Origin of the sequence: Hydrogenophaga sp. H7, assembly GCF_002025745.1 — a bacterium.
Taxonomy (GTDB): Bacteria; Pseudomonadota; Gammaproteobacteria; order Burkholderiales; family Burkholderiaceae_C; genus Hydrogenophaga; species Hydrogenophaga pseudoflava.
Genome location: NZ_MCIC01000003.1, coordinates 1 through 55,973, shown reverse-complemented (window position 1 = coordinate 55,973; position 55,973 = coordinate 1). Strand labels below are relative to the sequence as shown.

The window sequence follows — 55,973 nt, the reverse complement described above, 5'->3', positions numbered from 1 at the left end:
GCGGGACGTTATCCAGACTTCGGCTGCTTGTTCGGTGGATGGATCACGCTCATGTGGCGTTGTCGGCAGGGTCGCACCCGGCCAAGGCGTGGGGATGTGGGAGGCAGCACCCATGGGGTTTCCTGTGAGGTGGAATTGAAGGAAGAAGGGGTGGCCGCGGCCACCCCTTCTTAAACCGGTCACGCGAACCGGCGGTCCTTGAACGAGATCGACTTCTTGTAGTCGTCCACGCTGCCCACCCGCTTGATGCCGCCCCAAGTGCCCTTGTAGTAGGGCACCACGTTGCGGTCCACCCAGGAGGTCACCACGTCACCGGCCACGCCCTTGATGTAGCCAAAGAGCATGAAGGTCTGGCCCGCCTTGATCGCCTTGAGCGGATAGGCCATGGCATAGGTGCTGCCGAAGTCGTTGTAGATCTCGACCACGTCGCCGGCTGCCACGCCCAGTGCCTTGGCGTCGTCCGGGTTCATCTCGATGTAGGCCATCGGATAGCGGTCGCGCACGAAGCTGTTGTACTGGTCGTGGTAGGCGGTCTGCCAGACCTCGTTGGCGCGGCCTTGGTTGATCCAGAACTTGTACTTTGCCTTCTGGTCCGCCACCATCTTGGGCAGACCGTTCCACGGCGCGGGCTTGAAATGGGCCTTGCCGTCCTTGGTGCTGAACTTGCCATCGGCGTATTCCATCTCGGTGCCGATCAGCTTGCCGTCCTTGACCGCCTTGATCGGCAGCTGCACGCCGTTGTTGCCGGCCTTGCGCAGCAGTTCGTAGGTGGCCAGGTAGCCAGTGTCACCGCCCTGGCTGTCGATGGGCTCGACACCGGGGCGGCCGGCGCGGCGGAAGCCATCGTTGAAAGCGTCTTCTTCGGTCTTCCAGTTGAAGCCATCGAAGCGCTTGGCCATGTCGGCCTTGCCTTCCTTCTGGTACATCGCCTTCAGGGTGTTGGCGATGTCGGCGGCGATCAGGCAGTCGGGTTTGGCCGAGCCGGGCGGGTCCATGAACTTCTCGGACAGGCGCAGGCGGCGCTCGCCGTTCATGGAGGTCAGGTTCATCTCACCCGGGTGGGTGGCCGGGAACAGCAGGTGCGCGTCGTCGGCGAGCTGCGTGGGATAGAGGTTCATGGCCGCCACGAACATGCCGCCCTGGTACTTGCAGGCGTTGTAGATCACGTCCACCAGCTGTTCGGTGCTCGCGCCACGGGCGCGGGCAATCGCCTCGTCCACGATCTTGGCGCGTTTGCTCAGCACCAGGCGGTGCTGTTCGGCGTTCAGCGTGGTCTGGTAGGGGTTGGTGCCCCACAAGGTGTACATCAGGCCCTTGCCGGCGATGACTTCTTGGTCGATGTAGATCTTGCTGTTGCCGGGGTAGGGTGGGCGGGTGTAGCCCTCTTGGTGGCCACCCAGGCGGCACACGCCGGTGCCGCGGCGCCCGACGTTTTCGGTCGCGAGCACCAGGCTCACCAAGGCGCTCTGGATGACGTAGTTGTCGTTGCCCCAGATGATGCCCTTTTCATACGGGTGGAAGGTGCGCGGGCGGTGGCCGCTGGCCTTGGGCTTGTAGGCCCATTCGGCGGCTTGTTTGATCTGGGCCACCGTCAGGCCGGTGGCCTTGGCGCCGTCTTCCAGGCTCATGCGGTTGGTCTTGACCGCGTCGTCGTAGCCGCTGGTGTGTTTGGCGATGAAGTCCTTGGCGGTCCAGCCTTGTTGCACCACGTAGGTGAACAGGGTGTTGAACAGCGCGGTGTCGGTGCCGGGCTGGATGTCCAGGTGCAGCACGTTCTCCTTGCCGGCCACCTGTTCGCAGATCGCCACCGTGGCCGAGCGGCGCGGGTCCACGATGATGATCTTGGCCGCAGCCGCCGTCTCGCCCGGGAACCACTTTTTCTTCTTGTCCACCGTGGAGCCCGAGAGGTTGGCCACCCAGTGGTTCAGGAAGTAGTTGGTCTGCGTCTCGTAGGGGTTGGCACCGGTGACCAGGATGCAGTCCGCCAGTTGTGCGTCTTCGTAGCTGTTGTTCAGCTCGCCCACACCCATGTCGCGCGTGGCGTGACACTCGGAGTTGTAGGCCGGGCGGTTGTGGATGCGCACCATCTGGGTTTTCAGGGCGCTGAACATCAGCTTGCCGGTGCCCCAGGTGTTCTCGAAGCCGCCACCCGCGCCGCCGTGGTCGAAGCAGTCATAGAACAGGCCATCCGGACCGTCGTTGTCCAGGATCTTCTTGGTCAGGCCGGCGTAGATCGCCAGGGCCTGTTCCCAGCTGGTGTCCAGCCACTGGTCGCCGCGCTTGATGCGCGGGTGCTTCAGACGCTCGCGGCCGATGCCGTCGTGCGTGTACATGTAGCTGGCCATCTTGCCGCCGCGCGTGCTGGAGAGGCCGCTGTTCACGACACATTCCTTGTCGGGAACGATCATGATGTTCCACTTCTTGCCGCCCTTGTCGGTGATGGTGTTGGTCATCGCCCGGGTCAGGGTGGTGGCAAACGGCGGCAGCTGGGTGCGGAAGTCCAGGCCCAGCGCGTTCTGGTCCGGGGCGCGGCCGCCTTCGGTGTTGTGGTCCCACTTGTAGGCGTGGTAGCCACATCCGACGATGCAGAAGTGGCAGGTCATGTTGGTCTTTTGCGCGTCCTTCGGGGGCAGCGCGATGCGGTCGTTGATCTGGGTGGTCATGGCTGCGCTCCTTACAGGATGTTGGACTGGCGGCCGTAGATCAGGCCGTCGACACCGACGGCGTGCACGCTGTCGGTCTTCGCGTCGTACTCCAGCAGGATGCGCGGCAGGTCTTCGGTGGCCTGACCGGTGACCATCTGACCGCCGTTCTCGGGATCGAAGATGGAGAAGTGGCAACCGCACTTGAAGGTCTTGGTGCCGGGTTCGTAGCCGACCGGGCAGCCCATGTGGGTGCAGAACGAGCTGTAGGCCACGATGTCGCTGTTGGGGCCGACGCCACCGGGCACGGGCGAGCCCATGCGGATGGCCAGGCAGGCCGAACTGTCATCGGGGTAGGCAAAACTCACCGCCTGGTTCAGCGGCATGCCTTTGGCCGAGCCGACCGCCTTCTTGGGGTAGGGCAGCGTGGTGCTGCTGGCGGCGGCTGGGGTGGCAGCGTTGGCGTTGCGGATGGGAATGACCACCGAACCTGCTACGGCTGCGGCGGCGCCACCGGACTTCAGAAAGAAGCGGCGGCCGATCTTGACGTCGTCCATGTTGTCTCCTGGTTTTGAACAAAGGCGACGTCTAGTTGCAATGGCTGTGCCAGGACTTGATCCCTTTGAAAACAATGACTTACGCTCTCAGGGTTTCTTCTGTGGGTGGTTTTCGTAACCATGATCAAAATCAAAGTTACGAAAACGTAACGCGAAATCCCACCCGGACATGCCCTTGAACAGAAGACGTTGCCTGGCCGCTGGCCTTTGTGGTGCCGCAGCCGCTGTGTCCTTGCCGAGCTGGGGGGTAGACCGGCTGCGCATCGGTCTGACCCCGGTCATCTTGGCCGACCAGGTGGCTTTCCTGTCGCGCTGGGGGCGCTACCTGAGCAGCCGGGTCGGCACCGAGGTCGAGTTCGTGGCCCGTGAGTCCTACCAGAGCATCCTGGACCTGCTGTTCTCGGGGCAGATCGACGCGGCCTGGATTTGTGGTTACCCCTTCGTGCGTTTCGAGGCCGAGCTGTCGCTGCTCGCGGTGCCGCTGTACCAGGGGCAGCCGTACTACCAGGCCTATCTGATCCGATCGAAAACGCCCGCGCCGGAGGTGCAAGGCTGGGCCGATCTCAAGGGGCGGGTGCTGGCCTATTCCGACCCCTTGTCCAATTCGGGCTGGCTGGTGGCCCAGGCACAGCTGGCCAAGGCCGGCGTCTCCACGCGCGATCTCAAGCGGGGCTTCTTCACCCATGGCCACCGCAACGTGGCCGAGGCCGTGGCGGCGCGGCTGGCCCAGGCCGGCGCCATCGATGGCTATGTGTGGGAGACGATGCGCGCGCAGAACATGCCCGCCATCGCCAAGACCGAGGTGATCTGGAAATCGGAGCCCTTCGGGTTTCCGCCGCTGGTGATGCGCAAGGCACAGGCTCATCCCCAGGCGGAGTCGTTGCGCCAGGCCCTGCTGCGCATGGGTGACGACAAGGTCGGGCGGGATCTGCTGGCGTCCCTGAACCTGACCGGCTTCGCGCCGGGTCAGCCCAGCCTGTTCGACAGCATTCGCCAGCAGGCACAGCGGGTGCCCGGCAGCGGAGTGGGGAGCTGATGCTCAGGCGGCTGCCCTATAGGGTGCAGATTCCGCTGGGGCTGTCCCTGGCCGTGTTGCTGGCGGCGGTACTGGTCACGGCCATCACCGCGCGGGTGCAGGCGCAGAACGCGCGCCGCGACACGCTGTCGCTGCTGGACCGCGCCGTGGTGCTGGTGATCGCACAAGTGCGACCGCTGCTGGCGGCCGACGACACCTGGCGTGTCTTCTCGCTGTTGCGTGACACGGCCCAGCTCGTTCCGGGGGCAGACGCCGACCAGGCACGGCTGGCCATCCTGAGCCCGGACGGGGCCGTGTTCGCCGCCTCGGACCCGGTGAAGCTGGAGACCGGTCGGCAGGTGCTGGGCGAAGCCTGGCGCGAGCAGCCGCTGCTGTCGGCGATGGAGGTGGACCAGCGCAACCAGCTGGCTTTGTCCGATGGTTCCGTGGTGCTGATCGACCCCATCCGCAGCGAAGATGGCCAGACCCTGGGCTTTGTGTTCACCGAGGTGGAGGCCGCCGCGTTTGCACCGGACTGGGCCTCGCTGGCGCGCACGGCGCTGGTCGGCATCGTGCTGGCGGTCACGGTGCTCGTGCCCATTGGCTGGTGGGTCGGCAAGCGCATGGCCCGTCCAGTGGGCCGGCTGGTGGCGGTGATCGAGCGCATCGGGCGCGACGACCCCGGTGTGTTGCGTGGCGACGTGCCCAAGACCACCGACCCTGAATTGAGCCGCATCGGCGATGCGGTCGAGCAACTGATGGGGGAACTCGAACGCCGCAAGGCGGCAGAGGAGCGTGCCCTGTCGGCCGAGCGACTGGCTGCGGTCGGCAAGATGACGGCCGCCGTCGCGCACGAGATCAACAACCCCTTGGCCGGCATGCTGACCGCCACCCAGACCCTGCGCCTGCACGGCGGCACCGAGACGATCCGCCTGCGCACCATCGACCTGCTCGACCGCGGTCTGCAGCAGATCCGCACCACCGTGGCAGCCCTGTTGCCGCAAGCCCGCATCGAAGACCGGCCGCTGGAGCCGGGCGATCTGGAAGACATCGTGACCCTGGTGAAGGGCACGGCCGACAAGCAGAAAGCCGACATCCGGTTTCAGGTCGAAGTCGAGTCGGCGCTGCGCGTGCCGTCGGCGCCGCTGCGCCAGGTCATGCTCAACCTGTTGCTCAACGCGCTCAAGGCGGCGGGGGACAACGGCACGGTGTCGGCGCGGCTGCAGGCCGATGAGACGCGGGTGCGGTTCTGCATCAGCAACAGCGGACCGGTGCTCAGCGCTGAGCGGTTCAAGCGAACGCTGGCCGCCGAAAGTGGCAAAGACCCGCGCGGCTTCGGCCTGTGGGTGTGCCAGGAACTCGCCAGCCACCTGCGGGGCCGGTTCGAGCTGGACACCCTTGAAACCCAACACACCTGCCTCCTGTTCGAAGTGCCGAACCGGGAAGCGCCAGAAGGCCAGACATGACATCCATCCTCTTGATCGAAGACGACCCCATCATGGGCGAATCGCTGTTGCAGCGCTTCGAGCTGGAGGGCCTGCAGGTGAGCTGGTGCCGCCGGCTCAGCGAGGCCCGCGACGCACTGTCCGCACTGCCGTCAGCCGTGGTCAGCGATGTCCGGCTGCCCGACGGCCTGGCCACCGAATGGTTTGTGACCTTGCCGGCGGCCGTCAGGGCCTTGCCCTGGTTTTTCCTCACCGGGTATGGCAGCGTCAACGACGCCGTGGCGGCCGTGCGCGCCGGTGCCCGGGAGTACCTCACCAAGCCGTTCGACATCGAGAGCCTGGTCTCCAAGATCAGGGACGCCGCGAACATCTCCGTCAGCCACGACGACGACGCGCTGCTCGGCGTGTCCGTGGCCATGCGCCGGGTAGAAGCCATGGTGCACAAGGTGGCCGCGCAAAAGGTATCGGTGCTGCTGACCGGGGAATCTGGCGTCGGCAAGGAGGTGGCGGCACAGCTCATCCACAGCCTGGACCCCAGGGCAGGCAAGGGTGCGTTCGTGGCGGTGAACTGCGCAGCGATTCCCGAAACGATGCTGGAGGCCGAGTTCTTTGGTTACGAGAAGGGTGCGTTCTCTGGGGCCGTGCGCGCGCACAAGGGCTACCTGGAGCGTGCCGACAAAGGCACCCTGTTTCTGGACGAGGTGGGCGAATTGCCCGCCAGCATGCAGGCCAAACTGCTGCGCGCCCTGCAGGAAAAGTGTTTCTTCCGCCTCGGGGCGGAGCGCACCACGCAGAGCGACTTCCGCATCCTGGCCGCCACCAACCGCGACCTGTACGCCGACATGAACGCGGGCGCGTTCCGCGAAGACTTGTTCTACCGGCTGGCGGTCATCAAGATTCAGCTACCGCCGCTGCGCGAGCGACCGGAGGACATCCGCTGGCTGACCGAAAAGCTGCTGGCCCAGATCGTGGTGGAGCAGGGGCGGCCCTTGGCCATGTCCGAACCCTTCGTGCGCGATCTGATGCGTCGGGAGTGGCGCGGCAACGTGCGGGAACTGCGTTCGTTCCTGGAGCAGGCGGTGGTGCTCAGCGACGGCGGGCTGCTGGACCTACCCGAGGGCCTGGCTTCACACGGCGATGTGGCGACCGATCCGCCTGGCGACGGCATCGCACCGCTGCAGCGCTTCATCGAAACCGTGGAGCGCTCACACATCCAGAAGGCGCTGCAGCACTGCGAAGGTAGCGTCGGCAAAACCGCCGACGTGCTGGGCATCAGCCGCAAGACCTTGTGGGAAAAGATGAAGAAGCTGGCCATCCAGGCCTGAGGCCATGCCGATAAAAATGCCCCGCACCGTTTCCGGGGCGGGGCGAAGGGGATCCGAAGACCCCAGATGAAACCATGAACGTTGTTTACTGATTGACCGGCGAATCCGGGTCCATCAGTAGGCCCACCAGGTCGGCGATCTGATCGGGCGACAGCACGCCGTTGTGGCCGAAGCGCGGCATGTTGGTGCAGGCCGTGAACGCCTGCGCGTTGTAGATCTTGTCGTAGGCGTATTTCTGGATCGCCGGCGTGTTGCCGCGCAGCTTGCCGAAATGGTGCAGCGAAGGGCCCAGCGTGCCGTACGACAGCTCCTTCATCTGGATCTGGTGGCAGGCGTAGCAGTTGCCACCGGTCTGGCGTTTGGGATCGTTGTCCCCCACACGCAGGCCGTAGCCGTTCTGGGCGATGGCCTCGCCCTTCTTCCAGTCGCCCACCAGCTTGCCGCTGGCCGGGTAGACCACTTTCATGGCCTGGTTCATTTTTTCGATCCGCTCGGCTTCGGCCTTGCTGGGCTTCTCGCGCGCCACGCTGCAGGCTTTTTGCGTGTCGTCCTGCACAAGGCGTTTGTCCCAGCCAGGCTGCATGTTCTGGAACGAGCTGGCCACGGCCTGGTCGGCCGAAGGGAAGCCAGCGCCCATCTGGCTGCCGGCGGCGCAGGCGCCCAGTACGATCACGGCACCAGCGCTCAGGAGAATGGTTGTGGTTTTCATGGGAGCAAGGTTCCTTCTGTTTCAGCGCTTGATGTAGGGCGACTTGATTTCGTTGCCGTTGCCAAGTCCTGCGAGGTAGGTCAGCAGGCCGGTGACCGCGTCGGAGGTGTACTGCACGTCCGGGTGGCGCATCTGCCAGTAGCAGTCCCACATGCGGTGCTGCAGCGTGCGGACTTCGCCTTGCGACACGCGGTAGGCCGGCCAGGTGGACACGCCCGTGGCGGCACCTTCCTTGTTGAGGAGGTTGGGCAGGCCTTGCAGGCGGATGCGCGTTTTGTCGGTCGAATGGCAGGTGGCGCAGGAGAAGTCGAACGGGCCGCTGCGGCGCCAGAACAGCTCTTCACCCGTTTTGTAGGCCGCCTTTACCGCCGGATGCTCCAGATCCACTTTGAAAGGTTTGCCGTTGGACTTGGCTGCAATGAAGGTGGCGATGGCTGCCATGTCCGAGCCTGGGCCCTTGCCTTTGAACGCGCCCTTGTTGAAGTAGGGCTTGGTGTCCCAGCCCTGGATGGTTTCCATGCAGTAGACCAGTCGCGCCTCCAGGTCCATGACCTTGCCGGCATCGGCGAAGTAACGCGGCAGTTCGGCGTAGGCGCCTTCGAGCTTGCCTGGCCCCTTGCCCAGATCGCAGGTTTCGAGCGACACGTTCTTGCTGCCGCGTTTGGTTTTCCAGAGCGCTTCGCCCTTGAGTTCCCACAATTCGGCGGGGTTGCCGTCCTGCAGGGCGGCGCGGTACTTGGCGATCTCGGCGTCCGAGTCCTGCGCCAGGCTCACCTGCGTCAGGCCGATGGCCGCTATGGCCACGAGGGTTTTCTTCATCTGAGGGTCTCCTGCCAATGACAATGTTTTTGGGGTGGGACTTCTGCAAAGGTGATTCGTCCCGTCGAGCGCCGCCAATTGATAAAAATCAATTGACGTCCGCAGTATCCCGATTCAAATGTTCTTGAACCATTGGTATAAACACCCAGTGCTTATATTTGGAAATCTTCATTCACATGCCTTTTGAAAGCACAGCCATTTACCGTCCGGTGCTGGCCCTGTGGTCGCAGCACGAGACCGAGCTGCGCCGCTGGTTGGCCTCGCGAGCGCCGATCAAGGCCGAGGTGGACGACCTGTTGCAGGAGGTGTTCATCAAGGTGTTGCGGCAAGGCGCTCGCCTGCAGGCGGTGGCGCAACCGAGGGCCTGGCTGTTCGAGGTGACCCGCAACACCCTGATCGACCGGCTGCGCAGCGGTCATGACCTCCAGCCGCTGCCCGACGACCTGGACCAATGGCCCGCCGAGCCTGCAGAGGCCACGCCCACGGTGGACACCCTGGCCCAGGCGTGTCTGCCGCGCGTTCTGTCCGAGCTGGACCCGCAGGACCGCGAAGCGATCGAGCTGTGTGATCTGCAGGGCATGGCACAGGCCGACTTTGCGCGGCTGAAGAACCTGAGCCTGCCGGCCGCCAAGTCGCGTGTGCAGCGGGCGCGCCGTCGCATGCGCGAGCACATGACCAGCGCCTGCCAGGTTCGATTCGACGACGCGGGCTGTGTGGAAGACTTTGTTCCCCGTCCCGCCTTGCCCAGCTCCTGCTGCGCCATGCAGGTCGAACCGTCCAACGACCCGACACCTTCATGAAGCACATCACCCCTGCTGCTGCCGATCTGTATGTAGCCTCGGCCCGGCGCCGCTGGCTGCTGGGTACAGCCGCAGCGCTGGCCACCGCCCACTGGGCTGGAGCGCTGGCCCAGCCTGTTTCGGCGGCGGCAGAGGAAGCCAAGGCGCCGCCTTTGCCGTCCCTGGGCAGTGTGCTGGACGTGCCGCGCCTGACCCTGCTCGACGGCAGCGTGTTCGATCCCGCCCGCACCCAAGGCCAGCCGCTGCTGGTGTACTGGTGGTCCAGCACCTGCCCGTTCTGCGCGCTGCAGAGCCCGAGCATGGACAAGCTCTGGCAAAGCCAGAAGGGGCGGGGCCTGCAGATGGTGGCGCTGTCCATCGACAAGAAGCCCGAAGACGCCGTGGCCTATCTGAAAAAGAAGGGCTACAGCTTCCCCGCAGGCTGGGCCAGCCCGGAATGGCGCAAGGCTTTCCCCAAGCCCAAGGGCCTGCCCATCACCCTGCTGCGCGGGCGCGACGGCAAGCTGCTGCTGGCCGAAAAAGGACAGATGTTTGCCGAAGACGTGGAAGCCATCGCCGGGCTGATCTGACCGGCTGCGAATTCTTCTGACCGACCTGCATCTTTTGAAGAGGTGCCTCGTCTTCTGAGGCATGAGCACCCTCACATCGAACCTGAGCCGCTGGCCGCAAAAGCAGCCGGTGATGTTTTTGCTGGCCGCCGCCGCCCTCTGGTGGGGCCTGTACCAGTCGCTGATCCCGGTCTCCGAGGCCCTGGTTGCAGCGCTGCCAGTGGACCGCGACAGCCACCTGGGCAGCGCGCTGCAGTTCTTCTTCTACGACACCCCCAAGGTCTTGCTGCTGCTGACAGGCGTGGTGTTCGTCATGGGCATGGTCAACAGCTATTTCACGCCAGAGCGCACCCGGGCCTTGCTGGCCGGGCGCACCGAGGGCGTGGCCAACGTGATGGCCGCCTCGCTGGGCATCGTCACCCCGTTCTGTTCCTGTTCGGCGGTGCCGCTGTTCATCGGTTTCGTGCAGGCGGGCGTGCCGCTGGGCGTGACTTTCTCTTTCCTGATCTCGGCGCCCATGGTCAACGAGGTGGCGCTGGCGCTGCTGTTCGGCATGTTCGGCTGGAAGATCGCCGCGCTCTACCTGGGCCTGGGCCTGTCGGTGGCCATCGTGGCGGGCTGGATCATCGGCCGGCTGAAGATGGAAGCGCATCTGGAAGACTGGGTGCGCGACATGCCCAAGATGTCGGCCGGCTTCGAGGCGGCCGAGACGACGCTGGCCGACCGGGTGCAGGCGGGTTTCGCCTCGGTGCGCGAGATCGTGGGCAAGGTCTGGCCCTACATCCTGGCCGGCATCGCCATTGGCGCCGGCATCCACGGCTGGGTGCCGCAGGACTTCATGGCCAGCTTCATGGGCAAGGAAGCCTGGTGGTCGGTGCCGCTGGCGGTGCTGATCGGCGTGCCCATGTACACCAACGCGGCCGGTGTGATCCCCATCGTGCAGGCGCTGCTGGCCAAGGGGGCGGCGCTGGGCACGGTGCTGGCATTCATGATGAGCGTGATCGCGCTCTCGCTGCCCGAGATGGTCATCCTGCGCAAGGTGCTCAAGGTTCGGCTCATCGCCACGTTCGTTGGCGTGGTGGCCACCGGCATCCTGATCGCGGGGTTTGTGTTCAACGCGGTGCTGTGACCGCACCCGGCACCCAACAACCAACAGAACCGCGACAAAGACACATGGCAACCACCCCATCCAAAGCCGTTTGGCGGCCATGTTTGTTGGGCGCCCTGGTGGCACTCGCGCCGCTCTGGGCCAGTGCACAGACCGCCGAGTCAGTGTTCAAGACAGTGAAGGTGGGCGAACGCGCCTACGCGCTGGTGGGGGAACTGACACAGCGCTCGCCCAGCAACCTGGGCAACAACATGACCGGTGGCTTCATCGTGGCCGACGGCGGTGTGGTGGTCATTGACTCGGGCGGGTCCAAGGCCGGAGCCGAGATCATTGTGCAGGCCGTGCGTGCGGTGACCGACAAGCCCATCCGCTGGGTGGTCAACTCCGGCGGGCAGGACCACCGCTGGCTGGGCAATGACCACTTTCAGAAGGTGGTGGGCGCGCGGGTGATCGCCTCCGACGCGGGCAAACAGGACCAGCAGGCGCGCACGTTCCAGCAGATGGACATGGCGCGGCGCAACGTGGGCGAGCGTTTTGCGGGCACTGTGGCCGGGTACCCCGACGAGACCTTTGCCCGCCGCTACCGACTGCCGGTTAAAGGTGTGCAGATCGAACTGCTTGACGTGGGCGGCGCCCATACCCCGGCCGACCTCATCGTCTGGCTGCCGCAGGAGCGCATCGCCTTTGCGGGCGACCTCGTGTTCCACGAGCGGCTGCTGGGCATCCAGCCCGGCTTGGGCCTGAAGTGGATCGCAGCGCTGAAGCTGCTGCGCGACGACCTCAAACCGCTGGTCGTGGTGCCTGGCCATGGGCGGCCCGGTCCTCCAGAAAAAGTGATTCCCGACAGCCTGGGGTACCTGGAAATGCTGCGCGATGGCGCAAAAAAGGCGCTCCAGAACGGGGCCTTCGACCCAGTGGAGGCAGCTTCTTCCATCGACCAGTCGGCTTTTTCCTACCTGGTGAACTACGAGGACGCCCGTTTTCGCAGTTCCAACGCCATCCGCATGTCGGAAGAGGTGTTCAAGCAGCAGCCTTGAGCCCCTCATTGCATTTGTGTTCTGTTCTTTCAACAACCTTTGGAGACTTCCATGACCGTCAACCGCGCCGTCAGCATTTTTGCGGGCTTCATGATCATGGCCAGCCTGGCGCTGGCCCATTTCACCGGCCAGATCAACCTCGGTCAGATGAGCTGGCTCTGGCTGACCGCCTTCGTCGGCGCCAACCTGTTCCAGATGGGTTTCACGGGTTTCTGCCCGGCCGCCAACATCATGAAGATGATGGGCCTTAAAGACGCCGTTGGAACCTGTGGCACCGACATCAAGGCCGGCAAGTGCTGCTGAACCGGGGCATGCGCATGATGACGCTGACTCCAACGCGCTGGCTGCTGGCTGGCCTCGCGACTGCGCTCTCGTTCTCCGCCCAGGGGGTGGAGGTGGTCTTCAAGCCCGTGGCGCCCAACGTGTACGCCTACGTGGGTGACACCGAAGGCCGCACCTATGAGAACGAAGCGATCAACGCCAACCTGGGTCTGGTGGTCACTCCGGCGGGCGCGCTGCTGATCGACAGCGGCGCGAGCTACCAGGGTGCGAAGCAGATCGCCGAAGCGGTGAAAAAGGTCACGCCGCAGCCCATCAAGTGGGTCATGAACACCGGCGGGCAGGACCACCGCTGGCTGGGCAACGGCTACTTCAAGGCGCAGGGCGCGGAGATCATGGCACACGCCAACGCCGAGGCCGACATGAAGGCGCGCGGTCCGGAGCACCTGAAGGCCAACGCGCCGGTGCTCAAGGAAAAGATGGAGGGCACCGAGCCGGCGCTGCCCACCCGCTGGCTCAAAGACGCCGACACGACGCTGGACATGGGCGGCGTGACCGTTCAGCTGGTGCATAGGGGCGGCGGCCACACACCGGGCGACACCCTGGTCTGGTTGCCGCAGAGCGGCGTGGTGTTCACTGGCGACGTGGTCTATGTGGACCGCATCCTCGGTCTGCACCCGGTGAGCAAGACCAAGACCTGGGTGCAGAGCTTCGAAGCGCTGGAAGCGCTGAACCCGAAGGTGGTGGTGCCAGGCCACGGCAGCGTGAGCACGCTGGCCCAGGCGCAGAAGGACACCGGCAACCTGCTCAAGGCCCTGCGTGCCCACATGGGCCAGGCGGTGGAGGCGGGCACCGACATGAGCACCGCCATCAAGAGCTTTGACGCAGCACCTTTCAAACACCTCAAACACGTGGATGTCTGGCTGCCCCAGCTGGCCAACCGCACCTATCTCGAAATGGAAATGGAGTAAATCATGGACATCAAAGTACTCGGCACCGGCTGCACCAACTGCAAGAACACCATCGCACTGATCGACCAGGTGGCGAAAGCCAAGGGCGTCGAAGTGAAGCTGGAAAAGGTCGAAGAGCTGCGCGACATCATGGGCTACGGCGTCATGAGCACACCCGGCGTGGTGATCAACGGCAAGGTGGTGCACGCCGGTGGCGTGCCCAGCCGCGAGAAGATCGAACAGTGGCTCTCGGCTTGAGGGAGGGAATGACCATGCTGGACGAAGCGAAACAGGTCTGCCCCACCACCACGCGCCGCCTGGTGGGCGAGGGGGCCTTGCTGGTGGACGTGCACGAGCGCGCCGAAGTGGCGCGCACGGCTTTTGACGTGCCGGCCATCGTGAACATCCCGCTGTTCGAGCTGGAACAGCGGTGGGGCGAGCTGCCCAGGGACCGCGAACTGGTGCTGGTCTGCGATAGTGGTGAGCGCAGCCTCAAGGCCACCTACTACCTGCAGTTTCAGGGTTTTACCCGCGTGAGCAACATGGACGGTGGCCTGCTCAAGTGGATGCGCAAGAACTTCCCCGTCATCGGCCAGCGCTACGAAGCACCGGCTGCTGCGGCGTCGTCTTGCTGTGGTGGCAACGTGGCCCCCGAGCCCGCAGCCAGTGCCTGTTGCGGCGGTGCGGCAACTGCAGTGACGCCGAGCGCTTCGGCGGGTTGCTGCGGCACAGCCGTGGACTCGACGGCACAAGCCGGGTGCTGCTGAAGATGACCCTGAAGCCGATCCGCTGGTGGGGTGTAGCCGGGCTGCTGCTGGCCCTGATGGCCGGGGTCGCGTTGTACCAGCAGCGCGCACAGGAAACGGCAGCGCCGGAGGTGGGCGCAACCACCGACCCGGTCGCACTGGCACTGGCGGCCGGCAAGCCAGCCGTCATCGAGTTCGGCGCCAACGCCTGTGTCTCCTGCCGTGAAATGAAGCCGGTGCTCGCAGCCTTGGCGCAGTCGCACGGCGACCGCATCACGGTGGCCGACGTGGACATCCTGAAACAGCGCGACTTCATCGGCCGCTACCAGATCCGCCTCATGCCGACTCAGGTTTTCTTCGATGCGCAGGGTCGCGAGACCGGGAGGAACATGGGCAAGATCAGCGCCGAGGACATCCTGGCGCGCCTGGGCGTGCCGCTCACGCCATGACGGGCGAAGAGGGCCTGATCGCCGCGTTTGTGGGTGGCCTGCTCACTTCTTCCTCACCTTGCGTGCTGGCGGCGGTGCCGGTGGCGGTGGGTTTTGTCGGCGGGCAGGCACAGAGCCCACGCCGCGCCTGGTCGCTGTCGATGGCGTTTGTCGTGGGCATGAACCTGGCCTTGCTGGTCATGGGTTTGCTGGCGGCGCGCGCGGGTGTTCTCATGGGCGCTTTGCCCGGGCCCTGGCTGGTGGTTGTGGGCGCACTGGTGTTCGGCGCCGGTGTGTGGCTCTGGCGCCGGTCGGATTCGAGCTGCGGGTTCAACCTGCCCATGGGCATGCAAGAGCGGCTGGCCCGTTCCGGTTACTGGGGTGCGTTGGTGCTGGGGGGGCTGATCGGCACCGTCATGAGCCCTTGCGCCACGCCCGCACTGGCAGCAGCGCTCACCATGGCCGGCTCGGGCGCCTTGCTGGGCGCTTCCATGTTGTGGGGTGGCGCGTTGTTGCTCGCCTACGGGCTGGGCCACAGTGTGCTGATCCTGCTGGCGGGCGCCATGCCGTCCGCCGCCACCGTCATGGTGGCGCGTTTCTCTCACTGGACCCGCTGGCTGCCCGGGCGGCGCAGTTTCGCCGTGGTCATGGCGCTGGCCGGTGCCTGGTGGATGGCTTTAGGACTGGGTGTGCCCTTGCTCTACAGCTGAGTCGACAACACGCGATCAGACGACCTTCCTGTGCATCTTTTTCGAGGGTCGTCCGTCTTCTGTGTATGAGTGATTCATCTGTGGTGTGCACAACCCAAGCCCGGCAACAGGCCTTGTCGGGAGAAGCCTGGCTGGTCGATGTGCGCGAAGCAGCGGATTCAGGCCCTCTGGCTTTGGACCTGCCGGGTGTCATCTGCATGCCGTGGAGCGAGTTGCCCGCCCGATGGCAGGAGTTACCTGCTGACCGTGAACTGGTCACCGTTTGCCTGGACGGACGCCTCAGCAGTGAAACGGCCCGGTTCCTGCGTGATCGCGGGCTGTCCCGTGTCACACCCATGCGGGGCGGCCTGTTGTTGTGGATGCAAAAGGGCTACGCTGTGGCCGGGCGGCGGTATGAAACGCCTGCCGCCAATGCAGCCACCCGCCTCATCGGCAGCGAAGGAAATGAAACATGAGCGACACCCCCACCAAGATGCGTTTTCATGTCGAGTCACAGCGCATTGATTCCCACCAAAGCCAGTCGGTGTGCAAGTCGGCGCGCATCAGCCTGGACACCGACATGGCCGGCAACCCCGACGCGTTCAACCCGGCCGAGCTGCTGCTCGCCGCGCTCTCGGCCTGCATGATCAAGGGCATTGAACGTGTGGTGCCCATCCTCAAGTTCGAGCTGCGCGGCGTGAAGGTGATCGTGGACGGTGTGCGCCAGGACGTGCCGCCCAAGATGGAGAGCATCCGCTATCAAATCATCGTGGACACCGACGAAACGGACCGCCGCATCGAGCTGCTGCACGACAACGTCAAAAAGTACGGCACGGTGTTCAACACGGTGGCGCCGGGCACCGACTTGGCTGGCGTGATGCGGCGGGCGGACTGATTTTTTTACTGGAGGTCGCCATGTGCGTGGGGTATGGACGGGACATCAAGGCTTGGATTTGTGAGCGAGACCGACAGGATGCCAACGGCATTCTGGAGGCCTGGGGGCAGGTGCTGAGTGAGGGGGCGGATGCGCTGCCGGAAGGCGCCTCGTTTCTGCCCTACGTTGCCCGTGCCGGGCAAAACGACCTGCGAGACCTGTTGACCAACCTGGAAGGAGAACCGGCATGAGCAAGATTGAAACGGTGCTATGTCACCCGGTGCGCACCGCCATCGGCACCTACGGCGGCAGCCTCAAGGATGTGCCCGCACCCGACCTGGGCGCGGCAGTGATTCGCGAAACGCTCAAGCGCTCCGGCCTGCAGGCCGACCAGGTGCAGACCCTGGTGATGGGCAATGTGATCCAGGCGGGTGTGAAGATGAACCCGGCCCGCCAGGCCGGCATGGCGGGGGGCTTGCCCGTGGAGGTGCCCGCTCTGACCGTCAACCGGGTGTGCGGTTCGGGTGCGCAGGGCGTTGTGAGCGCGGCGCTGGAGATCGCGGCGGGCATGATCGATTGCGCCATTGCCGGCGGCATGGAGAACATGGACCGCGCACCGTATCTGCTGCCACAAGGGCGCTGGGGAGCGCGCATGGGCGATGTCATCATGTTCGACAGCATGCTCTACGACGGGCTGAACGACGCCTTCAGCGGCCAGCATTCCGGCTGGCACACCGAAGACCTGGTGCTGCGCAACCACATCTCGCGCGATGACCAGGACCGCTGGGCGCTGCGATCCCAGCAGCGGTTTGCCGCCGCACAAGCCGCCGGAAAATTTGATGCCGAGATAGCCACCGTGGAGGTGCCAGGCCGCAAGGGGCCGACGCTGTTCGCCAAAGATGAACACAACCGGCCGGAAACCACGGCCGAATCCTTGGCCAAACTCAAGCCCGCATTCCGCAAGGACGGCACCATCACCGCCGGCAGCGCACCGGGCCTGAATTCGGGTGCCTCGGCCATGATGGTGGCCGAGCGCCGCTGGGCCGAGCAACACGGCCTCAAGCCGACGGCACGGCTGGCGTCCTATGGCGTGGGGGCGGTGGAACCTGGTCTGTTCGGTCTGGGGCCAGTACCTGCCGTTCGGCAGGCGCTGGCGCGGGCGGGCTGGTCGGTGGGCGACGTGGATCGGGTGGAGATCAACGAGGCCTTTGCCGCCATCACGCTGGCCTGTCTGCGCGAGCTGGGTTTTGCCGAGGATGTCGTGAACGTGGAAGGCGGCGCCATTGCCCATGGGCACCCGATCGGCGCCAGTGGCGCGGTGCTGGCGACGCGGCTGATGCATTCCATGCAGCGCGACGGACTCCAGCGCGGCATCGTCACGCTGTGCATCGGTGGCGGGCAGGGCATTGCCCTGGCCCTGGAAATGATGTGAGAGGCTCAGGAGATCGCCATGGAACCCGCCATTCACCGCTTTCACGACCTGTTTGCCCAATTGGGCTTGCCGAACGACCCTGGCGCCATCCGTCAGTTTCTGACCGAACACACGCCGCTGCACAGTGGCATCAGCCTGCCCGATGCGCCGTTCTGGTCGCCGGCGCAGGCCAGCTTCTTGCGTGAAGCCTTGCTACAGGATTCGGACTGGGCCGAACTGGCCGATCAACTGAGTGAAGCCCTCCGCGGGCAGGAAAGACCCACCTGAATGAGCGCCGGACACGACCACAGCCACGCCCCCGCCAACTTCAACAAGGCCTTTGCCATCGGCATCGGCCTGAACATCGCCTTCGTGGCGATTGAAGCGTTCTACGGCTGGAAAATCAACTCACTGGCCTTGCTGGCGGATGCCGGGCACAACCTGAGCGACGTGGCCGGGCTGGTGCTGGCCTGGGGCGGTGCGCTGGCAGGCAAGCTGCAACCCAACCCCCGGCACACCTACGGCTGGAAGAAGGGCAGCATCCTGGCGGCCTTTGCCAATGCCCTGCTGCTGCTGGTGGCTATGGGCGCGCTGGTCTGGGAGGCGGTGGGGCGCCTGATGTTGCCCGAGCCGCTGGTCGGCAATCAAGGCGTGACGATCATGGTGGTGGCGGGCGTGGGCATCCTGATCAACACCGCGACCGCCCTGCTGTTCATGCGAGGACGCGAGAACGACCTGAACATCCGCGGAGCTTTCCTGCACATGGCTGCCGATGCCTTGGTCTCGGCTGGAGTGGTGGTGGCCGGCGCACTGACTTTGTGGATGGGCTGGGTCTGGCTGGATCCAGTGGTCAGCCTGCTGATCGCGGCTGTGATCCTGTGGGGCACCTGGAGCCTGTTCCGGCAGTCCTTGCACTTGTTGTTCGATGGCGTGCCGGACAGCGTGGACCCGCAGGCGGTACACGACTACCTGGCGAGCCTGCCCGGTGTCAGCTGCGTACACGACCTGCACATCTGGGCCATGGACACCTCGCAGGTGGCCATGACGGCCCATCTGGTGATGCCCGACAGCCATCCAGACGACGCATTTCTGAAGGCGGCCACCGATGGCTTGCATGACCGTTTCGAAATCACCCATGTGACGCTGCAGGGTATGCAGGTGCGATTCACCCAACCCTGTGGATCGTGGGCCGCAGAGGTGTCCAGTGGTGGCTCGGTGCCAGCCACTGCACACGATCACAGCCACAGCCACAGCCACACGGCCGGTCACGCGCACTGACGACCTTCCAGCTTCACCTTCATGTCCCACCCATCCACCACCGCCCCCACCTGTCCCATCGCCCCGCCTGCCGACGAGGCGCGTGCCCGCGCCGAGGCGCTGGACGGCCTGCTGCACGCACAGGCCGCGGAGCTCTGGGGCGGTCTGTCGCCCATCACGCTGGCGCTGGCCGCCACCGACTGGGCGCTACACCTGGCCACCCAGCCTGCGCAGACGTCGCGCCTGGCCAGCGAGGCGCTGGGCATGGCCACCCATGCCGCCCTGGCCGCGGCCACACAGAGCCACCTGCCGCGCGACGCCAGCGAGCGGCCCGACGACCAGCGCTTCCAGGCAGATGCCTGGCAGACCTGGCCCTACGTTTGGATCGTGCACAACTACCTCGACGCCGAGCGCTGGTGGCGCGACGCCACCCAGCTGCGTGGCATGACATCACACCACCGCGACGTCGTCGCCATGTTTGCGCGCCAGTGGCTGGACATGCTGTCACCGGCCAATGCAGGCTTGGCCAACCCTGAGGTGCTGGCACGCACGCTGGAGCGTCGCGGGGATAACCTGGTGGCGGGCTGGGCGCACGCCTTGGACGACTGTCGCCGCCGCCACGGTCTGCCGCAGATGTTCGACCACGGCCAGCGCTTCAAGCCTGGCGAAGAGGTGGCGGTGAGCCCCGGCCGCGTCGTGCACCGCAACCACCTGGTGGAGCTGATCCAATACAGCCCGACGACGCCTGCCGTCCACGCAGAGCCGGTGTTCATCGTGCCGAGCTGGATCATGAAGTACTACATCCTGGACCTGTCACCGCACGACTCGATGGTGCGCTGGCTGGTGGGCCAGGGGCACACTGTGTTCATGCTCTCCTGGCGCAACCCGGACGAGAGCGACGCGCTGCTGGACATGGACGACTACCTGCAGCTTGGCGTGTTCGACGCGCTGGCGGCCATCGGGCGGCGCGTCCCCGGCGAGGCGGTGCATGCGGTGGGGTACTGTCTGGGTGGCACGCTGCTGGCGATTGCCGCGGCGGCGCTCGCACGACCGGGGAAAGTGGCCGGCGCTGAAGCGCTGCCGCCGCTGGCGTCCTTGAGCTTCCTGGCCGCAGAGACCGACTTCAGCGAGCCTGGCGAAATGGGCGTGCTGATCGACGAGAGCCAGGTCGCGTTGCTGGAGGACATGATGGCCGAGCGCGGCTACCTCACCGGCCGGCAGATGGCCGCGAGCTTCCAGTTTCTGCACTCGCGCGAACTGATCTGGTCGGCCACGCTGCGCGAACTCTGGATGGGCGAGCCGCTGCGGCCAAACGACCTGATGGCCTGGAACGCCGACACCACCCGCATGCCGGCGGCCATGCACAGCCAGTATCTGCGGCGCCTGTACCTGCACAACGAACTGGCCGAGTCGCGCTACTGCGTGGAAGGCCGACCGGTGTCGCTGGACGATGTCCACCAGCCGATGTTCGTGGTGGGCACCGAAAAGGACCACGTGGCGCCCTGGCGCTCGGTCTACAAGCTGCACCAGCTGACGGACGCCGAAATCACCTTCGTGCTGACCAGCGGCGGTCACAACGCCGGCATCGTCAGCGAGCCCGGCCATGCAGGCCGACGCTGGCGGGAGGCGGTGCGCCGCCCGGGTGATCCGTGGCTGTCGCCGGAAGAATGGGAAGCCTCGGCCGGGTCACACGAGGGCTCGTGGTGGACCGCCTGGGACAGCTGGCTCAAGGCCAAAGGCAGCGGCCGCGAGGTACCGGCGCGTCAGCTGACACCGCGCGATGGCCTTTGTGCCGCGCCGGGAACCTACGTGCATCAGCGATACTAAGATTGAGGGTGTAAGGGTGAGGGAGTCGGCCGCGTGGACATCGCCTGCAAATCACGCCGCACCTTAGATGATGGTGGAGGGCACCGGAATCATCAAAGCACCATCACTTACTGACCTGCCTCAACGCCATTGAAGCATGCGGGTTTAGCATGGACTCATCGGGCAACAGGTTTCCGTCTTTCGTGTGGCGTCTGGCAGATCTCTGATTCCAGGCTGCACAACGGTTTCTTACCGGCTTGGCAGGCGAAACGCGAGCCCACCTCAGGAGCAATGCGATGAGATTCAGGCTTTGGATGGTTGCAGGGATCGTGTACCAGTCTGGTCTCCGGTCTGCGGGCATGGATGTCCGAAGGTGGCGAACTGCAGCAAATGTCACCGAAATTCCCTTGATCCGGAACGTGCCATGACCGAGCAGGGACTGGTCGTTTCGGCCTCTGGAATGGCACGCACCCTGGACGCCAACGAAGCCGTGGCCAGCGTGGCCTACCGCGCCAGCGAGGTGATCGCGATCTACCCGATCACGCCCGCTTCGGCGATGGGGGAACTGGCCGACGCCTGGTCGGCCGATCGCCGGCTGAACCTGTCGGGGTCCGTGCCGAAGGTGGTCGAGATGCAATCCGAGGGCGGCGCAGCCGGAGCGGTGCACGGCGCGCTGCAAGCGGGCGCACTGGTCACGACCTTCACCGCGTCGCAAGGGCTGCTGCTGATGCTGCCCGACCTGTACAAGATCGCCGGGGAGCTGACGTCGTTCTGCATGCATGTGGCGGCGCGCAGTGTGGCCACCCATGCGCTGTCCATCTTCGGCGACCATTCCGACGTGATGGCCGCGCGCGGCACCGGCTTCGCGCTGCTGGCCTCGGGTTCCGCGCAGGAGGCTCAGGACATGGCGGCCGTCGGGCATGCGGTCACCCTGCAGGCCCGCATCCCGGTGCTGCATTTTTTTGACGGCTTCCGGACCTCGCACGAGATCGGCACGGTGTCGGTGATCGACGATGAGACCTTGCGCGCCCTGATGCCAGCCGACGGCATCCAGGCGCACCGGCAGCGGGCGCTGGACCCGGAGCGACCCGTCATCCGGGGCACGTCGCAGAACCCGGACACGTTCTTCCAGGGGCGCGAAGCCGTCGAACCGTTCTATGCGGCTTTCCCGGACGCACTGGAGGCGACTTTCTCGCAGTTCGCAGCGCTGACGGGCCGCCATTACCGGCTGTTTGACTACGTGGGTGATCCGGCGGCGGAGCGGGTCATCGTGTTGATGGGGTCGGGTGCCGAGTGCGCACACGAGGTGGTCGAGCATCTGGCGGCCCGGGGCGAACGCGTCGGCGTGGTCAAGGTGCGCTTGTTCCGCCCGTTCTCGGTGGAGCATTTGCTGCAGGCCTTGCCGACCACGGTGCAGGCCGTTGCGGTGCTGGACCGGACCAAGGAGCCCGGCTCGTCGGGCGAACCCTTGCTGCAAGAAGTGACCATGGGGTTGGTGCAGGCGGTGACCGATGGGCGCCGCGCCGCGTTGCCCCGGATCTGCGGGGGCCGCTATGGCCTGGCGGGCAAGGAGTTCACGCCCGCCATGGTCAAGGCGGTCTTCGATGCTCTGGCGCGTTCACGTCCGCTGACGCGTTTCACCATCGGCATCCGGGACGACGTGTCCGGCTCATCGCTGCCGTGGGACCCGGCGTTTGACCGCGAGCTGGATGCCCCCGACGTGACGCGCGCGGTGTTTTTCGGTCTCGGCTCGGACGGCACGGTGTCGGCCAACAAGGCCAGCATCAAGCTCATCGGTGAACAGGCGGGCTTGTTTGCCCAGGGCTATTTCGAGCTGGATTCGCGCAAGGCCGGATCGACCACGGTGTCCCACCTGCGCTTTGGGCCCCGGCCGATCCGCTCGACCTACCGCATCACCCAGGCCCAGTTCGTGGCCATTCATGCACCTGAGTTTCTGGAACGGCGCGATGTGCTGGACGTCGCCGCGCCGGGGGCGACCGTGCTGCTCAACACCGAGGTGCCGGCCGCGCGCGTGTGGGACACGCTCCCGAGCGAGGTCCAGCAGCAGCTGATCCAGCGCCGCTGCCGCCTGTACGCCATCGATGGCTACGCCCAGGCCGAACGCGCCGGGTTGGGCCGCCGGATCAACACGGTGATGCAACTGTGCTTCTTCGCTTTGTCGAAGGTGCTGCCCATGGAAGATGCGATGGTGCACCTGCGCCGTTCACTGGAAGAGCACTGGGGGCGGCGCGGTCCCGAGGTGGTGCGACGCAACCTGTTGGCGCTGGAAGGCACGCTGGAGGCCCTGACCGAAATCGCCGTGCCCGAAAAGGCCACGGCCACGCGCGCCCGTCCACTGGCCATTCCAGTCCAGGCGGCGGACTTCGTTCAGCGCGTGACCCGCCTGCTGCTGGAGGGCCGGGGCGACGAACTGCCCGTGAGCGCGTTTCCGCCCGATGGCACCTGGCCCAGTGGCACGAGCCGCTGGGAAAAGCGCGCGATCGCGCTGGACATCCCCATCTGGCAACCCGACCTGTGTGTGCAGTGCAACCGCTGCGTGACGATCTGTCCGCACGCGGCGATCCGCGCCAAGGTGTACGACCCCGCAGTCCTGGCCGATGCGCCAGCGGGTTTTCCATCGCTCATGGAGGCGTTCGAGCCTTCGCTGGAGGGCATGGCCTACACGGTGCAGGTTGCGCCCGAAGACTGCACGGGTTGCGGGCTGTGCATCGAGGTCTGCCCGGCCAAGGACCGGCACGACACCCGACGCAAGGCCCTGGTGTCCAAGCCGCTGGTTGAACACCGTGCCGTGCAACGCGCGGCGTTTGACCACTTCGAACAGATCCCGCTGGCCGATCTGCGGCATCTGCCGCTGGAGCCGCGCAACGTGGCCTTTCGACAGCCCTTGTTCGAGTTCTCCGGGGCCTGCGCGGGTTGTGGCGAGACGCCGTACCTGCGTTTGTTGACCCAGCTTTTTGGCGACCGGTTGCTGGTGGCCAACGCCACCGGCTGCTCTTCGATCTACGGCGGCAATCTGCCGACCACGCCCTGGACGGTCAACGCGCAAGGGCGGGGACCGGCCTGGTCGAACTCGCTGTTCGAAGACAACGCCGAGTTCGGCCTGGGCATGCGCCTGGCGTTGGATGCGGCCACCGATCGTGCCCGCACGCTGCTGGAATCGCTCGCCCCCCGGCTCCCCGTGGAACTTGTGGTCGGCCTGCTCCAGGTGCCGGATCGTGAAGGCACCGGCGAGACCTGGGCCCAGGCCCAGCGCCAGCGGGTCAGCGAACTGGAACACCTGCTGGCACAGGATGGTTCGCTTGAAGCCCACGCACTGCGTGAAGCGGCGCCAGCCTTGTTGCCGCGCAGCGTCTGGATCGTCGGTGGTGATGGCTGGGCCTACGACATCGGCTACGGCGGCCTGGACCACGTGCTTGCCTCGCACCACAAGGTCAATGTCCTGGTGCTGGACACCGAGGTGTATTCCAACACCGGGGGGCAACAATCCAAGGCCACACCGCTGGGCGCGTCGGCAAAGTTCGCCATCGCGGGCAAGGCGGTGCGCAAGAAAGACCTGGGCCTGCTCGCCATGGGCTATGGCCATGTGTATGTGGCGCAGATCGGCATGCAGTCGCACCCCGAACAGGCCGTGCGGGCCATGCTGGAGGCCGAACGCCATCCGGGCCCTTCGCTGCTGATCGCACACAGTCCCTGCATCGCCCATGGCTACGACCTGGTGCAGTCACCGCATCAGCAACGGCGAACGGTGGACAGCGGTCTGTGGCCGTTGTACCGCTTCGATCCGCAGCGCGTCGACCAGGGCGAGACGCCGCTGGTGCTGGACTCAGGTGCACCGACGCTCGACGTGGCGGACGCAATGGCCGCAGAAGGGCGCTTCCGCATGGTCGAACTTCGCGATCCGGAGCGCTACCGCCAGCTGTTGCAGGCCGCCCGCGACGCGGTGCGGCAGCGGCAGGCCTTGTACGAACAGTTGTCCCACATCCATTTGCCGCCCGAACACCATGGCTGACCTCACCACTTCCTGGATGGGCCTACGGCTCAAAAGCCCGCTGGTCCTGGCCGCTTCGACCCTGGCCCTTGATCCCCAAGCCGCGGCACAGGCGGTGGCCGCCGGAGCCGGTGCCATCGTCATGCCTTCGCTGTTCGAGGAGCAATTGAGCGAGGAGCAGATGAAGGCCCATCGGTTCCTCGACCACCACGCCGACATGAACGCCGAGGCCAGCCATTTCTTGCCGGACACGGCGGTCTTTGGTCAGGGGGCCGAACACCACCTGGCGCAGATGCGGGCACTGAAACGGGTGGTGGATGTGCCCTTGATCGCGTCACTGAACGGGACCACGCCCGGAGGCTGGACCCGCTATGCCCGGCAACTGGCCGATGCGGGCGCCGATGCCCTGGAACTCAATCTCTACGACGTCGTCACCCAGACCGCAGAGACCGGCGCCGAGGTGGAGTCGCGACAACTGGCGGTGGTGGCTGCGGTCGTGGCCGCCGTGTCCGTTCCGGTGGCCGTCAAGCTGACGCCGTTCTATGCATCGCTGCCGGCCTTTGTGAATAGGCTGGAGCAGGTGGGGGCACGCGGCGTGACCCTGTTCAACCGCTTCTACGAACCGGGCATCGATCTCGACGACCTGTCTGTGCACCGAAGCCTTGCTTCGTCCACCGCGGCCGAACTGCCGCTGCGCCTGCATGCGCTGGCCGTGCTGTCGGGCTCCACGACGCTGGATCTGGCTTGCTCCGGTGGCGTGCACACCAGCGAGGACATGGCCCGTGCGGTGCTGTGCGGAGCCCATGTGGTTCAGGTGGCCTCGGTCCTGCTGGAGCATGGCCCCGGTCATGTGGCGCCGCTGCTGACCGCTTTCAACGCATGGCTGGACGCCAAGTGCTACACCGCGAGCGCAGATGCCCGCGCGGTCCTGAGCCTGGCCCGCGTCCCCGATCCGTCGGTCTGGACCCGTTTGAACTACATCCGAACGCTGCAGACACTTCCCCACCCCACATCATGGAGACATCCCCGATGAACACCCCCGCGACAGCCGAGAAGAACAGCACCTGGCACGGCATCCCGAGAGACGAAATCCCATGGAAACCGACGGTGGATGCCGAGGCCTGTATCGGTTGCCAGCTCTGTTACGTGACCTGCGGTCGGGGTGTCTACGAGATGCACGACAACGCCGCCGTGGCGGTGGCACCCATGGAATGTGCGGTCGGTTGCTCGACTTGCGGGAATGTGTGCCCGACAGCGGCGATCACTTTTCCCACCCTGGACGGGGTGTGGAAGCTTGAACGCGAGAAGCAGATCTTCCGGACCGTGAAGAAGGAAGCGCTGAAGAAGCACGAGCGCGAAGACGCGCTCAAGGCCCGACAGCAGGCGCAAGACGCGCTCGCCCATGTGGTGACGCGCGCCAAGGTGGAGGTCGCAGGCGAGTTCGGCGACAAACAGTTCCTGGTTCGACTGGAAGAACTGATCGAGGGCCAGCCTTTTGATGTCGTGAACCTCAAGCTGGAGGTGCCCACAGTGAAAGGCGCGCGCCAGAAAGCGCCATCGTTCATGAGCTTCGAAGTGACATCGGAAGAGCAAGCCGACATCACGCCTTTCCTCGACAGGGTCAAGGCCTTGGTGCACGGGGTCGGTCTTGTGCTGGTGTCTGCCAACCCGGTGTCCTGACATGTGTGCCGACGTTGGCGGATGCCCGAGTCACCATGTGTGAACTGCTCGCCTTGTCGAGCTCGCGCCCGGCCCAGTTGACGTTTTCGCTCCAGCGTCTGGCATCGCACGGCGACATGCGCGGTGGATCACCCGATGGGTGGGGTGTCGCCTTCTGTTCGGGGCACGATGTGGCGCTTTTCCGTGAGCCCGCGCCAGCCGCCAGCAGTTCGCTGGTTCGATACCTGGAGGACCACGGTCCCCGCACCCAGCTGGCAATTTCGCACATACGTCACGCCACGCGTGGACCGGTGAACCTGGCCAACACCCAGCCTTTTGTTCGTGAGCTTGGCGGGCGCACCCATGTTTTCGCCCACAACGGCGACCTGCCCGGCATATGGGGCAGCGCGAATTTGTCGCTGGATGCTCACCATCCGGTCGGTGAGACGGATTCCGAGCAGGCGTTTTGCGCCTTGCTTGCGCGGTTGCGTGAACTGTGGAGCGGCACAGGGCTGCCGCCACTGGATGAACGTTTTTCGCTGGTCAATGCATTTGCGGCTGAGCTTCGGACGCTCGGTCCAGCCAACTTCCTGTACACCGATGGCGAGGTGTTGTTTGCCCACGGGCATCGAAGAAAAACACTGCCCGGCGGCTCTGTCGAGGCACCCGGACTTTGGCTGCTTCAGCGGTATTGCGCCGACACAGACACTGCATCAAACCCTGTAAATGCCGTTTCAATCGGAGGGGGTGGCCAGTCCGTGGTGATGCTTGCCAGCGTCCCGCTGACACCGGACGCATGGCGGTCCTTGAACCATGGCGAAATCGTGGTGGTACGCGATGGCGTTGTGGTCACGCCCGGCGCTTCAGCGACCGGCGTGTCTACTTCCCAAGACTGTCTGCGGTCAGGCTGACAGCCATTTCTGGACTTCTGCCACGGTGGGAATGCGGCCGCTGCTGACCAGCTTTTCGTTCACCACCAGACCCGGCGTGGAGAGCAGGTCATAGGCCATGATCTGCTGCATGTCGGTGACCTTGAGGAATTCGGCCTCGACTTGGCTGGCGGTGGCCGCTTCGCGGGCCACGGCTTCGAGCTTCTTGCAGTTGGCGCAGCCCGAGCCCAGGATCTTGATGGTCAACATGGTGTCTCTCCTTGGAAAGTGGGAACAGATTCAGGCGGTGACCACCTGGCGTTGACGGCGGCGCAACCAGGCCAGCGCCACGGCCAGCCCGGCCAGGCACAGACCCAGCGGCAGCGCGAGCGAGGTCCAACCCGCGCCGTCCACCCAGGCGCCAAAGATCAGGCCCGCACAGACGCTGAACACCGCCACCCAGCCCACGTAGGCCGCGGTCTTGGTGCGGCCGATCACCGCGGCCACCATCAGCATGCTCTGCAGGCTGAGTTCCGGGTCGGCCATCAAGTAGGCCAGCAAGGGGCCGGGGTGCATGCCCAGGTCCAGGAACATGCGGGCCACCGGCACTTCGACCAGTGTGGGGAAGTACATGAAGACGCCAAAACCCACCGCCACCAGGTTGGCCAGCACGGTGTTGCTACCCGCCAGCGACTCAATCCATTCGGGCCGGATCAGCTGGCGCACCATGCCGACCACGAACACGCCGATCACCAGCACCAGGAAGATCTGCTTGACGAAGCGCCAGGCCTCCCACAGCCAGCTGCGCCAGTCATCGGCCGGCAGTTGCCGGGCATAGAACCACACCGCCCCGAGCGACAGCGCCACCCCGAAGGCGCGGCCGGTGAGGGCGATTTCAAGCCCATCAGGAACCGGCGTCAGGCGCAGCGCCGCCACCAGCAAGGTGGTGGCCGCCAACCCCAGCGCAACCCAAGTCCAGTGGTTGGCGCCTTCGATGATGTCCTCCATGCCCTTCCAGGCCGTGGCCGAGATCAGCAGCAGCAAGCCGATCAGCACCGAGCCCTGAAAGCTCACTCCTTCTTCGCCTTTGGCGGCGTCAAACGGCACCCAACCGAACAGCGTGTCCTGCCAGGCCATGGCCCAGGGCAGGGGCAGGGTGAAGGTGCCCACGGTGGTGGTCAGTGGCCACAGCTTGAGCGTGCCCGCGATCAGCAGAGCCACCAGCGACAACAGCACGCCCAGTGCCGCCGGGGCGATGCTGGCCTGGGCTGCGAACAGGGTGTCGGTCTGTGCGTCGTGGCTGGCGTCGTCGCGCCAGAACACCAGTGCCATCAGGATGCCGATGCCGATGCCAAACATCAGGCAGAACACCACGCGCGCCACCGCAAACTCAGGCCCGAGGATGCTGCCGGTGTAGGCCAGCGCCATGATGTTGCCGGCCGGTGCGAAGAACAGAAAGGTCATGGCTGGACCGATGCCGGCGCCCTTGCGGTAGATGCCGGCGAACAAAGGCACGATGGTGCAGGAGCACACCGCCAGCAGCGACCCCGCTGCCGCCGCTGCGGGGTAGGAGACGTAGGCAGGCGTGCTGCGCCCCAGCCAGCGGGTGATGCTGGCCTTGGGAATCAGGGCCGCCATGGCGCCAGCGATGAAGAACGCCGGCAGCAGACAGAGCAGCACATGCGCCGCCAGGTAGGCGGCCAGACTGCCGGCCCCACCCGTCAGCAGTTTCAGCATCAGTTCCATCAACTTCCTTTCGCGAAGATCCCTGGTTCATTGTCAACCTCTGCCATCGAATGGCAACCGGACATTGGCGACGGCTTGAGGCGGATCAACAGAGCTGGTCAGGTCCGCGCCGGTCACCACAGCGCCAGCAGCCCCCAGATCGTCAACACCCCCACGCACACCAGATCCAGCGACAGGCCGGCCCGCAGCATGTCGCGCTGGCGCACCCGGCCCGAACCGAACACCAGGGCATTGGGCGGCGTGGCCACGGGCAGGGCAAAGCCGCAGGAAGCGGCCAGGGCGACCACGATCACCAATGTCTCCACCGGCAGGGCCATCTGGCTGGCGACAGCAGCAAACACCGGCACGAGCAGCGCTGCGGCGGCGGTGTTGCTGGCGAACTCGCTGAGCAGCACCATGAAGGCGGCGACCGCCAGCAACATGGTCCACGGTGCCGCACCTTGCAGCAGGCTGGCCACCTGCTGGCCCAGCACCAGCGAGGCGCCCGACGTGGCGAGCACTTCGCCCAGCGCCAGACCGCCGCCGAACAGGATCAGCACACCCCAGTCGGTGTGCTCGGCGACTTCCCGCCAGCTCGCGAGACGCAACGCCACCACGGCAACAGCGGCAGCCAGCGCAAATACCGTGTCCGGGCTCTGAATGCCCAGCTGCCTGAGGGGCTCGGCCCCAAAGGTCCAGCCCAGCGCGGTCAGCAGGAACACGCCCAGCGTCAGAATCCGTGGCCCGGTCCAGGGCACGTCGATGGCGGTGATGGCGATGCGCCGGTCAAGGTGCGGACGCAACACCAACCGGAGGGTGAACACCATCAAGGGCATGAGGACCAGCACCAAAGGCAAACCGATCCAGAGCCACTGGGCGAAGTCGATACCGGCCGCACGCGCCGCGATGGCATTCGGCGGTGAGCCGACCAGGGTGCCCATGCCGCCGATGCTGGCGGAATAGGCCACGCCCAGCAGCACAAAGGCAAATGTCCGCCGCTCCCGCTGCGGGTCGAGCGGCCCCAGGATGCCCAGGGTCAGTGGCAGCACCATGGCCGCCGTGGCCGTGTTGCTGATGCCCATAGACAACACCGCCGTCACGCCGAACAGCAGCCACACGGCACGGCCCAGATGGCCGCCTGAGAGTGACAGCAGGAAGCCGGCCATCTTGCGGTCCAGCTGCTGGGCACGCAGGGCGCTGGCCAGGGCAAAGCCACCCAGAAACAGGAACACGATGGGGTCAGCAAAGGGCGCCAGTACCTTGACTGTGGTGAGCCCCGGCAACCCCAGCGCCAGCGCACCCACCGGCACCAGCAACGCCGTGACCGGCAGAGGAACCGCTTCCGTCAGCCAGAGCGTCCCGATGAAGACCAGAAGGCACAGGCCTTTGGTGACCGACGCCTCGTAGGGCAGCCAGGCATACAAAGCCAGCGACAGGACCAGCGCGACCAGAAACGAGAGCACGGCCCGACGGGCCGAGACCACGCCCCCGTCGGACGCGATTTCTGGGCTCATCCGTGACTCGGCGTCATGCTGCGTCTGCCATGGCGCCGGAGGTCATACCGCCTTGGGCAGGTTGACCCGCCGCATCAGTTCTTCGGCGCTTTCCTTGCGCTCGCTGTAGCGGTCCACCAGGTAGGGCGAAACATCGCGGGTCAGCCAGGTGAACTTGACCAGCTCCTCCATCACATCGACCACCCGGTCGTGGTAGCTGGACGGCTTCATGCGGTCGTGGTCGTCGAACTCCTGGAAGGCCTTGGCCACGGACGACTGGTTCGGGATGGTGACCATGCGCATCCAGCGGCCGAGCACACGCATCTGGTTGACCGCGTTGAACGACTGTGAGCCACCGCAGACCTGCATCACCGCCAGGGTCTTTCCCTGGGTGGGACGCACGGCGCCGGCCGCCAGGGGAATCCAGTCGATCTGGGCTTTCATGATGCCGGTCATGGCGCCGTGGCGCTCCGGCGAACACCAGACCATGCCTTCGGACCACAGCGTCAGTTCGCGCAGCTCCTGCACCTTGGGGTGGGTGTCCGGCGCATCGTCGGGCAGCGGCAAACCGCTGGGGTTGAAGATGCGCGTTTCCGCGCCCATGGCCTGTAGCAGCCGGGCGGCTTCTTCCACCAGCAGTCGGCTGAAGGAGCGCGGACGCAGGGAGCCGTACAGCAGCAAGATGCGAGGCGGATGAGCCGAGTGCGGGCGCAGCAGCCGCGCCGGATCGGGCACCCGGAAATGTTCGGCCTGCACCTGCGGCAGGTCGGCCAGGGGTTTGGAGACGGACTTAGACACGGCGACCTTTTACATCGATGACCACTTCGCCATCTTCCTTGATGAAGGGGCCCTGCTGCGGATACGGCAGGATGTCGAGCACGACCTCGGAAGGGCGACACAGGCGCACTCCCAGCGGCGTGATCACGAAGGGACGGTTGAGCAGGATGGGGTGTTGCTGGATGAAGGCCAGCAGCTGTTCATCGGTCCATTTCGGGTTGCCCAGGTCCAGCTCGGCGAAGGGGGTGCCTTTTTCTCGCAGCACCTGGCGCACCGTGGCGCCCATGGCGGCGAGCCAGGCCTGGATCTGCTGTGTGCTGGGCGGGTTCTTGAGGTACTCGATGACGGTGGGTTCCACTCCGCTGTTGCGGATCATGGCCAGCACGTTGCGCGAGGTGCCGCAGGCGGGGTTGTGATAGATCGTGATGTCGGGCATGAAGAAAAGGTCTGATGCGGGTTCAGGCGGTCCGGGGTTTCCAGGCGTTGACGATGGCCACGAGCGAGAGCATCACGGGCACCTCCACCAGCACGCCCACCACGGTGGCCAGAGCGGCGCCCGAGTTCAGGCCGAACAGCGAGATCGCCACCGCCACCGCCAGCTCGAAGAAGTTGGAGGTGCCGATCAGGCAGGCCGGGCCGGCGATGTTGTGCGGCAGCTTGAGCCATTTGGCGCCCCACCAGGCGATGAAGAAGATGCCGTAGGACTGGAGGATCAGCGGCACGGCGATGAGTGCGATCACACCGGGTTTCTCGACGATGGTGCCGGCCTGGAAACCGAACAGCAGCACCACGGTGGCGATCAGGCCCACCACCGACCAGGGCTTGAGTCGCGCCACGAAATGGCTCAGCGCGTTGGGCGACTGTTTCACGAGTAGCTGGCGCGTGGCCATGCCCGCCAGCAGTGGCAGCACCACGTACAGCACGGTCGAGAGCAGCAGCGTCTCCCAGGGAACGGTCACGTTCGTTACGCCGAGCAGAAAGGCGGCGATGGGTGCAAACGCCACCACCATGATCAGGTCGTTCACCGACACCTGGACCAGGGTGTAGTTGGCATCGCCCTTCACCAGCTGGCTCCAGACGAAGACCATGGCGGTGCAGGGCGCCACGCCCAGCAGGATCATGCCGGCGATGTATTCGCTGGCCGACTGCGGGTCGACCCAGCCCGCAAAGACGTACTGGAAGAACAGCACGCCCAGCGCCGCCATGGTGAAAGGCTTGATCAGCCAGTTGACCACCAGCGTGAGCATCAGACCCTGAGGCTTCTTGCCCACGTCTTTCACCGCATGCCAGTCAATCTGGATCATCATCGGGTAGATCATGATCCAGATGAACACGGCGACCACCAGGTTGACCTGCGCGATCTCCATCGCGGCCACGGCCTGGAACACACCGGGCATGACGAGCCCGAGGCCCACACCGGCCAGAATGCCCAGCCCGACCCACACGGTCAGGTAACGCTCAAAAACACCCATTGATCACACCTCAGAAATGAAAAACGCCCGATCGCGGGTGCGACCGGGCCGGCGCCTTCGGATGAACCGCTCAGGCCTTTTGACGGCCGATGTCCACCAGTTCTTTTTGCAGGGCCAGGCGGTCGAGCTTTTCAAACGGCAGGTTGACCATCAGGGCGATGCGGCGGCTGAGGACCATGAAGGTGTCGGCAAAAGCCTTCTTGGCGGCTTCGTCGTCGCCTTTGACCTCGGCAGGATCGGGCACGCCCCAGTGGGCCGACATCGGCTGCCCGGGCCACACCGGGCACACCTCGCCAGCCGCCTTGTCGCAGACCGTGAGCACGAAGTTCATGTGCGGTGCGTCGGCTTGCGCAAACTCGCTCCAGTTCTTGCTGCGCAGGCTGTCCGTTTTGTAGTGGTTGCGCTGCAGCAGTTCAATGGCATGCGGATTGACTTGGCCAGCCGGGTGGCTGCCGGCGCTGAAGGCTCGGAAGCGACCGCCACCCAGGTGGTTCAGGATGGATTCGGCCATGATGCTCCGGGCCGAGTTGCCGGTGCACAGGAAGAGCACGTTGTAGACGGACATGGGGAAACCTTTCAGCAGCAGCTGGTTGCAGAGGACGGGGTGGTGGAAGAGGGCACGCAGCACGCGCCTGCGGTGACGGAAGAGGTGGATGGGCAACACCCGGTTGCTGGCGCCAATGCCTCGGTGGCAGGCGCGCAGCAGTTCGTGGCTGTAGCGCCGCTCGGTGCGCAGCAGGCCGCAGCCGAGGCTTCATCAGCCTTTTCCCGGAACACCGGGATGTTGCCCAGGGTGTGGAAGTGTTCCCACGCAATGCCCTGCGGGTCGGTGATCCAGTGCTTTTCGCTGCGGGCATAGCAGCAGGTGGTCGCACCTTCATCCAGCAGGCTCATATCGGCGACGGTGGCTCGGTCCTTCAGGGCCTGCAGTTCTTCGGCGTTGTCGGTCTGGATGCCCAGGTGATCGATGCCGGGCTGTTCGCCCCGCGTGGAGATGGCGAAGTTCACCGGCGGGTCTTCGAGCATCCACTTGGCGTAATCGGCCTCGGTGCGCACCGGATCGGCTGCGAACAGGCGGCTGTAGAAAGTGACGCTCTGGGCCAGATCGGTCACATGGAGGTGAACATGGAAACGCTTCATGGGTTGTCTCCTCAGCAGTTGTCGCAGTCGAGCTTGGTGGGTGTTTCCAGGCAGGCCTGGCCCTGGCAGCAGTGCGCCGTCAGGTAAGCCAGCAGGTCGTTCATCAACGGAATGGATGCGCGGTAGAACAGATTGCGGCCTTCGCGCTCGGAGGCTATCAACCCGGAGTGGCTCAGTTCTTTCAAATGGAAGGACAGGGCCGTGGATGCAATACCCAGTTGTTCCGCCATGTGGCCAGGGTTCAACCCCTCAGGCCCCGCCACCACCAGCAGGCGGAAAATCCTCAGGCGCGTTTCCTGGGCCAGCGCCCCCAAGGCCCTAACAACTTCTGTTTCTTCCATGGGGTCTCCTCAGGTCGTTTGGGGGCAGGGCAATGCCAACTTGGTTGGCAGCGCCAGCGTGAGCAGCCAGCAGGCCAGCAGCATCAGTGCCGAGCCGACCAGGGCATAGAGCAGGCCGCCCCACTGGTAGAGCAGGCCCGACATCAGCGTGCCGAAGAACCGCCCCAGGGCATTGGCGGCGTAGTAGAAGCCCACGTCCTCGGCCGCTTTCTCGCTGCCGGCGTAGGCCAGGATCAGGTAGGAGTGCACGGAAGAGTTGACCGCGAACGCAAAGCCGAACAGGCCCAGGCCGCCCACCACCCACCACTGCAGGTTCGGCAGCTCCAGCCACACGGCCGCCGCAATGCCCACGGGAATCAGCGCCAGCGCCAGCGACCAGCCTCGCGCCGCCGGCACCTCGCTGCTCAGGCCGTCGGGGCTGCGTTTCACGAGGTTGGGCGCCAGCGCCTGCACTAGGCCGTAGCCGATGGTCCAGGCCGCCAGGAAGCCGCCGACCATGGTGAAGTTCCAGCCCTGCGAATACAGGAACACCGGCACACCGACCACGAACCACACGTCGCGGGCACCGAACAGCGCCACGCGTGCGGCGGCCAGGCCGTTGATGCCGGCGTTCTTGGCGAACAGCTCCTTGGCCGACTTGGAGGCTTTGGCCTTGCCCATCATGGGCGGCACCGACAGCACCACGCCCGCCAGCACCAGCACCAGCAGGCCGGCCATGGCCCACAGCGAATGCTGGAAATCCAGCGACTGCAACAGCACGCCGCCGAGGAAGAAGCCGAAGCCTTTCATGGCGTTCTTGCTGCCGGTGAACCAGGCCACCCATTTGAAGAGCTGGTTGTTGCCGCCGTCTTCGGCCTTGGCCTGCGCCTGCGTGACCTTGATGGCCGATTTGCTGGCGGTCTTGGTCAGGTCCTTGGCCACGCCACAGATGCCCTGCGCCACCACCACCCAGGCCACCGACATGGCGGCCGTCCAGGCCGGGTTGAGCAGCGAGAGCAGGGTGAAGCCGGTGATCTGCGTGACCAGGCCCACGGTCAGCATGCGCTGGATGCCGTAGCGCGTGGCCAGCCAGCCGCCAATCAGGTTGGCCAGCACGCCGGCCGCTTCGTACAGCAGGAACAGAAAGGCCAGCGTGAACGGCGAATAGCCCAGCTTGTAGAAGTGCAGCAGCACCAGCATGCGCAGCGCGCCGTCGGTGAGCGTGAAACCCCAGTAGGCGGCGGTGACGATGGCGTAGTTGCGCACCGCGTGGCTGGCGGCGGCTGTTGCGGAGGCGTTCATCAGGTGCCGACGGATTCGAGATGACACGCCAGGTCCACCATGCGCGTGGCGTAGCCCATCTCGTTGTCGTACCAGGCGTAGACCTTGAGCAGCGTGCCGTCGGTCACCATGGTGGAGAGCCCATCGACGATGGAGCTGCGCGTGTCGCGGGCGTAATCGGCGCTCACCAGCGGGCGGTTTTCAAAGCCCAGGATGCCGGCCAGTGGGCCGTTGGCAGCGGCTTCGAACAACGCGTTCACCTCTTCGGCCGTGGTCGCGCGGTTGAGTTCAAACACGCAGTCGGTCAGCGAGGCGTTGAGCGCCGGCACGCGCACCGCGTGGCCGTTGAGCTTGCCCTTGAGTTCGGGGTAAATCAGTGCGATGGCGGTGGCGCTGCCGGTGGTGGTGGGCGCCAGGTTCACCATGGCGCTGCGGGCGCGGCGCAGGTCTTTGTGCGGCGCGTCCACCACCAGGTTGGTGTTGGTCGGGTTGTGCAGCGTGGTGATCTGGCCGTGGCGGATGCCGATGGCTTCGTGCACCACCTTCACCACCGGGGCCAGGCAGTTGGTGGTGCAGCTGGCGGCGGTGACGATGCGGTCACGCGCCGGGTTGTAAAGGTGTTCGTTCACGCCGACCACGATGTTCAGCACATCGCCTACCTTGACGGGCGCGGCCACGATCACGCGCTTCGCACCCCGGTCCAGATGGCCCTGCAGGGTCTCGGGCGTGAGGAATTTGCCGGTGCATTCCAGCACCACGTCCACGCCCAGGTCGCCCCAGGGGATGTCGCTGGAGGTGGCGTGGCTGCTGAAGGACAGTGTGCATTCGTTGATGTGGATGGTGTCTTCACCTTCGGCGGCAATGTCGGCGCGCCATTTACCCTGCACCGTGTCGAACGCCAGCAGGTGGGCCGTGGCGGCGGCCCCGCCCTTGATTTCGTTGAGGTGAACGACCTCCAGGCGGTTGCCGCCGCGCGGGTCGATGGCCTCGCGTTCGATCGCGCCGAAGGCGGCGCGCAGGGCCAGGCGCCCCATGCGGCCCATGCCGTTGATACCAACTTTCATGTGTGTGACTCCTAAACCTCAATATTTCACTAACCGTTGAATTATTGACTCAAAAAATGACGCAACTGTGACAGTTAAGGTCAGCGAATGCGCTTGCGGGCGCCAGGACCTGCTGGCTCATTTCCCAGTGGCCGCATCTGGATCTATGCGTCCACCACCTCCCATGCCAGCGCCGCGTTTGTCACGAAGGCCGCGCCGTGGGTCAGTCCGGACAACCAGCTTTTTCGCGCAGTTGGGGAAGTCACGCCTGCTGCTGCGGCTGTCAAACGACGAATTGACCCCCTTTTAACAGTTTGTGTAGGCAGCTGAACGACAGGTATAAAAGACCGTTGTAGCCAACTCCGATTTCCACCAAGGGTACGGCGAAGGCCAAGTCCCACTGTGGACCAGTCATTCGTTCTGAAAACCTCCACTGGCTCTTCTGGGTCGGTACCAACAGTCCAGGTGATGGGGGAGCGTTCGGTGGCAGGGCGCCAGCCGGACGGCGGAGGTCCTATGACCGCAGTACCTCGTACAGCAGCCAATCGGGCCAGCGCCAGTCGCCCTGCCCAACAACCGCTTCGTAGCAGTCAGCGTGAGTACGCTTGGCAGTGCCCAAAGACTCCAATCGCTGCAGTCCTGTCCTTCAGGTCGTCGGCGCCACCACCGCGGCAGGGATGAACCCTTCATCCGTCAGCGCACGCACCACGCCACGCAGCAGCATGTTGTGGCTGAACCCGATGCTGTATTGCCGGGCGCCCGGGTTGATGGGTTGCAGCATGCCGCCATCCACCAGTTTGCGTATCTGGTAAGTGCGCTGGTTGGCGTTGAGGTCGGGCATGGCTGCTTCCAGGTCACCCGCCTTCACCGTACCGGCTTTGATGGTGGTGGTCAGAACGGCCTGTTCCAGCGGGGTGATCAACTCCCGTTCGCGGGCGTAGTTCACCGCAGGCAGCAGCACCTTGGCTTTGAGGTGTTCGTAGTCGGCCAGGCGGTCCACCTTTGTCAGTTCGTCGCGCACACCGCTGAGCACATACACACACCAGCGCTCCAGCGCTTCGTCGGTGCCCACATCGGCGTCACCAAGCCGGGCGTAGTAGGCGTTGCGGTCAGCGCAGAACACGGCGGCCGGGTTGAGCAGCCGCCCCACCGCGTTCACGCGGAAGCCGTACTTGATGAGCATGGCGTAGGTAAGCAGGCGCACCACCCGGCCATTGCCGTTGCCGAACGGGTGCACCCAGGCGAAACGGTGGTGCGCCAGCGCCACCTTCATCAGGTCGTACTTGGGCGGGTCCGCCCGGTTGATGAAGGTGACCAGCTCGGTCATGTAGTCCGGCACCTGGGGCGCCTCGGGCGGCAGGTGGTCAGCCTGGGCAATCTTCACCGCGCCCTGGCGGTAGGCGCCGGGGTTGGTGTCGCCTTCACGTTTGAGCCCGTCCACCGTGGTGGCATGCAGACCGCGCAGCAGGTGCTCCGTCAGCGGGGCGCCGGGCTCCATGCTGTCTTCTACCTGCTGCATCGCGTGTTCGATGTTGGCAATTTCCTGCAACTGTTCGGACCGGTTCGGGCCGTCGATCACCCTCGCTTCCACATAGTCGGCCAGCGTGGTGTGGTTGCCTTCGATGCGGGCCGATGCCAGGCTCTCCAGCACGTGGAAGACCTGTTTGAGTTGCATGAACACCGGCAGCGGCGTGGTGCCCTGGATCTGCAGGCGCCGCAGGTGCTCTAGGTCGGTCAACACGTCCAGCAGTGGCGAGTTGAAGCTGGGGTTCAGCAGCCGCAGCGGGTGGTGAACAAACTGAACCATGGGGGCTGGTATCTGGAATTGAGGATTGATTTATCTGGACTTTACGGCAAAAAATCGTTTAACGATATGGGTTTATATGGTTGGTTGAATTCTGTTATCTGGAAATGTCTCGGCATCGGATCTGGAAAAGGCTTCCTGAGGAAGCTGGATCGGGCTGGTCTTCAGTTGGCGCGGCGGTAGCGCGGGCATGTCGCCGAGGGCAGGGCGCCAGCGCCAGGTGGTGCTGTCACCGCCGGACTCCGGGCTTTCTCCCAAGGCGGCGCCTTCAGGGCCAAGATCACGGTCGATGAACAGAGGGAAGGGCGCCACACCGCAGTCCAGAAGACTGGCGCAGACCAGTGCCTGGTTGCCGGGCACGTTGTACCGAAGGCTTTTGACCAAGCTACGGCCCTGCCGCACCAGTGCCCCTACCAGTTGCCGGTCCCAGCCGTCGTCCACCGGCAGCCACTGCGCGGTGGTGAGCATGAGGGACAGTTCCACGATGCCTGGGGTGCCGGCTTCGTCCACCCGGAAGGTGGCCACCATGACCAGGTGAAGGTCAGGCTCGGTGCCCCAGAGGGTGAGTTCGTGTTCAAAGCTTCTGCCCAGGCGCCGGTAAAGCGCATCGTCCAGCGCGAAGGCTTGGTCTGGCAGGTGTTTGAAGACCGCCTTGTGCCCGAAGCGGGCGGGTGCGATGTCCTTGACCTCGGCCACCATGAGCAGCAGGGCTTGGGGTTGTCCGGGTCTCGGGGCGCCATGGGCCCACTGCCGTTGGCGGCGGGACTGGATCGCGTTACGCTGTTCCACCGAAAACACCTCGGGGATGTAGAGGCTGCCCAGCAGGGCATGGCCGTGGACGAACTTGTTGTCGGCGGCCTGTAGCAGGTGCCGGCGTACGGAGCCCCAGCTGCGCCGGCCTGCGAATGCAGGCTTCCAGTGGGTCAGTTCGGCCTGGTCCCACAGGTAGTGCAGCAGGGCGCGCAGGCCGAGCCGATGGCCTTGGACAACCACGCTGCTGCTGGCGCTGGCCGAGGGCGGCTGTACGGCCCGGCCGGGCAGCTTGGTCATCGGGAAGTCCAGCTTGAGCGTCGTCATGCCGGTGGCCGGGTTCTCGACGATGGCGGTGCCGACCAGCGGGCCGAGACCGCTGAACACTGCGGGCGGTTCGAAGGACGGGCAGGTGGTGGCGTGTTGGCTGCCGGTGTTGGGCATGCGCTTGACGGTGTAGCCGTTCAGGACGCGCGCCACGTACATATCAACGCCCGGCCCGCCGGGCTGGCACAGGCAGCGGGGGCGCAAGTGTTTCTCGTGCGCCTTGACGATGGCGTCTGCGAAGCCGGGGTCGTCTCTCGCCCATCGCTGATCGCCGAAGGCGTAGACCGGATCCGAAGCCGAACCTGAGTTCATCGCAAAACTTCAGCGGGCAGGTGCAGCACGTTCTCGACCGCGCTGCTGGTCTTGTTGAGGTGTCAAGACCGGACGCTGGGATGGCGCGTTCTTGTCGAAGACCCGGACCTTGGGGTTCTGGCCATCGCGGATGCGCTGGGCGAGCTTTTCGGAGGCGGCCACCATCACGGCTTCGCGCCGTTTCTCAGGCACCCGATTGGCGACGAGGATGGCTTCGATGGCGGCCAGCACGGTCTTGCGGCCACCACTGCCGCGGCCCGATGGTTTGTCGGTGTTGGTGGCGGCCTGTGGCGCGCTGGCGTCACGGGTGGGCTCGATGCGGTTGGTCAACCGCTGATCGCGCTCCACCTTGAGGCGTTCCAGGTCGGCCGGGTTGGGCTCGTAGCCCAGGGCCTTGACACCGCGCGCTGCGGCTTCGAGCCAGACCAGGCGCCGGAAGTATTCGCTGCCCGTGACCCGAAGGGACCGCCAGTTGCGGGCTTCGGCCACATCGACCATGGAGCGGGCCACCGAGGGGCTGTTGGTGTCGGTGGCCAACCGAAAGGTGGATTCGGTGAAGGCGACGCGAGAGGTGTCACCCCGGAAGCGGTATTCGGTCAGGCCGAGGCTGACATCACCCAGCGTGACCGGTGCGCGTTTGATGATGTAGCGGTCCATCAACGCGGCCTCCAGCCGGGCGACGAGTGCTTCGCGTTCGGCCTGGGCGTCCATGCGTGCACTCGCCTGTTGGCTGGGCGTGTCGGCTGCGCCAGTCCCTCTGTCTTTGGAGGGGAGGGGGATGACGTTGGATTCTGTCGTCTGGCGCGCTGGATCGGTGTTTACCGGTTTCGCTGGCTGGGCTGTCGTGGGGGGCGGGACTTCACGGGTTTCATCCCGCTGCCATTGGCCCTCGATCTTGTGGACGAAGGACTTCTTGCCCCGCACATCCACGACGACGAAACGGTTCGCACCGAGCTGATCGGCCTTGGCCACCATGTCTTGGTAACGGTCGGTGCGGTAGGTGAGTTCGGCGAATGGGTCGCGCAGTTCGAACCGTTCGCCGGGTTCAGGCTCGGGTGTCTGAAAGGTCCGGATGGCAATGGCGGCGCGATCCACGGGTTCCACTGTGCCGCCCAGGGTGGTGTTGGTGTCCGCCGTGGTCTGATCCACACGCCGGGCCGGTGCTGCTCTTTCGTCCATGGTGGTCTCCTTCGGTGGCTGTTGCCAGCAGGTGAGGTGTCAGAGTTGGGGTGGGGCGGAAGACTGGGCGGGCACCGGGGGAACCCGGTACACCTCGATCTCGACGCGGCGGTTGAGGTTTCTGCCTCGCTGGCTGCTGTTGTCGGCCAGGTGATCGCCGATGGGCTGGTGGGTGGTGCGGATGCGTGCGGGGTCCACGCCAGCGGCGACGAGGTAGTCGCGCACGGCGTTGGCCCGGGCCTGTGCGATGCGGCTTTCAACCGACGAGTCGCTGGTGCCGTCAGTGCGCCCCCTCAGCACCACGAGTGGCGCGGTCTTGGCTTCTTCCATCAGAGCCGATGCATCCGCGGTGGGGATCGAGACCCGGGTGCTGTTGAAGCCGAAGTGGACGATGCGAATGCTGTTGGCCTGCGCTTTTTCCTGGATCGAAGCCATCAGTTGCTGGCGTGCGGCCATGTGGACCAGCGTGGCGGTGGTGGTCTCTGCAAGGCGGCTGGATTCGTTGGCCTGGATGCGGGTGTTTTGCAGATCGTTCTTGCACACCTGCAGATCGACGGCCATCTGCGCGTTGGCGGGCCGCTTCTGAGATTCGTCCACGATGGGGGGCTTGGGGGGTGAGCTGCAGGCGCCCAGCATTGCTGGGAACAAGGCAATCAACACGGTGCGCGGGGACAGGGTGGTCATGGCTGTTCCTCCAAGGTTTCGAGCCGGATAGGGTCTGCGGTGCTGACGAAGGACGGCGTGGAAAGTGAGGCTGGGTCGGGCTCGTCGTCGTCGCTCTCAAGGACTTGCTCGATGGACCCGCCTTCACCGACAGCCGCCAGCCCGTCGTCAAAGAAACCGATGCAGGTTTCCGCCAGCTTCTCGGGTGGGCCTTCCATCTGGTCTTGGGTCAGCTTGACGTCGTGATTCAGAACACCGATGTCCATGCCGGTTTGCCCGGGCGGCAGTTCGTCGTCTGCGTAGCGCCAGCGCTGCTGGACTCTGGCGAGGTGCTGGTCCATGTTCATCTGCGGCACCTTGGGTGCCGGCAGCAGGCGAGCTGTGAACGCCTTGTCCTGGAAGTAGCGGATCTTGTCGCCGAGGATGGGTTTGCAGTTTTCGCAAATCACCACAAGCCGGTCTTTGCCCAGTTCCTTGAACTCCTGCGGCATGAGCAGGGCGCGGCGTTGTTCGCTTTCGTTGCGGCTGACGGAGCTGTGGCCGTGACCGCTGAACGAACGGCTGCGCCCTCGGGTGGTAACCCGTTGGGTGAAGTAGCCCAGCATGGCGCTGTACTCGTCGGCGTCGCGCTGTTCGCGTGGGGCGAAGAGGATCTGCAGACCGTGGTTGGTGGCAAAGGTGCGGGCTTCCTTGTCGCCATAGACGGCGTCCAGCTGCGACATCGCCTGCACCACGGTGAGCAGGCGCAGGTTGTAGCCTGCGAGGAAGGCGGCGGAGTGCGTGATGATGCCCACGCGCCCCATGGCGGTGAACTCGTCGTTGACCAGCAGGCATTGGTATTTGAGCGACGGGTCGTGCTCTGGCAATTGCTGGGTGTTGAGGCTGACCAGTTGCGAGAAGAACAGGGTGAGCAGAGGCCGGGCATTGGCCAGGCGGTGGGGCGGGATGCGCACGTAGACCGACATGTGCTGACGGCGCAGCTGGCTCAGGTCGAAGTCGTCGGCACTGGTGGCGGCATCGACCACCGCATCCGCAAAGATCGTGAGCGGCGCGTGGAAGGTGGCCACCACGCTGGACAAGGTGTTTTCCGAGTTGCACAGCAGGCGTTGCAAGGCATCCAGGCATTCATCGGAGAACGGCTTCCCCGCTGTCTTGCGTTGCTCGATCAATCCGTTGAGGTGTTCTTTCAACGGGCGCCCTTGCCCCGACGACTGGCGCAGCATCTCGCCCACGGTGCGGGGCAGATCGGGTGTTTCCAGCAGCAGCAAGCCCAGACCGAGGAAGAGGTTGCGGGCCTGGTCGTTGAAGAAGGCTTCGGACGATGTGCCGCTGCCGTCATTGGGGTAGAACACTTGGCCAACGCCCAGCAAGTCACCCACGCGGTGCAGGGGGCTGGTGCGGACGGCAGTGAGCGGGTTCCAGCGGTGGCTGCGTGCTTCTTCGTCGAAGGGGGAGAAGGCGTAGACCGCCTGTTGGTGCTGGGCCCGGTAGCCGGCCGTGATGGCGTGGTTCTCCCCCTTGATGTCGAGCACGACCACGGAGTCAGGCCAGTTCAGCAGGTTGGGCACCACCACGCCGACACCCTTGCCGCTGCGGGTGGGGGCAGACAACATGACCGAGAGTTGCCCGTGCAGGGCGAGGAACTGGCCACGGAAGCGGCCGATCAGGATGCCTGGTGTGGCGGCTCGTCTGCCGGTCAGCAGCAGCCCAGCCTTCTTCACCTCGGCGAAGGTGGCGAAGCGGGCATCACCATGCAGTGGACGGCGCGGGCGGCTGGCAGAGATCAGTGCCATGGGCAAGAGCACCAGCGTGAGCAGGTAGGCTGCACCGCTGGAGACCAGCAGCCGCTTGCGCAACGCAGGTTCATCGGCGTAGATCAGCCAGTAGTCCACGATGCTGTTCCAGCCGGCCAGGCTGGGGTTCGACTTGCTCAGGACCAGAAACAGCACGCCCGACAGGTAGAGAGCAGTGACCACCAGTGCTGCTACTCCGATGACCGCAAGAATGCCCAAGGCCACCCGGCGCACGATGGGCCAGGGCACTTTTGACCAGAGCAGTCTGGCATTCATGGCATCAACCCGCCAAAGAGGCTGCCCTGCAGTTCGGCCGCAGCTTCGCGATCGCTGTCGCTGGTGCGCTGCGTGCGGCGCGGCTCGTAGGCGATCTCGGAAATGAAGCGCCCGCGCTCATCCCGGTTGAACTGCACGATGACATCGATCACGATGCCCAGAAGACCCTTGATCTCGTCCAGGCGCAGACCACCGCCGGCACCGCTCTCGCGGATCATGAGCGACATCTGTTCCAGCGCCAGCGCGCAACTGCCTGCGTGCACGCTGGTGATGCTGCCGGGGTGGCCGGACGCGGCTAGGCGAATGAAGGAGAAGCACTCTTCACCGCGCAGCTCGGCCAGGAAGATGCGGTCGGGCTTCATGCGCAAGCAGGCCTCCAGCAGCGACTTGGCTGTCACGCGGGCGGTCCCTTGCGCATCCTTGCTGTAGAACAGGTGCACCACGTTCGGGTGATGGGGAATGGTGAGTTCGGCCGTGTCCTGGATGGTGATCAGCCGCTCATGGAGCGGGACTTCCTCGACCAGTCCCTTCATGAAGGTGGTTTTTCCAGACCCCGTCTTGCCGCTGACCACGATGGTCTGGTGCTTCTGCACCGCGAGGCGCAGAAACTCCCCATACCGACCGGCCGCTTTCAACGCAAGCAACTGCCTCTGGAAAGGCTGGAGCCCTTCGTCTTCCGCACCCAAAGCGGCGCGCTCCCCGATCCGGTCGAACAGACCTTCGCCTTCGAAATCGGTCAGTCGTTTGATCAGATCGGATGGCTTGCGTACCGTGATCGACACAGTGTTGCGCGTCACCGCGGGCGGGATGACGAACTGGATGCGTTCGCCACTGGGCAGTGTGGCCGACAGCAGGGGGCGTTCCTGGTTGATCTGCTGGTCGCAGTAGGTGGCCACGGCCGTGGCCAGCGAGAGGCAGCGTTCTTGCGTCATGGCCGGCGCTTCCACGCGCTGCCAGCCGTGCACGGTCTCCACCTGCAGTTCACCGGGGCGGTTCACGCACACTTCCAGCACGCCAGGTGCATCCAGCTGTTCGCGCAGCGGGCGCAGGAACTCGACGACCGAGGTCGCATCGCCGCACCAGCCGTCGGACTGCGGGTCCTCGAAGAAGGATAAGAGGAGGTCTACCTCGGAGTTCATCGTGCCACCGGCTGCAGTGCGTAGACCGACGAGAAGTCCACGTCGCGCGCGACGTAAATGCCGACGATGCCGCCCTGGTTCTGGTAGATCAGGGGCGGGATGTTGATAGTGCTGTCGAGCACCTTTTCGGCCAGCTTGCTGGTGTTTTCTGTGGTGGACGGCAGGACGATGGTGTCCGCCTCGCGGTCCTGCATCTGGTTCTGAATCACCAGCTTGACCGAGTCGTCGATCAAGGAGAGCAGCATGGCCGCGCCGATGCGGTCACCCCAGCGGTTGTCCACGTGGCCGTCCATGCCGGACTCACCGAGCTGACCCGTGCCGGGCGATTCGATGTCCACCGTGACGCCGTTCGGCGTCCGAATGCGTGTCCACAGGACGGGAATGCGGACGGTACCGGGGCGCAGCGAAGCGATCCGATATTCGCCGTCCAGGTGTGAGCCGCGCTCGATAAGCAGTACCCGCCCGTTGTCGCTGTACACATCGCGCTGCACTTGGCAGCCCACCAGGCCCGAGGTGGCGCTGATAACCCGGGTTTTGAGTGCACAGGCGAAGGCCATGCCTTTGGGCAAGGTGAGACTGCGGTCGCCCAGGGTGGAGGCCTTCACGCGTGGTGTGGCGGAGCCCTGCAGCTCGCCACCGAACAGCCCCGCCACGGCCGATCGAAGGTTGGGGTCGTTGTCTGGCGGTTGTGGGGACGCATTGGCTGCAGCGCCCAGACCGGCCGGCAAGGCGTTGCCTTGGGTCAGGTTGTCCAGAAGCCCTTGCAGCCGGCGCTGGTAGTCCTGCAACTGCCTGGACGTGGAGGCTGCAGGGTCGTTGGACGTCTGCGTTGAGTCGGCGCTGTTGCCAGGGATGCCACCCGGGCGGGACGATACCACCAGCACGGGCGCGTCGTCCGGTGACCAGGTCTTGGGTCCGGATGGGGCAGCCGTGCCTGAATGCCTCAAGCTGATGGGGTCGGCCGCCTCTGCAGGGGTAGGCTCCAATGCGGGTACGCGGGGCTTGACCGGCTGGGTCATGTCCAGTTGCCGGGTGCCTGCTCCCGCAGCTGATGGGCGATCCCGCAGCAAGGACTTGTCCTTCTCCGCATCGCCGCTGCCGGCGAAGTAGCGGTACCCGTACAAGATGCACATGGCCGTCACCATGAGCACCACCAGGCCAATGACCGAGATGTTCTTCCAGGACAGGTTCAGCGGTTGCCGCCGGGCCACGTTGGGGATGCCCGCTTCGCCCGGCAAGGGGCTGATGGTGTTGCCGCTCTCTTGCGGCGAAGGCGCTTCGTTCGGTGCCGATGAACCTTGTGTGTGCTCGGTCATGGTTTGGCTCCCAGCGTTGAGGGCGACGAAACGGAGGCATCGGATTTCAGAACCCGTTGCACACCCGGCACCGTGGTGGAGCCTTTGGCCGGCGAGCCCTCCAGGTCGAAGGCTTCGTTCCAGAGGCCCACCACCGCCGATCCGGCACGCAGCATCAGGCGGCGGCTGACCCGGTCCACCACCAGGGTGTCCTCTTCCATGCGGGCGTTGACCTGGGTTTCGCTGCCATCGCCAAGGACATGAAAGACCGCAGGCACCTCGCGATTGCCCGGGAAGCGGAGGTAGGTGAACCGGCCATCGTCGTAGACCAGCGTGGGGACAATGTCCGCCGATCCGGCGGCTTCGGCCAGCGCGTACTGGGTGTTGAGCACTGTGGGCTTGGCCGCCAGTCGCTCAGCCACGATCTGCTGGGCCGTTGGTGGGGGCGGAATCGGTGGAAGACTCGCCAATGCGGCCAGTTCCCTTTCCGCCAGACTGGGTGGGGCTGCTGCAGGTTTTGGGGACCGGATGGCGAGGCGATAGACCGGCGGCTGGCGGTCGCTGTCCGAAAGGATCACGAAGCGAAGCGTGTGTGATCGCCGATCGGTGATGACCGCCAGGTTGTTGGGTGCATCGGCGGCGCTTTTGGCCTTGACATACAGGTGGTGCCCACCCGGTTGGGCGGCCACGCACCAGGCGGCATCGGGCTTGCTGCAATCACCACCCTGGCCCACAGCCACTTCGGTGATGACCTCGTCCTTGTCGAACTCCACCAGCGTCACCATGCCGCGTTTGACCGGGACGGTGACCACCGCATTGGCGTCGTAGACCACCTCCCGCAGTCGAGGGTCGGCCTTGTCGACGGGCTGAGCCGCCAAGGTGTGCAGAGGAGCCAGGGTCAACGGCACCAGCACCAAGGGAAGTACCAGGAGGTTCATGGCTTCACTCCGGTGGTCGGTGTGTTGATCTCGGGGTCGGACCGGTAGGCCGTGACCACGAAGCCAAAGGGGTTCTCCAGCCGATCTGCTTCTTTGGCCAGCACCTTGGGTTGGTACTGGTAGACCACGCTGGCCACGTGCCGGGTGGTCACGTCGGGCAGATTGCGGTCGGTCATGTGGACGACCTTGTCGTAGGTGACCGTGGCGTCGCTCTGGTTGCCGCTGCGGCCCGAGGCGCGCAGCCGCACGCCGACGATATTGATGCGCCATTCTTCGGTGGAGCCGACCTTCTTCTGGAGCGCCCCGTCACCCTCGAACTGCCGGTTGTATTCCGCGAACACGGCGGGCACCGCCATGCGGGCCACCTGATCAAAGTCCCGCTGCAGGAACATCCAGCTGTATGCCTCGCGGGCGCGGACAAAGGTGGCCAGGTTGTGTTTGTCCAGCACCTCCATGGCGGGAATGGTTTCTTCGCTCAGGCGCTGCTGGATGGTGGTTTCACCGGTCACCCGGTCCACCACGATGGGGATTTCCACCACCTTGCGCAGCGGCCCCTGCACGAAGACCGCCGCGATGCCGATCAGGCCAATCGCCAGACCAGCGGCAGCGGCGGCCCAGGCCCGACGCTCGGAGCGCTCCAGCATCAGCGCGCGGTCGATTTCCCAGTCCCGATTGGCCTGCAGCGACGGAGTTTCAGGCTTCGGCACGGGCGTTTTGGGCTGTTTCGGCCATGCGGCGGCCTCACCTGACATCAGGATGGCACTCATGGGGGACTCCGGTGGTGTGGTGCTTACGGCAGGAAGTCGGAGACCTTGCCGGTCCGACCCAGCATCTGGTACTGGCGTTCGCGCTCACGGCTTCGGGCGATGCGCTCCTCGCTGTCGGCCATCCCCTGCAGCATCTGGATCTGCGAGGACTCGTGCGCCAGCAGAGCGTTCTCTGCGCCGATGCGGGCCTGGATCTCCTGCACCGACTTCTGGTCTTCGGTGGCGTTGATCTGGGTCATCAGCGACTGGATCTGCTCCAGCCGCATGGCGGCCGACTTCATGGCGTCTTGCAGCAGGCCTTTCTGCTGGTAGGGCTGCGCCAGGGTGGCCTGGCACTCTGTGCGCGCATCGCCACTGCGGTCCAGGCAGTTGTAGAGCATGCCGACATCGCGCAGGGTTTTGGCCGTGGCGTTGAGGCCGCTGTACCCCGAGGTGTTGATAGCGTTGAGGTAGGTGTAGGCCTCGGCCGGGATGTAGTTCTTGAGCAGCGGGTTGTTGAACACTTCGCCCAGATTGCGCATGCCGTTGATGCTGTCGATCTGTGCTTGCAGTTGTCGGATCTGCCGGATCTGGTTGTTGATCTGGGTGATGTCGTTGATCACCTGCTGCACCGCCTGGAACAGGTTGGCGACATCGATCACGGGGATGCCGGTGGCGCGTGCGTGCGTAGCGCCCAGCGAAATCAACACGGCGGCGGCAACCTTGAGGCGGTACTTCATGGTGTGCTCCTTGGCAAGTGGATGATCAGGACCGGCCGCGCAAGGCGGCAAGTCGGTATGCCGCAGACCGTGCGGCTCCGTAGCCCTTTCGGGCCATGTTTCCGGCGTATCGGCCCGTGGCTGCGGCTGCAGCACCGGCCGTAGCGGTGGCGCCGGCACCTGAACGGATCACGCCTCCCTGGCCCGTGCCGGTGGCGGCCGAGCGTGCCGAGGAAGCAGAGCGCAGGCCCGAGACCATCATGGCGTTCTGGATCATTTGCACGCCTTGCTGGATGGCGGCGCCACCGGTCAGGGCCGAGGCAAGGCTGGGCGCCTGGAAGCAGAGGATGGCCATGAGGATCATGAGCACGCAGTAGCGCGTGGCCTCGCCCAGCACGTTGAAGGTGCTCCCGAGGAAGCCACCACCGTCGTTGATGGCCTTGAACATCGCGGCGCCCATGTAGGCGCTCAGGCCCAGCGCGAAGAAGGCGAACCAGGTGAGCACCACCGCGTTCAGCAACATGGACAACCAGCTGTCGAAGAAGCGCGCAGTAGGACGCCAGGCCAGGCACAGGATGAACAGTGGCCCGATGGCAATCACGAAGGTCAGGAACAGTTTGGCCAGCGTGACAACGAAGAGTGCGATGCAGAGGAAGAAGACCGTGCCGATGGAGAAAATGCCGCCGGCCAGCAGCAGATCAAGCCGGAGCACGCTGGCCTCTTTCATGATGTCGGCCACCTGGGCGCTGGCGTCGTCGTTGAACTTGTCGAGCAGGGCGTAGGGCGAGCTGATGGTGGCCGGGTCCACACCCGAAGGCAGAAAGGTGCTGGCCACGCCCATGGCCAGACCATTGGCCGTGTCCGACACGTTGCTGATGTAGAAGCCCGACTGCAGGGCAAAGGCCAGCACCAGCCCGATCTTGAAAACCTTCCAGACGAAGGTGGGCACGGTTTCGGACACCTCGTTGCGCAGCACCGCCCAGCCGTAGAGCGCCACCCACACCGTCATCGCCGACAGCGCGATCGGCGTGATCGCTGACATGAGCGACGACACCACGCCGAGCACGTAAGTGCTCAGAATCGCGTCGAAGTTGGAACCGACCCAGGCGAACATGGCATCGCTCCTTTATTGCACCGCCGGGTAGGGCAGGTTGGTCGGTGGCGACGCAAAGACCTTGACGCATTTGCTGCCCAGGTCGGGGTACTGGCACTGCAGCCACTGGCCTCCAGCCTTCACCACCCAGATGCGCGATAGCTTGGTGGTACCGTAGCTGGAGGCGCGGCAGGTACCTTCGCGCGCATAGACCTCGGTGCATTCCATCAGCCCGTCGCGTGTCTCCACCATGTGCCACGGGCCGGCGTGACAGCCCGCGTGCGCCATGCAGGGTTTGGACTTGAGGATGGGGCCGGCGCTGGGCAGTGGCGCCAGCTCGACAATGCGTTCACCGCTGGTCGAGGTGCGAACCGCCTCGTTGCCTTTGACGGTCTGGGCACTGGTGTTCGCGCTGCCTATGGCGATGGGCAGCAGGACAAGCATGAGGTGAAACCGGTTCATGTCGCTCTCCTGGAGTTGCGGGATTTGCGATCCTGAACCTCGCGCAGCAGCACCGGAAGCCACAGCAACGGATCGTTACCGTGTTGTTCGCGAACGGTGTCGAGCAGGGCAACGTTGTCGGTGGTGGCCGACAGAACGGTCACGAAGTCCTGCAAGCCGCTGAGGTCCAGCTCGCAGATGGCGCTGCTGTGCCCCTGTTTGACCAGAAAGCGTCTGCCGCCTTGCGCGCCCAGGCTGCGCACGATGCCGAACTCGGCCTCGCTGAGCCCGAAACCTTCGACGTATTCCTCGCGCACCGCTTCCGGGTTGGCCAGGAAAATCTTGGTCACGCTCTGTTCGACCATCGTGCGGCCAATGGGATGGCGCAGCACGTCGGACGGGCTCTGGGTGTCGAAGATGCCCAGACCGTTCTGCTTGCGGATGGTCTTCTGCTTCTGTTTGGCGAAGTCGCTGAAGATGTCGTGGTCCAGTGCTTTCCAGAACTCCGAGATCACGTAGATCAGCCGCTCGCCATTGACCAGTTCTTCCATCACCTGGAGCAGGTACAGCATCACCGGCGTCCGGACCTCGGGCAGGTCCAGGAACTCGGTGGTGTCAAAAGCGATGACCGAGGCTGACTGCAGGTCCATCAGCTGGTCGTTCGCCTGGTCGAACACCCAGCCCAGTGCGCCACCCTCGCACCAGCGGCCCAGACGTTCATACAAGCTGTTCTCGCCGGACTTCGGCAGGTTCTGGCGGATGGTCGAGAAGCGGCGCAAGGCGGTCGGCATCATCGCCACCGTTTTCACGGCATCGGCGATGGCGCGCTCGTCGGCCGGCAGCAGGGGCAGGGCGGGTGTCGCGATGCAGGTGCGCACCAGCTGTTCCCAGAACTGGATGCGGGCCGGCGTGGGGTCGCGCTGCAGCGGGTTCAGATGCGTGGGCTTGCCGGCTTCGAGTGTGAAGTAGCGACCATTCATGGCCCGGATGGCGATCTCGCAGCCCCGGTCCAGATCGAACAACACCAGGCGGGGCGCCGGGTTCCACTTGCGCGTCAGCGTCAGCAGGAACATCTCCAGCGTGGTTTTGCCGACGCCGGTTGACCCGATGATGATCGTATTGCCGGGCAGCTTCTTGTCGGCGGAATCTTCGCCGTCGGGACTGCTGTGGAAGTTCAGATAGAACGGCTGGCCCGATGGCGTTCTCAGCAGCGCCAAGGCTTCGCCCCAGGGGTTACCGTCGCGTTTGCCACGGGCGAAATTGTGTCCGCTGGCCAGGGCGGCGAAAGCGCGCGAGGACAACTTGGCATCGCGCGGGCGCCACTGCCAGTTGCCCGGCATCTGGGCAAACCAGGCCGCGTCGGCCACCAGGTCCACTGGCGACATCTGCAGGCTCGATGACTCGCCCACGGCGCCGATGGCCTGTGCCGCGCGCCTGCCGGCATCGGCCAGACTGTCTTCACCGGGGTTACCGAACACCACCAGGCTGTAGTGGTACTCGCCCATGCAGAACTGACCATCACCCAGTTCGTTCAGCGCTTCGTCCATGTCCGCGATCTGGCTGGACACGACATCGTCGCTGGCGATCAGCTGGTCGCGCTGCAGCTCCAGGGCGCGAGTGGCCTCGCGGCGCGGCAGGATGGAAAAGCTCTGGGTCTCGATGAACTCGCTGTCTTCGTACAGCAAAGCGTTGAGGATGCCCGGCTCCACTGCGTCGGCGTATTCCTTGATGTCCACCAGGGCCGCGCAGCGCCGCTGATCGCCATTTCTCAGCTCCAGCTTGTCGCCACCAAACGAAAGGCGGGTCGAGGGCAGGGTGCGATGGAGTGGACCAGCCGTGAAAGGCACGGGCTTCCAGTACCCGTTGACCAGGTAGCCCAGAAACTCGGCCACTTCCGAATAGAGGCGACCTCGTTGCTCACGGACACCCAGCAACTGTGGGCCGAAGCCACGCAGCACCCGGTGCACAAATGCCGTTCGCTCTTCCATCACACGCAAGGCTTCCGCGTGTGCCTCTTCGATGGCGGCCTTGGACCGCTGAGGCGACTGCAGTGCCCGGCTGATGCGAGAGGTGTTGGGCCGGTAGAGCAGCGTCAGGTACAGCTCATTGCTCATCATCGCCCGCTGGTTCAGGTGCGCCTGATAGGCCTGTGACAGGTCTTTGGCAAAGCCGTCTTCCGTCGGGTCGGTCAGCGCGTCCTGAATCTTGCGGTGTAGACGGTGAGTCCAGATGGCCCACTGGCCGCCAGAGAGGTTGCGCAGCAGACTGCAGAGCGCTTCGTGCCGTTCTGTGACCAGGTAGTCATCGGCACATTCGAAGGCCACACCGTCGAGCCGCCACACCCTCAGAAAGTCACCACCGCGGGTGATCACGTCGTGGTCGCTGAGCAGCGACGAGAAGGGCACGAACCGCGTCAACGGGTTTTCTGCGAGCGCCTGCGACCAGTGGCGCGGCTGAGGGCCTACCGCTTTGGGGCGGCGCTTCGCGCGGCGTGACCCCTTGCCGAGTCGATCAAAGATGCCAGACATCGGAGGCTCCCCGGAAGAGGGTGGGTGAGTAGCTGCGAGCGCGCCAGAACCGCCCGTTGCGGTCGTGCAGGCGCAGCTTGAGTGCGATGAAGATCTGACGAAACCGCTGGTCGTCGCGGGACGTCACCCAGCGCATCCAGAAGAGGGTGGGCACAAAGGACATCACCACGCCCAGCGCAATCCACCAGCTGACCAGAATGCCGCCCCACATAATCAGCAGCATCCCGCTGCCGAAGAGCACCACGAGTGGCACCAGCGGAATGCCCAGCTTCATGGCCGGGCGGGTTGCGCCCTTGTAGATGGTTTCGGCCTGCATGGCGGGTACCAGCTGAGGTCAGCTGACGATGTAGCTGGCGAAGGCCGCCGCGCCGCCGACTAGGGTGCCGCCGATCAGGATGTTGGCCACGTCGGCCAGCCGGGCGCCCTGAAAGATCATCTTGAAGCCGGCCCAGATGATCGCGATCGTCACCACGGCCACGGAGATCGTCACCAGGATCGCGTTGACGTTGGTGACCGTCGTGTTGACCTTGTCAAAGCCTTGCGCCCACAGCTGGGGAGGCAACAACATAAACAGGCCGAGCGCGCGGACCTGGGCGGGCGAAAGCTTCTGTTGGTTCATGACGACTCCTTTGGGACATGGTTGGGTTGGTGACGGGAAACCGTGCGGGCTGCAGCCATCACCCTCTGGACGTAGCCGTGGCGAAAGCCCGACGAGAAGTTGCCGCTGTAATAGCAAGAGAGCGCCATGCGCAGTGCTGACTGATCTGACCGGGTCGGGTCTTTGCCACCCCTGGCCCGGTCAAAACACTCGGCGAGAACCTCCTGCATGGCGGTCAGGTTCAGGCAGGGGTCAAAGGCGGTGGCGGTGGTCAGGCCCAGTCGGGCGAAGTTGCCGAGGTTGATCTGCCCCAATCCGACGCTGAAGTTGTGTCCGTGGGCCTGCAGCGCCCGCGCTGTGGCGAGGGCTTGTGCATGGTTCTGCGGCTGACGAACGAGTGCACCACCCACGACGCCGATGGCCCAAGGGTTGAATGCACTCTCGACCGACACCAAGGCATGTGCCGTCTGCGGGTGCACATGGGGTGCACAGGCCAGCGCCAGTGTCATGAAAGTGGAAGCGTCCATGTCGAACTCCTCAGGGATGCGAATGGCGCCAAGCCGCCTCTTCGTCGTCGTACCGCGTGTCCCAGGTGCCGAACTGGGACTTGGCTGCAGGACTGAAGTCGGTCACCGTGTCGCCGGAGAAGTTCCACCAGGTCTTCGTGAACGGCTTGTCGTCAATCGAGACGGAGATGACACCCGTGTAATCACAGCGGTAGAGCGTGGTGTGATCCCGCTCGTAAACGCGGGTGTACTGCGGCGGGCACCGACCGGGTGCCCGTGCCCACGCATGATTCGCCGAGTTGCCCGCACCCGACATGCCGCAGGTGGGGAAGGGCTCCCCATGCGCCAGGTCGCGCAGGACTTGCCGGATCGGTGGAACGCACTGAGGAATTGATTTCCAGCTGGGTGCTGCGAAGCACAGCAACACCAGACAGCCGTCCACGGCATGCGCGGCGCTGGGGGCGAACAGGCCCAGGGATAGCAGAGCTGTGGCTGCCCCCGCCGAGCACAGCTTCTTGACCTTGTCCACCAACAGGGCCGCGCTCCGAAGTGAGGGCGCTTGCCGGTTCCTTGAAGGGATGAAGACCATCTGACACCTCACAGTTTCCGCATCCGCCGGAGGTGAAGGTCACTTCATCTCGCTGGGTGCCGTGAGGTCAATGTAGGTCTGGGAGATCCGGGTCCTGCTGCTGGATTTGGGCTGTTTTCCAGCATCTGCACGTTACAACGCATCGGCACCATCGGCACCATCGGCTTCACTGGCAAAAGAAAACCCGGCATGAAAGCCGGGCAACTCAAAGTCGCTGTGACACGACTTTCAGGGAGGAGGGCCGACTGTTCAGGCCGACCCGGCTGCAGTATTGATTCAACGGGTGTCGATCGTCTACTGTGCCGGGGCGGGCTTGCTCTTGACTTTGCGCCGGGGTAGACAGCACTGCAGCGAGGCCGTGTGACAACTCCCTGGCAGTTCGGGCGAGTCACGCTCAAACCGCAGATTTTTCGGCTTTAGCGAATTGACGTCGTCTGAGCGTCGGCAAGGCGACGCTGGAGCGTATTCGAGGCTTTACATCGGGCCTTCAGCGGCTGCAAAGGGCGCCTATCCGCCCAACAACCGCATCGCCTTCTTGGTCTCCTCAAAGCCCAAGATGGCAAGGACGCGTTTGAAGTTGTACGCCAACACGTTCAGGCTCATCTCGGTTGCGACGTTCTGCATGCCTCGGGTCAGGAAGTGCGTCCAGCCCATCCAGTGCTTGAGGGTTCCGAAGACGTGTTCAACGGTGCTCTTGCGCACGGTCATGGCGTTGGACATCTGGTCTAGCCGTTGCTGGGCCCTGTCCATGACTTCCTCATGCTCCCATCTCCTGATGCGTCGGTAATTGCTCGTTGTGCATTGCGCCTTCATTGCACAGCCAGGGCAAGCACTGGACCAATAGATGCTGATCTGCAGTCCAGCCTCTTCTCGGCTGAAGCGGTGGATGGCTCGTTCGCCTGCTGGGCACTGGTATTCGTCGGCATCAGCGATGTAGATGAAGTCTGTCTTGTCAAACCGGCCCTCTGCTCTCGCATTGGATGTCATGGGCTTGGGTACAAGCGCTGCAATCCCGGCGTCGTCACAAGTCTTGAGCTCCATACCGTTGTAGTAACCGCGGTCGGCAATGGCCTTCAATCGGCGCTTTCCCATCACATCACGCGCGGCCATTGCGATTGCACTGAGCTGTGACCGGTCGCTGCCATTGTTGGTGACCTCATGGGCGACGATCAGATGATTCTTCGTGTCGACCGCTGTCTGCACGTTGTAGCCCACCATGGCCGTCCCCTTGGCGCTGTGGGTGGTCATTGCACGTGCGTCAGGGTCCGTCTGGGAGAGCTGCCGATCAGGCAGCGTCTCCAGTTGCGCCTTGACGACTTGAAGGTCTTGCAAGCGCTGGCGCATCTTTTGGATCTTGCCTTGCAGACGCTCGGTCTTTGCCTGCATCTCAATGGGCTGGGTTCGATCCGCAGTCTCAAGGGCATCAAGGTAGCGCTGGATGCTCTCCTCCAGCTCCCGTTCACGTCGCTCGATCTTGCCTGGCGTGAAGTTGCGCTCGCGGTTGTTGACAGCCTTGAACTTGCTGCCGTCGATGGCCACAACGGCGTCGGTGAACAGCTTCAACTCGCGGCACAACATCACGAAGCGACGGCAGACGTTGCGAATGCCTTTGCCGTTGTCGCGGCGGAAGTCTGCAATGGTCTTGAAGTCAGGGGCGAGCCGGCCGGTCAGCCACATCAGTTCCACGTTGCGCTGGCATTCGCGCTCCAGTCTGCGGCTGGACTGGATGCGGTTGAGATAGCCGTAGAGGTACAGCTTCAGCAGCACTGAGGGGTGGTACGAAGGCCGCCCGGTTGACGCCGGCTGCAAGCCCTGGAACTCCAGAGACGCAAGGTCCAACTCGTTGATGAAGGCATCCACAATTCGAACCGTGTTGTCCTCTGCGATGAAGTCATCCAAGCATTCCGGCAGCAATGTGACTTGCTGCCTGTCCTGACCTTCGATGAATCTGGACATATTGACCTCGCTGTTCAATATGTCTGCGGACTCTACCGGCTGGATAACAAAGCTGCGAGAGGGTTTTCACACGGCCTCCAGCGGTTGC

The 55,973-nt window shown here is 64.8% G+C and carries 57 protein-coding genes (1 of these 57 running past the window's edge); 23 read left to right on the top strand and 34 right to left on the bottom strand.

The window, feature by feature from the left end; genetic code table 11:
• The 3 genes from BC358_RS04780 to BC358_RS04770 form a co-directional block, all read right to left on the bottom strand.
• Nucleotides 1–114 carry the beginning of a nitroreductase gene (locus tag BC358_RS04780; RefSeq protein WP_079364928.1) on the bottom strand. It extends 534 nt beyond the left edge of the window, so the window shows 114 of its 648 coding nt (coding positions 1–114); its start codon is at nt 112–114; the stop codon falls past the left edge of the window.
• Nucleotides 115–179: 65 nt separating this feature from the next.
• Nucleotides 180–2,663: an arsenate reductase (azurin) large subunit gene (locus BC358_RS04775; protein ID WP_079364927.1), complete on the bottom strand. Its 2,484-nt coding sequence runs from the start codon at nt 2,661–2,663 to the stop codon at nt 180–182.
• An 11-nt stretch (nt 2,664–2,674) separates the two neighbouring features.
• A complete protein-coding gene (locus tag BC358_RS04770) occupies nt 2,675–3,199 on the bottom strand; it encodes an arsenate reductase (azurin) small subunit (protein WP_079364926.1) in 525 nt (174 codons plus the stop codon).
• A gap of 175 nt (nt 3,200–3,374) precedes the next feature.
• Between BC358_RS04770 and BC358_RS04765 the strand changes: the two genes are divergently transcribed.
• The 3 genes from BC358_RS04765 to BC358_RS04755 are packed head-to-tail and all read left to right on the top strand — an operon-like array spanning nt 3,375 to nt 6,984.
• The gene (locus BC358_RS04765) at nt 3,375–4,235 is read left to right on the top strand and encodes a PhnD/SsuA/transferrin family substrate-binding protein (protein ID WP_143434173.1); all 861 of its coding nucleotides are present in this window, start codon (nt 3,375–3,377) and stop codon (nt 4,233–4,235) included.
• Entirely contained in the window at nt 4,235–5,680 is a 1,446-nt protein-coding gene (locus BC358_RS04760; protein WP_079364925.1) for a HAMP domain-containing sensor histidine kinase, read from the top strand. Before BC358_RS04765 ends, BC358_RS04760 begins: the two co-directional genes overlap by 1 nt.
• Complete coding sequence (locus BC358_RS04755; RefSeq protein ID WP_079364924.1) at nt 5,677–6,984, top strand: sigma-54 dependent transcriptional regulator; 1,308 nt, start codon at nt 5,677–5,679, stop codon at nt 6,982–6,984. The genes BC358_RS04760 and BC358_RS04755 overlap by 4 nt, the downstream gene beginning before the upstream one ends.
• 85 nt (nt 6,985–7,069) lie before the next feature.
• On the opposite strand, the gene soxX is transcribed toward BC358_RS04755, so the two are convergent.
• Nucleotides 7,070–7,693, bottom strand: a complete 624-nt coding sequence (soxX, locus tag BC358_RS04750; RefSeq protein WP_079364923.1) for a sulfur oxidation c-type cytochrome SoxX — start codon at nt 7,691–7,693, stop codon at nt 7,070–7,072.
• A 21-nt stretch (nt 7,694–7,714) separates the two neighbouring features.
• Entirely contained in the window at nt 7,715–8,512 is a 798-nt protein-coding gene (gene soxA, locus BC358_RS04745) for a sulfur oxidation c-type cytochrome SoxA (RefSeq protein WP_079364922.1), read from the bottom strand.
• A gap of 176 nt (nt 8,513–8,688) precedes the next feature.
• Between soxA and BC358_RS04740 the strand changes: the two genes are divergently transcribed.
• The 20 genes from BC358_RS04740 (at nt 8,689) to BC358_RS04645 (ending at nt 27,024) form a co-directional block, all read left to right on the top strand.
• Complete coding sequence (locus BC358_RS04740) at nt 8,689–9,312, top strand: sigma-70 family RNA polymerase sigma factor (protein ID WP_079364973.1); 624 nt, start codon at nt 8,689–8,691, stop codon at nt 9,310–9,312.
• Nucleotides 9,309–9,881, top strand: coding sequence for a TlpA disulfide reductase family protein (locus BC358_RS04735; RefSeq protein ID WP_079364921.1), 573 nt, complete (start codon nt 9,309–9,311; stop codon nt 9,879–9,881). The genes BC358_RS04740 and BC358_RS04735 overlap by 4 nt, the downstream gene beginning before the upstream one ends.
• A gap of 61 nt (nt 9,882–9,942) precedes the next feature.
• Nucleotides 9,943–10,989, top strand: coding sequence for a permease (locus BC358_RS04730; protein ID WP_079364920.1), 1,047 nt, complete (start codon nt 9,943–9,945; stop codon nt 10,987–10,989).
• A 44-nt stretch (nt 10,990–11,033) separates the two neighbouring features.
• Nucleotides 11,034–12,005 carry an MBL fold metallo-hydrolase gene (locus tag BC358_RS04725; protein WP_143434172.1) on the top strand — a complete coding sequence of 324 codons (972 nt, stop codon included), beginning with the start codon at nt 11,034–11,036 and terminating at the stop codon, nt 12,003–12,005.
• Nucleotides 12,006–12,056: 51 nt separating this feature from the next.
• Nucleotides 12,057–12,308: a DUF2892 domain-containing protein gene (locus BC358_RS04720; protein WP_079364918.1), complete on the top strand. Its 252-nt coding sequence runs from the start codon at nt 12,057–12,059 to the stop codon at nt 12,306–12,308.
• Nucleotides 12,309–12,325: 17 nt separating this feature from the next.
• A complete protein-coding gene (locus tag BC358_RS04715) occupies nt 12,326–13,255 on the top strand; it encodes an MBL fold metallo-hydrolase (protein WP_079364972.1) in 930 nt (309 codons plus the stop codon).
• A gap of 3 nt (nt 13,256–13,258) precedes the next feature.
• Nucleotides 13,259–13,492, top strand: a complete 234-nt coding sequence (locus BC358_RS04710) for a thioredoxin family protein (RefSeq protein WP_218669463.1) — start codon at nt 13,259–13,261, stop codon at nt 13,490–13,492.
• Between the two features lie 8 nt (nt 13,493–13,500).
• On the top strand, nt 13,501–14,001 hold the full coding sequence (locus BC358_RS04705) for a rhodanese-like domain-containing protein (protein ID WP_256861421.1): 501 nt from the start codon (nt 13,501–13,503) through the stop codon (nt 13,999–14,001).
• A gap of 2 nt (nt 14,002–14,003) precedes the next feature.
• Nucleotides 14,004–14,429: a co-chaperone YbbN gene (locus BC358_RS04700; RefSeq protein ID WP_143434171.1), complete on the top strand. Its 426-nt coding sequence runs from the start codon at nt 14,004–14,006 to the stop codon at nt 14,427–14,429.
• On the top strand, nt 14,426–15,118 hold the full coding sequence (locus BC358_RS04695; RefSeq protein ID WP_079364915.1) for a cytochrome c biogenesis CcdA family protein: 693 nt from the start codon (nt 14,426–14,428) through the stop codon (nt 15,116–15,118). Before BC358_RS04700 ends, BC358_RS04695 begins: the two co-directional genes overlap by 4 nt.
• Nucleotides 15,119–15,183: 65 nt before the next feature.
• Complete coding sequence (locus tag BC358_RS21730; RefSeq protein WP_143434170.1) at nt 15,184–15,573, top strand: rhodanese-like domain-containing protein; 390 nt, start codon at nt 15,184–15,186, stop codon at nt 15,571–15,573.
• Nucleotides 15,570–15,992, top strand: a complete 423-nt coding sequence (locus tag BC358_RS04690) for an OsmC family protein (protein WP_079364914.1) — start codon at nt 15,570–15,572, stop codon at nt 15,990–15,992. Before BC358_RS21730 ends, BC358_RS04690 begins: the two co-directional genes overlap by 4 nt.
• 226 nt (nt 15,993–16,218) lie before the next feature.
• Nucleotides 16,219–17,403, top strand: coding sequence for an acetyl-CoA C-acyltransferase (locus BC358_RS04680; RefSeq protein ID WP_079364912.1), 1,185 nt, complete (start codon nt 16,219–16,221; stop codon nt 17,401–17,403).
• 18 nt (nt 17,404–17,421) lie between these two features.
• A complete protein-coding gene (locus BC358_RS04675) occupies nt 17,422–17,670 on the top strand; it encodes a DUF2789 domain-containing protein (protein ID WP_079364911.1) in 249 nt (82 codons plus the stop codon).
• The gene (locus tag BC358_RS04670; protein ID WP_079364910.1) at nt 17,671–18,660 is read left to right on the top strand and encodes a cation diffusion facilitator family transporter; all 990 of its coding nucleotides are present in this window, start codon (nt 17,671–17,673) and stop codon (nt 18,658–18,660) included.
• A 21-nt stretch (nt 18,661–18,681) separates the two neighbouring features.
• A complete protein-coding gene (locus tag BC358_RS04665; RefSeq protein ID WP_079364909.1) occupies nt 18,682–20,466 on the top strand; it encodes an alpha/beta hydrolase in 1,785 nt (594 codons plus the stop codon).
• A 439-nt stretch (nt 20,467–20,905) separates the two neighbouring features.
• Nucleotides 20,906–24,475, top strand: coding sequence for a pyruvate:ferredoxin (flavodoxin) oxidoreductase (gene nifJ, locus BC358_RS04660; RefSeq protein WP_079364970.1), 3,570 nt, complete (start codon nt 20,906–20,908; stop codon nt 24,473–24,475).
• Nucleotides 24,468–25,487 (top strand): dihydroorotate dehydrogenase-like protein, encoded by a 1,020-nt coding sequence (locus tag BC358_RS04655; RefSeq protein ID WP_079364908.1) that lies wholly within the window; start codon nt 24,468–24,470, stop codon nt 25,485–25,487. Before nifJ ends, BC358_RS04655 begins: the two co-directional genes overlap by 8 nt.
• Nucleotides 25,484–26,134, top strand: coding sequence for a hypothetical protein (locus BC358_RS04650; protein ID WP_079364907.1), 651 nt, complete (start codon nt 25,484–25,486; stop codon nt 26,132–26,134). Before BC358_RS04655 ends, BC358_RS04650 begins: the two co-directional genes overlap by 4 nt.
• Before the next feature lie 35 nt (nt 26,135–26,169).
• Nucleotides 26,170–27,024: a class II glutamine amidotransferase gene (locus BC358_RS04645; RefSeq protein WP_079364906.1), complete on the top strand. Its 855-nt coding sequence runs from the start codon at nt 26,170–26,172 to the stop codon at nt 27,022–27,024.
• Here BC358_RS04645 and BC358_RS04640 read toward each other — a convergent pair.
• From BC358_RS04640 to BC358_RS04500, 29 genes are all read right to left on the bottom strand, one after another.
• Nucleotides 27,016–27,252, bottom strand: a complete 237-nt coding sequence (locus BC358_RS04640) for a thioredoxin family protein (protein WP_079364905.1) — start codon at nt 27,250–27,252, stop codon at nt 27,016–27,018. The genes BC358_RS04645 and BC358_RS04640 overlap by 9 nt on opposite strands.
• Before the next feature lie 30 nt (nt 27,253–27,282).
• Entirely contained in the window at nt 27,283–28,728 is a 1,446-nt protein-coding gene (locus tag BC358_RS04635; protein WP_079364904.1) for a permease, read from the bottom strand.
• A 113-nt stretch (nt 28,729–28,841) separates the two neighbouring features.
• Complete coding sequence (locus BC358_RS04630; RefSeq protein WP_079364903.1) at nt 28,842–30,221, bottom strand: DASS family sodium-coupled anion symporter; 1,380 nt, start codon at nt 30,219–30,221, stop codon at nt 28,842–28,844.
• 42 nt (nt 30,222–30,263) lie between these two features.
• Nucleotides 30,264–30,998 (bottom strand): arsenical resistance protein ArsH, encoded by a 735-nt coding sequence (gene arsH, locus BC358_RS04625; protein ID WP_079364902.1) that lies wholly within the window; start codon nt 30,996–30,998, stop codon nt 30,264–30,266.
• Nucleotides 30,991–31,413 (bottom strand): arsenate reductase (glutaredoxin), encoded by a 423-nt coding sequence (gene arsC / locus BC358_RS04620; RefSeq protein WP_079364901.1) that lies wholly within the window; start codon nt 31,411–31,413, stop codon nt 30,991–30,993. The genes arsH and arsC overlap by 8 nt, the downstream gene beginning before the upstream one ends.
• A 22-nt stretch (nt 31,414–31,435) precedes the next feature.
• A complete protein-coding gene (gene arsB / locus BC358_RS04615; protein WP_079364900.1) occupies nt 31,436–32,449 on the bottom strand; it encodes an ACR3 family arsenite efflux transporter in 1,014 nt (337 codons plus the stop codon).
• A 70-nt stretch (nt 32,450–32,519) separates the two neighbouring features.
• Nucleotides 32,520–33,014 (bottom strand): arsenate reductase ArsC, encoded by a 495-nt coding sequence (locus tag BC358_RS04610; protein WP_079364899.1) that lies wholly within the window; start codon nt 33,012–33,014, stop codon nt 32,520–32,522.
• An 11-nt stretch (nt 33,015–33,025) separates the two neighbouring features.
• Nucleotides 33,026–33,589 (bottom strand): ArsI/CadI family heavy metal resistance metalloenzyme, encoded by a 564-nt coding sequence (locus BC358_RS04605; protein WP_079364898.1) that lies wholly within the window; start codon nt 33,587–33,589, stop codon nt 33,026–33,028.
• Between the two features lie 11 nt (nt 33,590–33,600).
• Nucleotides 33,601–33,930: a helix-turn-helix transcriptional regulator gene (locus tag BC358_RS04600; protein ID WP_079364897.1), complete on the bottom strand. Its 330-nt coding sequence runs from the start codon at nt 33,928–33,930 to the stop codon at nt 33,601–33,603.
• 9 nt (nt 33,931–33,939) lie between these two features.
• Nucleotides 33,940–35,211 carry an organoarsenical effux MFS transporter ArsJ gene (arsJ, locus tag BC358_RS04595; RefSeq protein WP_079364896.1) on the bottom strand — a complete coding sequence of 424 codons (1,272 nt, stop codon included), beginning with the start codon at nt 35,209–35,211 and terminating at the stop codon, nt 33,940–33,942.
• On the bottom strand, nt 35,211–36,254 hold the full coding sequence (locus BC358_RS04590) for an ArsJ-associated glyceraldehyde-3-phosphate dehydrogenase (protein ID WP_079364895.1): 1,044 nt from the start codon (nt 36,252–36,254) through the stop codon (nt 35,211–35,213). Before BC358_RS04590 ends, arsJ begins: the two co-directional genes overlap by 1 nt.
• 625 nt (nt 36,255–36,879) lie before the next feature.
• Nucleotides 36,880–38,040, bottom strand: a complete 1,161-nt coding sequence (locus tag BC358_RS04585; protein ID WP_079364894.1) for a Fic family protein — start codon at nt 38,038–38,040, stop codon at nt 36,880–36,882.
• Between the two features lie 72 nt (nt 38,041–38,112).
• Entirely contained in the window at nt 38,113–39,426 is a 1,314-nt protein-coding gene (locus tag BC358_RS04580) for a DUF1173 domain-containing protein (RefSeq protein ID WP_079364893.1), read from the bottom strand.
• Between the two features lie 9 nt (nt 39,427–39,435).
• Complete coding sequence (locus tag BC358_RS04575; RefSeq protein ID WP_079364892.1) at nt 39,436–40,605, bottom strand: LPD7 domain-containing protein; 1,170 nt, start codon at nt 40,603–40,605, stop codon at nt 39,436–39,438.
• Between the two features lie 39 nt (nt 40,606–40,644).
• A complete protein-coding gene (locus tag BC358_RS04570) occupies nt 40,645–41,289 on the bottom strand; it encodes an OmpA family protein (protein WP_079364891.1) in 645 nt (214 codons plus the stop codon).
• Nucleotides 41,286–43,337, bottom strand: a complete 2,052-nt coding sequence (locus tag BC358_RS04565) for a type IV secretory system conjugative DNA transfer family protein (RefSeq protein ID WP_079364890.1) — start codon at nt 43,335–43,337, stop codon at nt 41,286–41,288. Before BC358_RS04565 ends, BC358_RS04570 begins: the two co-directional genes overlap by 4 nt.
• A complete protein-coding gene (virB11, locus tag BC358_RS04560; protein ID WP_079364889.1) occupies nt 43,334–44,476 on the bottom strand; it encodes a P-type DNA transfer ATPase VirB11 in 1,143 nt (380 codons plus the stop codon). Before virB11 ends, BC358_RS04565 begins: the two co-directional genes overlap by 4 nt.
• Nucleotides 44,473–45,792, bottom strand: a complete 1,320-nt coding sequence (gene virB10 / locus BC358_RS04555) for a type IV secretion system protein VirB10 (protein WP_079364888.1) — start codon at nt 45,790–45,792, stop codon at nt 44,473–44,475. Before virB10 ends, virB11 begins: the two co-directional genes overlap by 4 nt.
• Nucleotides 45,789–46,709 carry a TrbG/VirB9 family P-type conjugative transfer protein gene (locus tag BC358_RS04550; protein ID WP_079364887.1) on the bottom strand — a complete coding sequence of 307 codons (921 nt, stop codon included), beginning with the start codon at nt 46,707–46,709 and terminating at the stop codon, nt 45,789–45,791. Before BC358_RS04550 ends, virB10 begins: the two co-directional genes overlap by 4 nt.
• On the bottom strand, nt 46,706–47,476 hold the full coding sequence (locus BC358_RS04545) for a virB8 family protein (RefSeq protein WP_079364886.1): 771 nt from the start codon (nt 47,474–47,476) through the stop codon (nt 46,706–46,708). The genes BC358_RS04550 and BC358_RS04545 overlap by 4 nt, the downstream gene beginning before the upstream one ends.
• A gap of 23 nt (nt 47,477–47,499) precedes the next feature.
• Nucleotides 47,500–48,195, bottom strand: a complete 696-nt coding sequence (locus BC358_RS04540; protein ID WP_079364885.1) for a type IV secretion system protein — start codon at nt 48,193–48,195, stop codon at nt 47,500–47,502.
• Nucleotides 48,196–48,220: 25 nt separating this feature from the next.
• Entirely contained in the window at nt 48,221–49,288 is a 1,068-nt protein-coding gene (locus BC358_RS04535) for a type IV secretion system protein (RefSeq protein ID WP_079364884.1), read from the bottom strand.
• Between the two features lie 12 nt (nt 49,289–49,300).
• Nucleotides 49,301–49,729, bottom strand: a complete 429-nt coding sequence (locus BC358_RS04530; RefSeq protein ID WP_079364883.1) for a hypothetical protein — start codon at nt 49,727–49,729, stop codon at nt 49,301–49,303.
• Nucleotides 49,726–52,236, bottom strand: a complete 2,511-nt coding sequence (locus tag BC358_RS04525; RefSeq protein ID WP_079364882.1) for a VirB4 family type IV secretion/conjugal transfer ATPase — start codon at nt 52,234–52,236, stop codon at nt 49,726–49,728. The genes BC358_RS04530 and BC358_RS04525 overlap by 4 nt, the downstream gene beginning before the upstream one ends.
• Nucleotides 52,220–52,552, bottom strand: a complete 333-nt coding sequence (locus tag BC358_RS04520; protein ID WP_079364881.1) for a type IV secretion system protein VirB3 — start codon at nt 52,550–52,552, stop codon at nt 52,220–52,222. Before BC358_RS04520 ends, BC358_RS04525 begins: the two co-directional genes overlap by 17 nt.
• An 18-nt stretch (nt 52,553–52,570) precedes the next feature.
• Nucleotides 52,571–52,855, bottom strand: coding sequence for a TrbC/VirB2 family protein (locus BC358_RS04515; RefSeq protein WP_079364880.1), 285 nt, complete (start codon nt 52,853–52,855; stop codon nt 52,571–52,573).
• The gene (locus BC358_RS04510) at nt 52,852–53,361 is read right to left on the bottom strand and encodes a lytic transglycosylase domain-containing protein (protein WP_079364879.1); all 510 of its coding nucleotides are present in this window, start codon (nt 53,359–53,361) and stop codon (nt 52,852–52,854) included. The genes BC358_RS04515 and BC358_RS04510 overlap by 4 nt, the downstream gene beginning before the upstream one ends.
• Before the next feature lie 10 nt (nt 53,362–53,371).
• Complete coding sequence (locus BC358_RS04505) at nt 53,372–53,869, bottom strand: hypothetical protein (RefSeq protein ID WP_256861420.1); 498 nt, start codon at nt 53,867–53,869, stop codon at nt 53,372–53,374.
• A 567-nt stretch (nt 53,870–54,436) separates the two neighbouring features.
• Nucleotides 54,437–55,885 (bottom strand): IS1182 family transposase, encoded by a 1,449-nt coding sequence (locus BC358_RS04500; RefSeq protein ID WP_079364878.1) that lies wholly within the window; start codon nt 55,883–55,885, stop codon nt 54,437–54,439.
• Nucleotides 55,886–55,973 lie beyond the last annotated feature (88 nt).

Coding starts and splice junctions, on each gene's coding strand:
- BC358_RS04775 (WP_079364927.1), bottom strand. CDS start 2,663: ATGACCACCCAGATCAACGACCGCATCGCGCTGCCCCCGAAGGACGCG.
- BC358_RS04770 (WP_079364926.1), bottom strand. CDS start 3,199: ATGGACGACGTCAAGATCGGCCGCCGCTTCTTTCTGAAGTCCGGTGGC.
- BC358_RS04760 (WP_079364925.1), top strand. CDS start 4,235: ATGCTCAGGCGGCTGCCCTATAGGGTGCAGATTCCGCTGGGGCTGTCC.
- BC358_RS04755 (WP_079364924.1), top strand. CDS start 5,677: ATGACATCCATCCTCTTGATCGAAGACGACCCCATCATGGGCGAATCG.
- soxX (WP_079364923.1), bottom strand. CDS start 7,693: ATGAAAACCACAACCATTCTCCTGAGCGCTGGTGCCGTGATCGTACTG.
- soxA (WP_079364922.1), bottom strand. CDS start 8,512: ATGAAGAAAACCCTCGTGGCCATAGCGGCCATCGGCCTGACGCAGGTG.
- BC358_RS04740 (WP_079364973.1), top strand. CDS start 8,689: ATGCCTTTTGAAAGCACAGCCATTTACCGTCCGGTGCTGGCCCTGTGG.
- BC358_RS04735 (WP_079364921.1), top strand. CDS start 9,309: ATGAAGCACATCACCCCTGCTGCTGCCGATCTGTATGTAGCCTCGGCC.
- BC358_RS04730 (WP_079364920.1), top strand. CDS start 9,943: ATGAGCACCCTCACATCGAACCTGAGCCGCTGGCCGCAAAAGCAGCCG.
- BC358_RS04725 (WP_143434172.1), top strand. CDS start 11,034: ATGGCAACCACCCCATCCAAAGCCGTTTGGCGGCCATGTTTGTTGGGC.
- BC358_RS04720 (WP_079364918.1), top strand. CDS start 12,057: ATGACCGTCAACCGCGCCGTCAGCATTTTTGCGGGCTTCATGATCATG.
- BC358_RS04715 (WP_079364972.1), top strand. CDS start 12,326: ATGACGCTGACTCCAACGCGCTGGCTGCTGGCTGGCCTCGCGACTGCG.
- BC358_RS04710 (WP_218669463.1), top strand. CDS start 13,259: ATGGACATCAAAGTACTCGGCACCGGCTGCACCAACTGCAAGAACACC.
- BC358_RS04705 (WP_256861421.1), top strand. CDS start 13,501: ATGACCATGCTGGACGAAGCGAAACAGGTCTGCCCCACCACCACGCGC.
- BC358_RS04700 (WP_143434171.1), top strand. CDS start 14,004: ATGACCCTGAAGCCGATCCGCTGGTGGGGTGTAGCCGGGCTGCTGCTG.
- BC358_RS04695 (WP_079364915.1), top strand. CDS start 14,426: ATGACGGGCGAAGAGGGCCTGATCGCCGCGTTTGTGGGTGGCCTGCTC.
- BC358_RS21730 (WP_143434170.1), top strand. CDS start 15,184: ATGAGTGATTCATCTGTGGTGTGCACAACCCAAGCCCGGCAACAGGCC.
- BC358_RS04690 (WP_079364914.1), top strand. CDS start 15,570: ATGAGCGACACCCCCACCAAGATGCGTTTTCATGTCGAGTCACAGCGC.
- BC358_RS04680 (WP_079364912.1), top strand. CDS start 16,219: ATGAGCAAGATTGAAACGGTGCTATGTCACCCGGTGCGCACCGCCATC.
- BC358_RS04675 (WP_079364911.1), top strand. CDS start 17,422: ATGGAACCCGCCATTCACCGCTTTCACGACCTGTTTGCCCAATTGGGC.
- BC358_RS04670 (WP_079364910.1), top strand. CDS start 17,671: ATGAGCGCCGGACACGACCACAGCCACGCCCCCGCCAACTTCAACAAG.
- BC358_RS04665 (WP_079364909.1), top strand. CDS start 18,682: ATGTCCCACCCATCCACCACCGCCCCCACCTGTCCCATCGCCCCGCCT.
- nifJ (WP_079364970.1), top strand. CDS start 20,906: ATGGCACGCACCCTGGACGCCAACGAAGCCGTGGCCAGCGTGGCCTAC.
- BC358_RS04655 (WP_079364908.1), top strand. CDS start 24,468: ATGGCTGACCTCACCACTTCCTGGATGGGCCTACGGCTCAAAAGCCCG.
- BC358_RS04650 (WP_079364907.1), top strand. CDS start 25,484: ATGAACACCCCCGCGACAGCCGAGAAGAACAGCACCTGGCACGGCATC.
- BC358_RS04645 (WP_079364906.1), top strand. CDS start 26,170: ATGTGTGAACTGCTCGCCTTGTCGAGCTCGCGCCCGGCCCAGTTGACG.
- BC358_RS04640 (WP_079364905.1), bottom strand. CDS start 27,252: ATGTTGACCATCAAGATCCTGGGCTCGGGCTGCGCCAACTGCAAGAAG.
- BC358_RS04635 (WP_079364904.1), bottom strand. CDS start 28,728: ATGGAACTGATGCTGAAACTGCTGACGGGTGGGGCCGGCAGTCTGGCC.
- BC358_RS04630 (WP_079364903.1), bottom strand. CDS start 30,221: ATGAGCCCAGAAATCGCGTCCGACGGGGGCGTGGTCTCGGCCCGTCGG.
- arsC (WP_079364901.1), bottom strand. CDS start 31,413: ATGCCCGACATCACGATCTATCACAACCCCGCCTGCGGCACCTCGCGC.
- arsB (WP_079364900.1), bottom strand. CDS start 32,449: ATGGGTGTTTTTGAGCGTTACCTGACCGTGTGGGTCGGGCTGGGCATT.
- BC358_RS04610 (WP_079364899.1), bottom strand. CDS start 33,014: ATGTCCGTCTACAACGTGCTCTTCCTGTGCACCGGCAACTCGGCCCGG.
- BC358_RS04605 (WP_079364898.1), bottom strand. CDS start 33,589: ATGAAGCGTTTCCATGTTCACCTCCATGTGACCGATCTGGCCCAGAGC.
- BC358_RS04600 (WP_079364897.1), bottom strand. CDS start 33,930: ATGGAAGAAACAGAAGTTGTTAGGGCCTTGGGGGCGCTGGCCCAGGAA.
- arsJ (WP_079364896.1), bottom strand. CDS start 35,211: ATGAACGCCTCCGCAACAGCCGCCGCCAGCCACGCGGTGCGCAACTAC.
- BC358_RS04590 (WP_079364895.1), bottom strand. CDS start 36,254: ATGAAAGTTGGTATCAACGGCATGGGCCGCATGGGGCGCCTGGCCCTG.
- BC358_RS04585 (WP_079364894.1), bottom strand. CDS start 38,040: ATGGTTCAGTTTGTTCACCACCCGCTGCGGCTGCTGAACCCCAGCTTC.
- BC358_RS04580 (WP_079364893.1), bottom strand. CDS start 39,426: ATGAACTCAGGTTCGGCTTCGGATCCGGTCTACGCCTTCGGCGATCAG.
- BC358_RS04575 (WP_079364892.1), bottom strand. CDS start 40,605: ATGGACGAAAGAGCAGCACCGGCCCGGCGTGTGGATCAGACCACGGCG.
- BC358_RS04570 (WP_079364891.1), bottom strand. CDS start 41,289: ATGACCACCCTGTCCCCGCGCACCGTGTTGATTGCCTTGTTCCCAGCA.
- BC358_RS04565 (WP_079364890.1), bottom strand. CDS start 43,337: ATGAATGCCAGACTGCTCTGGTCAAAAGTGCCCTGGCCCATCGTGCGC.
- virB11 (WP_079364889.1), bottom strand. CDS start 44,476: ATGAACTCCGAGGTAGACCTCCTCTTATCCTTCTTCGAGGACCCGCAG.
- virB10 (WP_079364888.1), bottom strand. CDS start 45,792: ATGACCGAGCACACACAAGGTTCATCGGCACCGAACGAAGCGCCTTCG.
- BC358_RS04550 (WP_079364887.1), bottom strand. CDS start 46,709: ATGAACCTCCTGGTACTTCCCTTGGTGCTGGTGCCGTTGACCCTGGCT.
- BC358_RS04545 (WP_079364886.1), bottom strand. CDS start 47,476: ATGAGTGCCATCCTGATGTCAGGTGAGGCCGCCGCATGGCCGAAACAG.
- BC358_RS04540 (WP_079364885.1), bottom strand. CDS start 48,195: ATGAAGTACCGCCTCAAGGTTGCCGCCGCCGTGTTGATTTCGCTGGGC.
- BC358_RS04535 (WP_079364884.1), bottom strand. CDS start 49,288: ATGTTCGCCTGGGTCGGTTCCAACTTCGACGCGATTCTGAGCACTTAC.
- BC358_RS04530 (WP_079364883.1), bottom strand. CDS start 49,729: ATGAACCGGTTTCACCTCATGCTTGTCCTGCTGCCCATCGCCATAGGC.
- BC358_RS04525 (WP_079364882.1), bottom strand. CDS start 52,236: ATGTCTGGCATCTTTGATCGACTCGGCAAGGGGTCACGCCGCGCGAAG.
- BC358_RS04520 (WP_079364881.1), bottom strand. CDS start 52,552: ATGCAGGCCGAAACCATCTACAAGGGCGCAACCCGCCCGGCCATGAAG.
- BC358_RS04515 (WP_079364880.1), bottom strand. CDS start 52,855: ATGAACCAACAGAAGCTTTCGCCCGCCCAGGTCCGCGCGCTCGGCCTG.
- BC358_RS04510 (WP_079364879.1), bottom strand. CDS start 53,361: ATGGACGCTTCCACTTTCATGACACTGGCGCTGGCCTGTGCACCCCAT.
- BC358_RS04500 (WP_079364878.1), bottom strand. CDS start 55,885: ATGTCCAGATTCATCGAAGGTCAGGACAGGCAGCAAGTCACATTGCTG.